Raw genomic sequence first — 43,349 nt, 5'->3', positions numbered from 1 at the left:
GCCAAATCAATTTTGGTAAGACCTTCTCCTTTCGTTTCAGGCTTGTGCCAAATACGGTAAACCAACGGATACTCCAATCCGCTTTTCAAAACCGAGAAATGGTTCGATGACCATGGCCAGCTCCGGTGTCCACTTTCCTGCGGGAATGGAGGCCTAACGACGCTGGACATCGCTTTCCTGAGATGGCCCCGCACGGTAAGTCTCTTGGGCTGCGTTTCGGCGCAGTTCCCGGCTAATGGTGGCATGTCCTTGGCAATGGCTCGGGCACTTTTCCCTTGCTGATGGAGGATTTCTATAAAGTAGTGTACAATAGAGGCACGATAAAGACAGATGTATACATCGTTAAGGGAGCACGGAATATGAAAATCACGAATGCCGAATTCATTATTAGCGCGGTTGGTCCTGCTCAATATCCGGACGACGGCCTTCCGGAGATCGGTCTTGCCGGCCGTTCCAATGTAGGGAAGTCGTCCCTCATTAATAAGATGATGATGCGTAAAAATCTGGCCCGCACCAGCTCGCAGCCGGGCAAGACGCAACAGCTTAACTATTACCGGATTAATGATAATATGTACTTCGTTGATGTCCCGGGATACGGCTATGCCAAAGTGTCTAAAGTGCAACGCGCCGCTTGGGGCAAAATGATCGAGGCTTACTTCCGCGAACGCGACGCGCTGCGGCTCGTGCTGCTCGTCGTCGATTTGCGGCATCCGCCTACCGAGGACGACTGCATGATGCATCAGTGGCTGACCCATTACGAGGTGCCGGTCGCCGTCGTCGCTACGAAGGCGGATAAAGTGCCGAAGAGCCGCTGGCCTAAGCATTTGAAGCAGGTCCGGACGACACTCGATCTGCATGCGGATAACCCGCTTGTTCTGTTCTCGGCCGAGACCGGACAGGGCCGGCAGGAGCTGTGGGATATGATTCTGTCTCACCAATCGTTCGGGGAGACGGAGCAAGATGCTTTGCAGCCGGATGAATAATTATGCGCGCCGGTGGATAGGCTATCGCCCATAAAATCGGTGAGCGCATGAGGGAGACCGTGCTGGAACAGTTATTTAGTGAGGATCACGGGAGAAACATGGGCTCAATTCCGGATGATGGCGATTTTTTAAAAAATCCACTCGTATTTGGCGGCTTGTAAACAGGAATTCATTTTGGTGTTGTAGTATAATAAGAGTATAATTTTTCATGTTGTAAAAACCAATTAAGGAGAGTTTTTATGGCTCGGCGGTTAGCCACAGAGTATGTGAAAGCCAGTTTGCAGTTGACGGAAGCTCAGTTGACCCGATTTTTACAGTCACTTGCCCTGCATTCCGTTGGGGTAAAAGTATTGGAGAACGGCAATCAAGAGGTGGTTCTTGAAGACGGCCAGGGTGATGAGATTACCTTCTTGTTCGAGAAGCAAGGCAATCGGTATGTCTGTGTAACATCTTGCCGCTTAGTTCATCCGAAATTGACGCAAGTGATGCATAAGCTTGTGGCGACATTCCGTGGCGAAGCGGTAGTCAATCGCATCTTTGCCGGATTTACGATGACTTATTATTATGAAGACGGTGCAGTACACAAGATTGAAGAACGGAAGCAGCAAGAGTCGCGTATCATTTACGAGCATAAGGATTCCGTGCACAACCTGCAGAAGATGTTCCAGAAGAACAGCGCGGAGCAACACATCGATTCCTTGCAGAAGCAGGTGAATATGCTGTTGGATGAGCGGAATCAGGCGCATTCCACTGAATTCATCCAACATATTGACGCGCAATTAAGCCGTCTCGCACACCAATTGTTCATACTTGAAGCATAGAAGCATACGATCAAGGGATCATCTGCTGAAGACCCTGCACTCCTTCCGGGAGAGCAGGGTTCTTTTGTGCTCGCAGGAAGGGCAGGCGACCGCACACAGCAGGATGACACGTTTCCGAAAAAAAGGGTTGCATTTATGTGTGGAAGATGTTATTTTTAATTTCGTTGAAAATAATATAGGAACCAGGATTCACTCAGGACATTGCATGTTGCGAGAGATTTTTCCCTCGGGAAGTGAATGACGTAGGTCCTAGCGGATGAAATCTTTACAACATTTTATTCCTAGGAAGGGGGAACCGAAAGATGGAATACTCAACTTTCGGAAGACACGTTGCTGTTGACACATGGGGAGTCGACTTTCATTTGCTGAATAATGCGGAATACTTGCAGACCCAGTTGGTTGAAGCCGCTGAGGCATGTGGAGCAACCGTCTTGTCCGTTCAATCCAAGCAGTTTGAACCACAAGGGGCAACCGTCCTTGTCATGTTGTCTGAAAGTCATCTTTCTATCCACACCTATCCTGAACGTGGATTTGCAGCCATTGATTGTTACACTTGCGGCGAGACCGTCGATCCGCAGTTAGCCATTGATTACCTGGTCTCTGTATTGAAACCGGAACGTACCTATGCCAAGAAGCTGATTCGCGGCCTGGGGGAAATGGAAGTCGTTACACCAGAGATGAATGTACAGCAACTCGTATAAAGTGGAGTTCAGCCCGTTTGCTGCGATGATGCAGGGAACGGGTTTTTATTTTGTTTTGACGTATCTGAATACGATGGTAGCAAATAAATGATTCAGGCCTGTCCCGTTATCGAAGGGAACAAATAACCATGGATGTCCGCATCCATGGTTATTTGTTCTTCTGCCTCCCCATACGATAAAGTAAACCACTATAGATAGGAGAATTTGATGAGAAGACGCCAATTTCGGAGCGGCCCCGTCCTGGCCGTTTTACTGTTTTTGCTCGTACTGTGGCCTGCCATGCAGCTGTACGGAATGTTGAAGCCATCCTCTGCGGGATCCGATCCGTTATCGATGCTGTATGAGGTTGCCCAGTTCCAGATTAGCCTGTGGCAAGGAACGATGCAGGAGGCGAAGCGGTACGAGTCGACCGCTCCGCTGAACAAAGTGAAGCTGGTCGCCTATTCGGCCGGTTATGCGCATGAACGGCTCGTCCGGGCGGTAGGTGGCGATCGGTTGGCCCCGCTTCCCGGTCTAAGGCGGTTCGTAGAATTCATCACTGTCCTGCAGATTAGTGGCGATCGACTATTGACCGATCTAGAGCAGAAGGTTCTCGAGCAGGCTGCAGCCATCGCGGCTCAACTGTCGGATAGCTACGCTGGTCTGTTCCATTCGTCAGGCAAGATTATTGGCTCGAGGAATGAAGCCCTTCAAGCGGCCGATCAGCGCCTCGACGAGACGCTGGAGCGTTACTTCCAACCTGAATAGCAATCAATCATTTGCGTGACATCCCTCGCAAGGAATGATAGGATAAGGTTCGCACAGCAAGTACAGACTTATTTTGACATGCATTTCATAATATCTTCAAATTACACTCCGACAGGCAGGGTCAATTATGTTATAATCATTATCAATTGATAATGCTCAAAATTTATCAAAAGCAGGTGAATGAACAATGCACATCGTGGTTGTCGGCATGAATTATCGTACGGCGCCTGTGGAGATACGGGAGAAGTTCGCGCTGCCGGAGAAGGATTGGCAAGAGGCTATCCGGCAACTGCGGCACACGAAGAGCGTCATGGAATGCGTGATGGTGTCGACATGCAACCGCACTGAAATGTACGTTATCGTCGATCATCTGCATATGTGCGGTTATTTCATCCGCAGCTTCATGGAGCAATGGTTCAGAATTCCAAGGCAGCAATTCACGCCTTACTTATATATATATGAAAATGATCAAGCGGTGGAGCATCTGCTCCGGGTCACATCGGGTCTCGATTCGATGGTTATCGGCGAGACACAGATCTTGGGGCAGATTCGTTCGGCCTTCTTGTTCGCACAGCAGGAAGGAACGACCGGAACCTGGTTCAATACGCTGTTCAAGCAGGCGATTACAATGGCCAAGCGGGCTCATGCCGAGACGAACATCAATGACAATGCGGTCTCGGTCAGCTATGCCGCCGTCGAACTGGGCAAGCGCATCTTCGGCTCCTTCCAGGACAAGAAAGTATTGATTCTCGGAGCAGGCAAGATGAGCGAGCTGACTGTCAAGCATCTGTATTCGAACGGCGCGGCTGAAGTTATGGTCGCGAACCGGACGCTCTCACGCGCCCGGGAACTGGCCGAGCAGTTCCATGGCCAGGCCGGGGCGCTTGAGGATGTCGAGGATTTCCTGCGTGCCGCGGATATTGTAATCAGCTCAACCGGAGCCCAGCAGTACATGATGACCGTACAGGATGTGGAGCGGGTGATGAAGCGGCGCAAGTCCCGCCCCCTCTTCTTGATTGACATCGCCGTGCCGCGGGATCTCGATCCCGAGATCGGAAGCGTGTCGAATGTGTTCCTGTACGATATCGACGATCTGGAAGGTATCGTAGAGAGCAATCTGGAGCAGCGCCGCAAGGAAGCGGCCAAGATTGAAGAGATGATTGCAAGCGAACTGGATGAATACCGCCAATGGCTGAAGATGCTTGGCGTGACACCGGTCATTCGCGCCCTACAGACGAAGGCGGAGCGCATCCATCAGGATACGCTGGAGAACCTGTTCAACAAGCTTCCGGAGTTGTCCGAGCGGGAAGTGAAGCTGATTCGCCGTCTCACGAAGAGCATGCTGAACCAGATGATGCATGATCCGATCTTGCAGATCAAGGAGCTTGCAGCAGAGAAGAACGTGGATGAGGCGCTTCAGATGTTTACCCAGCTATTCGCCCTGGAAGAGACGATGGCTGCTTCCGAGCCGCATAAGGGAACGAAGCGGGAATCCGCCGCTCTTTCCTCCCGGCGCGATGAAGAAGAGCCGGAACGGACCAAGCCGGTTCTGTCATGGGCCGCGGTAACTTGCTAGACGGGGTTCAGGAGGCGGCAGGTTCCTATGTTGACGAATAGCTGGATTTACAATGCAATTATTTATACATATGCCCTAAGCCTTCTGTTTTATTTTTCCGATACCGCGGGGAGGAATCGGAGAGCGAAGCGGATGGGCACAGGGTTTCTTGTTTTTGTATGGGTGCTGCAGACGATATTTCTCGTCGCGTGCCTGATCCGATATCAGGATACCCCGCTCATCAGCAGCTTTGAGTTCATGTTTTTGTTCTCCTGGCTGCTTGTAACGGTGTCCTTGGCGATCAACCGTTTTTTTTCTATCGAGTATGTCGTATTTTTCGTCAATCTGGTCGGGTTTGCGCTGCTGATTATCAATATGTTGCATGATCCGACGTCTCCTTCCGTCATGGTGGAGTGGGAGATGATGCACCATTTGCTTGTCTTTCACATTACGCTTGCCGCTTGCGGGTTCGCGTCCTTGACCGTGGGTGCGATCTTTTCCGGGATGTACGTCTTTTTGCACCATCGTCTCAAGAGAAGGCAATGGTCAGAAGCGGTGCGGCGCTTGCCCAGCCTAGAGCGGATGGAACGAATGTCTTATTTCGGCGTCATCGTCGGAATTCCGTTCTTCCTGCTCTCCGCGGCGGTCGCCATTGGTGCGGTGTTGCTAGGCAAGCGGATTGAGCTAATGACCGATTTCAAGATTTGGTTCACATTGATTGCCCTTGCTCTTTATTTTTTCTATTTTTGGGTGCGATCCCGTGCTGTGTTGACAGGATTTCGACTCGCTCTGTTGAATGTAGGATGTTATGCGATTATGGTGTTGAATTTCAGCTTGAATTCCCTATCGGCATTTCACCACTAGATGGGAGTGAAGAACATGGAGAAGCAGGCGATCAGGCAGTAAGGAGGATTCATATGCGTACAATTATCGTTGGAACCCGGCAAAGCGCCTTGGCGCTTACCCAGACCGGCCATGTCATCTCTGCGTTGGAAGCGCTCTGCGCGCGGGAAGACCTGCCCTACCGGTTCGAGATTCGAAAAATCGTAACCAAAGGGGACCGCATCCTGGACGTGGCGTTGTCGAAGGTCGGCGGCAAGGGATTGTTCGTCAAGGAGATCGAGCAGGCCCTTGCGGAGCGCGAGATAGATATGGCGGTGCACAGCATGAAGGATATGCCGTGGCAGCTTCAGAAAGGGCTGATGGTCGGAGCCATTCCGAAGCGGGAGGATCCGCGCGATGGCTTGATACTGAAATCGGGAAGCTCGCTGGACGATCTGCCGCAGGGCGCAATCGTCGGCACGAGCAGTCTTCGCCGATCCTGTCAGTTGCAGGCGCTGCGGCCTGATTTGAAGATTGAACCACTGCGCGGCAATATCGACACCCGCCTGCGCAAGCTGGAGTCGGAGGGCCTGGATGCCATTGTGCTGGCGGCGGCGGGGCTTCACCGCATGGGATGGCAGAATCGCATCACCTTCTATTTGTCCGTGGAGAAATGCGTGCCCGCAGTAGGGCAAGGCGCCCTCGGCATTGAATGCCGCAGGGAAGATGAAGACTTGCGCAAGCTGCTGGAATACTATCATGATGTGGATACCGCCCGCACGGTGCAAGCAGAACGGACACTTCTCGGCCGGCTCAACGGCGGCTGCCAGGTGCCGATCGGCGCGCATGCGGTACTTGTCGGGGCCGGAGGTACGGTGCGGCTGACCGGATTGGTCGGTTCCGCCGAAGATGGAACGATATTGAGAGAAACGATGGAAGGGGAACATCCCGAATTGCTCGGTGTTGCGGTAGCTCAGCGGCTATTGGATCGCGGCGCGGACCGGATGCTGCCTTAAAGGGGAGATATCGGATGGAGCATCCCCCCCTCTCGAAGGGGGTCGTCTATTTGGTCGGCGCCGGACCCGGAGATGCCGGATTGATTACGGTAAAAGGTCTGCGCTGTCTGCAGGAAGCGGATGTCGTCGTCTATGATCGCTCGGCAGGTCCGCGTCTGATGCAGTACGCCAAGCGCGGCTCCCGCAAAATTTATGTAGGGAAACTGCCGGATCGCCATGCGATGAAGCAGGAAGATATTAACCGGCTGCTCGTCGAGTTGGCCTTGGAGGGGCATGCGGTGACCCGTCTGAAGGGTGGGGATCCATGCGTATTCGGATGCGTCGGCGAGGAGGCGACCTCCCTGGCTGAGCATGGCATCCGCTATGAGATCGTCCCCGGCGTATGCCGAGAGCGTCTGCAATGGGCGGAGAGCCGCCCGCTGTTCGGTCGGCGCGTGCTAGTGACGCGAGCCCGGGACCAAGCGAGCGAGTTGACGCGCCGGATTGAGGATGCCGGCGGGGAACCGTATGAGTATCCGGTTATCGAGCTTAGAATGCCGGAATCGCCGGCCTCCCGTGAAGCACTGTGCCAAGCGCTCGCCCGGCCGGATGCGTATGATTGGCTCGTGCTGACGAGCGTCAACGGCATCCGCTTCTGGTTCCGCCACCTGCGGAAGCATGGAGCCGATATCCGCCAGTGGGCTCATGTGCGCATCGTCTCGGTAGGGCCGAAGACGACGGAGGCGCTGCGGGAATATGGAATCCAACCGGATATTGCGGCGTCCCAGTTCAGCCAGGAGGGCATCTGGGAAGCGCTGCGTTCTCATGCGGCAGCCGGGCAGCGGGTGCTGCTCGCGCGCGGAGACTTGTCTCGTTCGTGGCTAAGGGAGACGATGGAAGCGCATGGACTGTATGCGGATGAGGTGGATCTGTACGAGACGGTGCTGCCGGAGGAAGACGACCCGGAACTAATCAGGCTGCTTCAGCAGCAGATGATTCATATCGTGACGTTCACCAGTTCCTCGACCGTGACCAACCTGATGGCGGCGCTGCGCCGGATGGGGATGGACGATCCGGCGCAGGCGCTGCAGGGCGCCAGTATCGCCTGCATTGGAGAGAATACGGCGCGGACGGTCCGGGAAGCCGGACTGCACGTTGACGTGACCGCAGCTTCCTCGACGATCGATGGACTGATGGATGCCATGTTGGAGTTAGGCAAGAGGGAGAAGACATGATAAGGGACGTTCAAAAAGTCCGGTTTGCAACGCTGGGAATGTTGCTTGAACTCGGAGGCCAGCCTTTTTTGAACAACCTCTAAACTTATGCAAGGAGGCAATGAGTATGGTATTTCCGACAACACGGCTCCGCCGCCTGCGCGGGACGGCGGCCATTCGCAATATGGTGAGAGAGACGGTGATGACTCCGCATGATCTCATCATGCCTGTATTTGTAACCTGCGGTACTGGAATCAAGGAAGAGATTGCATCGATGCCGGGCGTATCCCATCTCTCGCTCGATCTGCTCGACGCTGAAATCGATGAGATCGCGGCGCTCGGCATACCGGCGATCGTGCTCTTCGGCGTGCCGGAAAAGAAGGATGCGATAGGCAGCTCCGCGTTCGAAGAGGATGGAATCGTGCAGCGGGCGACGCGCCAGATCAAGGCCCGCCATCCGGAACTGCTCGTAATCGCGGATACATGCCTGTGCCAATATACGGACCATGGACATTGTGGCATGATTCATGTGCATGAAGCTAACGGCGTGAAGACCGGAGTCGTTGACAATGACGACTCGCTCGCTTATCTGGTGCACACGGCGGTATCTCAAGCCGCGGCGGGCGCTGACATTATCGCGCCCTCCAATATGATGGACGGCTTCGTGCACGCTATTCGGGCCGGCCTGAACGAGGCGGGCTTCGAATCGGTTCCGATTATGTCCTATTCGGTCAAATACGCCTCCGCCTTCTATGGCCCGTTCCGGGATGCGGTTCATTCCGCTCCGCAGTTCGGCGACCGCAAGACGTATCAGATGGATCCCGCCAATGCGCGTGAAGCGCTGCGCGAAGCGGAAGCCGACGTCGCTGAAGGGGCGGACATGATCATGGTAAAGCCGGCGATGGCCTATATGGATATAATTCATACGCTGAAGGAAGAATTCGATCTTCCGGTCGTCGCTTATAACGTCAGCGGCGAATATTCCATGATCAAGGCGGCTGCTCGCCTGGGCTGGATCGATGAGAAGGCAGTGACGCTGGAACTGCTGGTCGGCTTGAAAAGAGCGGGAGCGGATACGATCATTACTTACCATGCGAAGGACGCGGCCCGCTGGCTGAAGGAAGCGAAGTAAGACAACGGGGTCTCCCGGCATGAAATCGCTTCCGGATGGTCCGCCTTGGTGGCCCATCCGGGGGTATGAATCGGATAGGGCATCAGTTCATATAGGGGCTCTGGAACAGCTTGGACACGTCAATCGTGTATTGCGAATGGCCCAGCGACAAGATACGCTGCTGTTCCAAATCGCGGATCACCTGTTCGAGCACGGTATGATGCACGCCGGCCAGTCCAGCCATCGCTTCCGGATCGAACGCGTGGGGGATGTGGATCTTGTCGCCCTGTCGCTTCCCTTCATGTTGGGCGATGCGGACAATGTTCTTGACGACCCGGCTCGGCGCGTCAAGGAAGGTCAGATCCGATACATGGCCGTTAGTCGAGCGCAGACGGATGCAGAGCTGGATCATAATTTGCTTGGCGATGTCGTAGTGCGCACGCATCATCAGATGGAAGCTCTCGGAGTTGACGGTAAGCAGTACGGTCTCTTCCAGCGTCTCGGCCGTCGCGGAGCGCGGCTTGCCGTCGATGAGAGCCAGCTCGCCGAAGCTGTCTCCCGCCTGGAAGACAGCGAGCGTCTTCTGCCGGCCTTGCTGGCTGGAAGTATAAATTTTGACCGTCCCCCGCATGACGATACAGAATGTATTGCCCGGCTCGCCTTGCTGGAAGAGCGTCGTATGCGGGTGATATTCGCGGCGAGAGGTGATGGAAGCGACGATATCGAGTTGTTCATCGCTGAGATCAGTGAATAATGGAACCCTTTTCAGTAACTCTATCATGTCTACTCCCTCTTTTGTCCGTAAGCATTTTATCATAGTGTATCATACATTTGAGGAATAAATATAGAAGGAGCGATTCCTATGACAGAAAAATTATCTGCGCGCCGCGATGCCCGTTCCCGAGCCGCATTTGAGGAAGCCAAGCAGTACATGCCTGGCGGCGTGAACAGTCCGGTCCGGGCCTTCAAATCGGTCGGCCTAACTCCGGTCTACGTGGAGCGCGGCAGCGGCTCCCGCATCTATGATATCGACGGCAACGAATTTATCGATTATGTCTGCTCCTGGGGACCGCTTATCGTCGGGCATGCCCATCCGCGGGTCGTGCAGTCGATTCAGGAGACGGCGGCCAAGGGTACGAGCTTCGGCGCTCCGACCGAGCTGGAGACGATGATGGCCAAGAGGGTGGTGGAACGGGTCCCTTCCGTCGATATTGTGCGCATGGTCAATTCCGGCACGGAAGCGACGATGAGCGCGCTTCGTCTCGCCCGCGGCATTACGAAGCGAAGCAAAATTTTAAAGTTTGAAGGCTCCTATCACGGACATGCGGACAGCTTGCTCATTAAGGCGGGCTCCGGCGTGGCAACGTTGGGCCTCCCCGACAGTCCGGGCGTGCCGGAAGGGGTGGCCAGCCATACGATTACGGTGCCTTACAACGACCTGGAAGGCGTCAAGCTCGCTTTCGAACGCTTCGGCGAGGAGTTGGCATGCGTCATTGTCGAGCCGGTCGCAGGCAATATGGGCGTCGTGCTGCCGCAGCCGGGCTTCCTGGAAGGACTTCGGGCATTGACGGAGCAATACGGAAGCCTGCTTATCTTCGATGAAGTGATGACCGGCTTCCGCGTCGGCTACCATTGTGCGCAAGGACGCTTCGGGATCACGCCGGATCTGACCTGCTTCGGCAAGGTCATCGGCGGAGGGGTGCCGGTCGGCGCTTACGGTGGCAAGCGGGAATATATGGAGCAGGTCGCGCCAAGCGGACCGATTTATCAGGCCGGCACGCTGAGCGGCAACCCGCTGGCCATGGCGGCCGGCTATACGACGCTATCGCTGCTTACGCCGGACGTGTACGAGGAACTGGAGCGCAAGGCGGCCAAGCTCGAGGAAGGCTTCCTGCGCAATGCGCGGGATACCGGCGTTGCCTGCACGATCAACCGGGTCGGCTCGATGATCTGCCCGTTCTTCACGGAGCAGCCGGTCACCAATTTCGATTCTGCGTGCACGTCCGACATGGATCACTTCCGCAGCTATTTTGCCGAAATGCTTCATCGGGGTGTCAACATCGCGCCATCCCAGTTCGAAGGGATGTTCATATCGACGGCGCACACCGATCAAGATCTGGATGCGACGCTCGAAGCGCACCATGAAGCGTTGAAGCGTTTGTAAGAGCATATCCGGCTCTGGTGTCAGTCGAAGTTGACACAGTGGCCGGTTTTTTGTGAACCGGTTGAGCAACGACTCCCGTGGCGGGCCAGTATCGTGCAACGGCAAGCAGCGCGGGAAGCCCAAGTTGATCCGCATAAAAAAGGAGGCCGTTGAAGATGGCAATCGGATGGAAGCGGCGGGGCGAGTGGGCGGAATTCATGCCGGAACGCCGCATTCTGGCATCGGAGGACGCGCTGCGCGCATGGCTGCTGGAGACGCTTCGCATGCCGTCGAACATGCTGCGCCAGATGCTGGCGGAGGACAAAATCCAGACAGCTGGAGATCGGCTACGGATGCATCTGTTCCCGGAGGAAGCGACAACGACGAAGCCGGCGGATGAACCCGCCGAGATTCTATATGAAGACGATGCGGTGCTGGTCGCTTACAAGCCTGCTGGGATGGCGGTGCATGCGACGACGGCAGAGCAGGAGAAAAGACGGGCCGGTCTGGCGCATGCCGTCGCATGCCATTACGAATGGACGGGCCAATCGCTGCGCGTCCGTCATATTCACCGTCTGGATACGGATACGACAGGCCCGGTGCTGATTGCGAAGCATGCGCTGCCCCACGCGGTATTGGATGCTGATATGCGAAGCAAGGTGATTCGTCGCAGCTATGCGGCAATCGTCCACGGCTGCCCGCACGCGCGCGAGGGGACGATTCATGCACCGATCGGCAAGGATCGGCATCATTCGTCGCGCCGCCGGGTGAGTCCGACCGGCTCTCCTGCCGTAACCCATTACGCCGTCGAGCAGGCCGGGCGGGAGCTGTCGCTGGTGAAGCTCCAACTGGAGACCGGGAGGACGCACCAGATTCGCGTTCACATGAGCCATATCGGCCACCCGCTGGCCGGAGACACGCTGTACGGCGGGGATGGCCGGCTGTTCGGGCGGCAGGCGCTCCATGGAGAAGTGCTGGCCTTCCGCCATCCGCTATCGGGCGAAATGCTGGAGATTGAGGCGCCGTGGCCCGAAGATATGGCGCGTCTGCTCCAAAAAATATAGGCATGCTCCTCCTTTTCCGTCCATATACATGAAATAGTGAACCGAGTCTGATGTCGCGCCGGCCAAAAAGACATGCATCCGAGTTAGGGGAAGATTCGCGATCACGGCGGAGATCAGAAGTACTGCGGGAGGAGGAGCAGTCCGTGTATGAGGAAGCATATGGCTTAAGATTTGATATTTATGAACGGGTTCATTTATCCGACGAATGTGTCGGTATTGTCCAATTGGAAGAGGTTGAACTGACGCCCCACATTCAGGTGATCCCGGCCGGAGACCAAGTGACGGTACGGGGCAGCCTGCTGCTGGCAGGCGCCTATCAGGGAGACGATGAAGGTCGGGTCAGCCAGTCGCTGGAGCATTGGATTCCAGTGGAGATTACGCTGCCGCTCAACCGGATTCGGAGCTTGGAGGATATTTCCGTCGACATAGAGCATTTCGATGTCGATCTGTTGTCTGCCCGATCTCTTAATATTACGGGCATCTTGTCGCTCAAGGGCATCGCGATGGAGGTGGTGGAACCGTCCAGTTGGGAGCCGGAGCAATTCACTGTCGTCCATCAGGCGGAGGAGGAACGGGGAGCGGATGAACCCGAGTGGCTTCGGGATTACGGAGAAGAAGCGGTACGCCCCCCGAGCCTGGAGGCGCTCGATGCCGTGGCTCGCATCCGTTCCTTGGCCGACGGCGCCGAGCAGCGCGAAGAAGAATGGCAAGCTGTCCCCGAACCGGCTGCTGAGCCTACTCGCAAGAAGACATATTCCGAATATATTGATCAGATAGAAGAATCGAAGGCCGCGGCGGCGGAAGCGGAAGAGACCGAACCGGAGCAAGATCCCGGCCGGACTGAGCTCACTTGGGATCACGCGCCATGGACGTTTCCAAGCGTATCGGATTTGCCGCCTGCGGCGCCGAAGGCCGTAGCCGAAGCGGAGGCATCCGGTGTAGACAGCGGCGAGCAGGGCGATCCGAGGCACCGTGCGCTCGACGAGGAGGGGGCTGCTAAGCCGGAAGCGAAGGAGAAGTCGGCTGAAGCGTCTGCTGGCCGTACCGGTGAAGAGCCTGCGAAGTGGTATCTGCCGCAGTCGCAGAGCTTGGCGGCCTCAGTGCCAGCTCCAGAGCCGGAGCTTGCTTCCCCGCCGGAGCCTGCATCCGAGGCGCAGGCGGAGTCCTTGGCGGAAGAGAAGCCGACCGAAGCTTCTGCATCGGTGGCCTCCGCTGTCGAAGCCTCCACCGCCGAAGCCCCTGTCTCCGAAGCCTCCGTCGCGGAGGCGGACGGAGGCGATGAGCAGACGGCGGCGGAAGCGAACCTGCGCGAAGAAGCGGAGGCCGAGCCGACTGAGGATGCCGCCGCGGCCGCTGCAAGCACGGAGGATACGAAGCCGGAGATGAAGATCGCGATCAATAGCTCCAAGCCGGCAGACGCACCGGCCGCGAGCGGAGTCGGTTTCAGTTCACTGCTGCAGTCAAGCCGGCAGACGAAGGAGCGGGAGCAGCGGAAAGCCGAGACGAAGCAGGCTGAGGAAGAAGCGATGTTGGAAGCGGCCAAAGTGATGGCCGGTGGCGATGTGAAGTGGCAGTCCCTGTTCCTACAACGGGTGGATGAAGAGCAAGGCTTCAAAAAAGTCCGCATATGCATTGTGCAGCGTGAAGAGACGCTGGATACGATCGCGGATCGCTATCAGATGAATACGAATGAAATCGTATTGTATAACCGCCTGTCCGACCAGAATGTGACGGAAGGCCAGGTGCTGTATATTCCGGTGATCTCCTGAACCGGAACACAATAGACCCGTCCGGCGAAGCTCACGGACGGGTCTTGTATGTGGTATGCGCATGCTGGGAATGCTTGCCGCGAACTCAGTATACATCGAGCAAAAAGCCGAGATACACGAGGAACAGCGCGAACAGCAAAAACACATCGAGCCCGGTTGGCAGAAGAAGTGTCCGGACAAACTGCAGGCAGATGAGCGGGAAAATGACTCCTTTTACCAAATGTCGAATTCGCCACCACCAACGTTCCATATGAGGATCACCTCCTATAGTACATGTTATGAGAGTGGAAAAACGGGATATGACTAATTCAAAGCACGATTTCATGCCGTCTATTGACTCATGTCGAGCGTGAAGGTAAAATATATCGTAAACATGTGGTTGTCAGCGCTTGTGCTGAGGCCGCGGAGTAAAGACGTCGAACAGGAAGAGTAAGCGCCAAGGCCCCTTACAGAGAGCAGAGCGATGAGGTGTAACGCCTGCAGGAGTGTCCCGCTGAAGTCGCCTGGGAGTAGCCCGTTTGAACGCGTCACGGTAGTGTATGAGTCCGGTGCTCGGCATGTGCCGTTGCGTGCTAGAAGGGGACGGCCGCATCCGTTACATGCAGTGGAGTGCCGCCGCGTTCATGCGATGAACATGAGACGCTTGGCGGAATTAAAGGTGGTACCACGGAAGTCGAACCTTTCGTCCTTTGCGGCGGAAGGTTTTTTTATTTGTCATTACGGAGGGAATGCTTATGTCAGAAAGTCAGGAACAGTTGTCCATGCCGACCACATATGATCCGAAGGCGGCGGAACAGAAATGGTACGCCTATTGGCAGGAAGGTAAATATTTCAAAGCCGGCCGCCGGCCGGATGCCGAATCATTCACGATTGTGATCCCGCCGCCGAACGTAACCGGGATGCTGCATATCGGGCATGCGCTCGATTTTACGCTGCAGGACATCATTATCCGCTCCAAGCGGATGCAGGGCTATGATGCCTTGTGGCTACCTGGTTCGGACCATGCCGGCATCGCGACGCAGACGAAGGTGGAGCATAAGCTACGGGAAGAAGGGCTCACCCGCTACGATCTGGGCCGCGAGAAATTTCTGGAGCGCGTCTGGGAGTGGAAAGGTGTATATGCCGAGACGATTCGCGAGCAGTGGGCGAAGATGGGCTTCTCGCTCGACTATTCCCGCGAGCGCTTTACGCTCGACGAAGGGCTATCCCGTGCGGTCCGGGAAGTATTTGTTAAGCTGTACGAGAAAGGGCTCATTTATCGCGGTAAATACATCATTAACTGGGATCCGGCAGCCCGCACGGCGCTGTCCGATATCGAAGTCGAATATAAGGAAGTGCAGGGCCACCTCTATCATCTGGAGTACCCGCTTAAGGACGGCAGCGGTTCGATCACGGTCGCAACGACCCGCCCGGAGACGATGCTTGGCGACACCGCGGTAGCTGTTCATCCGAAGGACGAGCGATACAAGCATATGATTGGCAAGCTGCTCGTGTTGCCGATTGTCGGCCGGGAGATCCCGATCATCGCGGACGACTACGTCGACAAGGAATTCGGCAGCGGAGCCGTGAAGATTACGCCGGCCCATGACCCGAACGACTTCGAGATGGGTCTGCGCCACGACTTGCCGCAGATCAATGTCATGGATGAGAGCGGAACGATGAATGAAGCGGCCGGCTCCTACCAAGGAATGGATCGTGCGGAGTGCCGCAAGCAGATTGTTAAGGATCTGCAAGTGCAAGGCGTGCTTATCAAGATCGAGGAGCATGTTCATCAGGTCGGGCACAGCGAGAGGTCGGGCGCGGTCATAGAGCCGTATTTATCGACGCAATGGTTCGTCAAGATGAAGCCGCTGGCCGAGGCCGCGATCGAGGCGCAGAAAAACGGCCAAGGTGTCTGCTTCGTTCCGGAGCGCTTCGAGAAGACCTATCTGCAATGGATCGAAAATGTGCGCGACTGGTGCATTTCCCGCCAGCTCTGGTGGGGACACCGCATTCCAGCATGGTACTGCGAGGACTGCGGACATATGATGGTCGCGCACGAGGATGCCGCTTCCTGCTCTTCCTGCGGCAGTGCGAAGCTGAGACAGGATGAGGATGTGCTGGACACGTGGTTCAGTTCCGCCTTGTGGCCGTTCTCTACGCTCGGCTGGCCGGAGCAGACGGACGATCTGCAGCGTTACTATCCGACCAACGTACTGGTGACGGGCTATGACATTATTTATTTCTGGGTAGCCCGTATGATCTTCACCGCGCTTGAATTCACGGGTGAGATTCCGTTCAAGGATGTGCTTATGCACGGATTGGTGCGTGATGCCGACGGGCGCAAAATGTCGAAGTCGCTCGGCAACGGCGTCGATCCGCTCGAAGTCATCGAGAAATACGGCGCGGATGCGATGCGCTACATGATCTCGACCAGCAGCACGCCGGGACAGGATCTGCGCTTCCGTTGGGAACGGGTAGAGCAGGCCCGCAATTTCGCGAACAAGATCTGGAACGCGTCCCGCTTCGCCTTGATGAACCTGGAAGGCTTCATTTATGAAGACATTGATCTGTCCAGCAAGCTCGGCACCGCGGATCGCTGGATTCTGTACCGTCTGAACGAGACGGCCCGCGACATTACGCGTCTCATGGACGCCTACGAATTCGGGGAAACCGGCCGCGTCCTGTATAACTTCATCTGGGACGATCTGTGCGACTGGTATATCGAATTCGCCAAGCTGAGCCTGTATAACGGGGATGCGGCGGCCAAGAAGACGACGCAATCGGTGCTTGCCTACGTTCTCGATCGAACGCTGCGCATGATTCATCCGTTCATGCCGTTCATCTCCGAGGAGATATGGCAGCATCTGCCGCATGAGGGTGAGACGATTTCGCTGGCGGCCTGGCCGGAATACGATGCCGCCTTCGAAGCGCCGGATGCCGTCCGCGAGATGTCGCTCCTTATGGAGATGATCCGGGCGGTGCGGAATATTCGGGCGGAAGTGAACGTGCCGATGAGCAAAAAAATCGAGCTGCTCGTCAAGCCGGAAAATGCGGAAGTTGACCGGAACATTAACGATAATCTCGAGTACGTGGAACGCTTCTGCGGCACATCCAAGCTGTCCGTCGACATAAATGCGTCCGCCCCGGGCAAGGCGATGACGGCGGTCGTGACGGGAGCCGAACTATACCTGCCGCTGGCGGGCCTAATCGACATCGAGCAAGAGATCGCGCGGTTGGAGAAAGAGGTCGAGCATCTGAACAAAGAAGTGGAGCGCGTCGAGAAGAAGTTGTCCAACGAGGGCTTCATGGCGAAGGCGCCGGAGAAGGTCGTGGCGGAAGAACGCGCGAAGCTGCAGGATTACAGCGGCAAGCGCGACAAGGTGATGGCGCGCATTGCGGAATTGAGAGAAGTGTAATCGAGACTTCCATTGAACGGCCGAACCGGTGGGGATCCCTCGGTTCGGCCGTCGATGAGTTAGGTAGGGATGAATTGCTTATGTCGGACAACCAACGAACGAACCTGTCTGCTGCCACGGACTCCTTTGCGACGGCGGATGCTGCGATTGAGTGGATTCATTCTTTGATTCCTTTTGGCATCCGTCCCGGGCTGGATCGGGTCGAGCTCATGATGGAGAAGCTCGGCCATCCGCATCGCCGCCTGAAGTTCATCCATGTGGCCGGAACGAACGGCAAAGGCTCCACCTGCGCGCTGCTGACCAGCGTGCTGATGGCCAACGGCTACGATGTCGGGACCTTCACTTCGCCGTACATTGAGAAATTTACGAACCGCTTCAAATACAACAATGAAGACATTCCGGAGGAGACGCTGCTCCGCTTGGTCAATGAATTGAAGCCGTTGGTGGACGAGATCGCGGCGACGTCGTTCGGATCGCCGACGATGTTCGAGGTATCGACGGTGCTGGCGATTTGCTACTACGCGAAGGTGGCATATCCTGATGTTGTCGTCCTGGAGACCGGACTGGGTGGCCGGCTTGACGTTACCAATATCGTGACGCCAATCGTATCGGTTATTACGAATATCGGGCATGATCATATGGATATTTTGGGCGACACGATCGAGCAGGTGGCGGCAGAGAAGGCCGGCATTATCAAGCCCGGCGTGCCGATTGTAAGTACGGTGGAGCAGCCGGAGGCTATCAAGGTTATCCGCCGAACGGCCGCCGAACGGCGTTCCACGCTGTATTTGATGGACGAACAATTCCACTTCGAGGCGTTCCATTCCGTGGAGAACGAGCAGAACTTCCATTTCTGCGGGCCGTTCCGTGCGCTGGAGAACTTGACGATTACGCTCAACGGCGCGCATCAGATGAAGAATGCCGCCGCAGCGCTGATGGCGATCGAGGTGCTAAGACAATATACGGCCTTCCGTGTGGATGAAGAGGAGCTTCGGGGGGGCCTGCGCAGCGCGGCCTGGCCGGGAAGACTAGAGATCGTAAGTGAGCAGCCCCGCATCCTGCTGGACGGAGCTCATAATCCGGAAGGGGCGGAGTCGCTCGCTCAGGCGCTGCGGGATACGTACCGTTACAAGCGGCTGCATGTGATGATGGGGATGCTGTCCACCAAGAATCATCATGATGTTCTACGTCATATACTTCCATTAGCGGATACTCTCCTTTTTACGGAACCTGATTTCCGCAAGAAGATGAGTGCGAAGAACTTAAGTCATATTGCAGAAGAATTGCTGGCAACAGCCTCGTGCCGTCCACAGATTGAAGTAGAGCCGAACTGGCGCGAATCCCTAGAACGGCTCAAGGCGATAACCGGACCAGGCGATCTGGCGGTGGTCACCGGCACATTATATCTGATTGCAGATGTTCGCTCGTACGTCTTGCATCGGACCGATTCGGAAAAAGGTTGGTGAGTTCGTGTGAAGACGACGGAACATATTCATTTTATCGGTATCGGGGGCTATGGGATGAGCGCCATCGCCCGCGTCTTGCTGCAAATGGGATACACCGTCTCTGGGTCCGACGTGGCCGCATCCGAGGCGACGGCGAAGCTACAGGCGCAAGGAGCGACAGTACATATCGGGCATGCTGCCGGATATGTCGAAGATGCCGACATTGCTGTATACTCAACGGCCTGCCCTGGCGATAATGTGGAGCGCATCGCGGCTTCGCTGCGGGGCATTCCCGTTCTGCATCGCTCCCAGATGCTGGCGAAGCTGCTGAATGCGAAGAAGGGCGTGGCGGTCGCCGGGGCGCATGGCAAGACGACGACATCGTCGATGATTGCGTTCGTGCTGGAGCGCTGCGGAGCCGATCCGACTTATATTATCGGAGGAGAAGTGACGAACCTGGGTACGAACGCTCGGGCGGGCAGTTGCGAATTCGTCGTAGCCGAGGCCGATGAGAGCGATGGCTCGTTCCTCGCCTACCATCCTTATATTCCTGTAATTACCAATATCGAAGCCGATCATTTGGAGAACTATGATGGAGATTTCGAGCGGCTCAAAGCGGCGTATGTCCAGTTCCTGTCCCAGCGAAGTCCGGATGGGATCGCCGTGCTGTGCGCCGAGGATCCGATCTTGCGCAGCATGGCCCCGCGGCTTGGGCAAGGGGTGGTCACCTACGGGATCGACAAGGCTGCCGAATATACGGCGGACGATATCCAAGCCGAGGATCGCGGCATGACGTTCCGGATGCGCCATCGCGGCGAGACGCTGGGCAGCGTTCGGCTGTCCATACCGGGCCGGCACAATGTGCTGAACGCGATGGCTACGCTGATCGTCGCGATGCAGGCGGGAATCGCATTCGAGCGCGCTGCCGGCGCGATCACCGAGTTTATCGGCGCGAAGCGCCGCTTTCAAGTTATCGGGGAAGAGGGCGGCATTCTGGTCGTCGATGATTATGCTCATCATCCGACGGAGATTGAAGCGACCCTGGTGGCGGCCAAGGCGACCGGGCGCCGGCTTGTGGCCGTATTTCAGCCGCAGCGGTATTCGCGGACCTATTTCCTGTTCGAGCAGTTCAGCCGCGCTTTCACGGAGGCCGATGAGCTGATCGTGACCGATATTTATTCGCCAGCAGGAGAGAAGCCGCTGGAAGGCATCACGGCAGCCGCGCTCGTGAACCGGATTCGGGAGAACAGCAACGGGCAGGCGCAATATATCGCCAGCAAGGACGACGCGCTGGAGCGGCTGAAGTTGCTCGTGCAGCCAGGGGATCTGGTGCTGACGATGGGCGCGGGCGATATATGGAAGACAGCATACGCATTGACTGCGGCTGTAAAAAACGGATTTAGTTGAAAAGACAGAAGGAGACCATTCCGGCGGAATGGCCTCTTTTTTATGGGGATAACCAATTGAGCGGTTCGTCTTGGCGGTATCTTCCAGACCTCTGCCTTCAGCAGGCGCTTAGTCCCTGTCCAATTCGATGTCACGCACCCTGCGGTACGCGATGACGACAATGATATTCCGGCCCCGGCGTCGTCTGCGCAGACGGAAGGTCGTCATTCCTGCCGAGACAATGACGCCTTCAATATCAACTCCGCTGACCAGCTCGATTTCGACTCTACGGCCAATATTTTGGCGTACGAAGCGGCGTACCTGGCGAGGTGTCAACACGTTGCTTATTTTCATGCTACCCCTCCTTTCGCTGTACTACGTTATCATATGATTTGGCCGGAGGCGGGACCTCGATGAATCTAGCATACGATATGCCTATTTTTCATTTTCATAGACAGCGAAGGTTCTAATGTCCTTGAATCTATCATAGATTTCATAGTAAAGAAGAGGACAAAGTGAGGTGGAGCAGGATGAATCGTTCGCACAGCAAAATGACATTCCGGTTCGGCGATTGCCGACCGGCGTCCGGTAGAGAGCAGACCGACCTTGAGCAGACGGCCAATGCGACAGATACGAGTGTCGAAGAGGCAGGGGCACTGCCGGACGGTCCGAGAGCCGAAGTAACAACGGATGTGCACGGGCGGCCGTATTCAGCAGGGGAGGGTGATTCCGCAAGCCCGGCCGGCGGGGACGAGGACGAAACACGCCGGATCGAGAGCTTCATCGGGGAGTCGGACAAGCAGTCGGCCCAGCGCTATCCGCTTCCGTTCTCCATCGCCGATCCGGCGGGGGAAGCGATGAGCGAGCAAGGGGAGTGGACATGGAACGGGGTGCATACCCGTACCCGCAAGCCGTCCCTGTGGAAGGTGCTCGCCTCCGTGGCCGGGGCGCTGGCGACGGGGGCGGTGTTCGGCTTCATTGCGCTCTCCCTCTTCAAGGGGGAAGTGAAGCTGCCTGATCCGACCGCGGGGCTGTCGGATCTGTCCGTGCAAGCGGAGAAGATGCCTGACGGCGGGAAGAAGGCTCAGACCGCTTCGGACAAATCGTTGGCGGACCAGGCCGCTATTCCGGCCACCACACAGCCGGCCTGGCAAGCGGCGGGCGTCTACGACACCGACGTGAACATTCCGGAGAAGACGTTCTACATGCTTCAATATGGAGTCTTCGACAGGCCGGAGGGAGCCAAGACGGCGATAGGCGAGCTGCGGGATAAGGGAATGGCGGCGATGGAGGAGCAGGCGGGACAGCATCGCGTCAACGTGGCTATCGCTTCCGCACGCGAGGATGCGATGAGCTTGAGCCAACTGCTGAAGAATCAGCAGATCGACTTGTATGTCCGGGAGATGAGCCGGCCGGCCTTGACGCAGCTCTTCTTCCAGGGGAATGCCGCTGATGTGGAGCAGTTCATCGAAGATAGCGACAATGTCATCAGCTGGCTAATTGCGCAATCCGTTGCCCATCTGGAGGGAACCGAATTCGCGGCCTTCGCGACGGAAGACACCGAGCGGCTGCGGGCACAGCATATGCAGTGGACCCAGCATATAAGCAAGGTGCAGAAGGGCCAGCCGAAGCAGTCGGCCAATGCCTGGACGAAGCTGGTGCAGGCGATGAATACGGCGATTAGCGCCGTCAATGAATATAACAAGCAGCCGTCTACCTCGCATCTGTGGAGCATTCAGCAGGCGGTGATGCAGTATCTGTCTGCGGAACGCTCCTGGCTGGATACGATGAAGGCGTAGCCTCTCGAGACGTATAGCAAGCAAGAAGCCAGCCGGCATCAGCCGGCTTCTTCTCTGCGGTTTGATCCGAACGATTGGCGATCATCTCAACATTTTCCTCCGTAACTTTGAGGCCCGCCTCACGTCTAACATAAGAATAAACCCCTTCTGAATTGAAGTTCACCTCTTAGAATAAACATTGGAAAATCCCCTAGGTTTCATCCGATGAATTCTGCTCCGGTGCGATTCTGGAACATTTCCTCAAACTCTCGCCATTTTTTTCGCCAAATAGAACAGGAAGCGTTTGTTTCAAAGTCAACTTCCGCGTATAATAAAATCGGTGTCAAAAAATGGCGAGGAGCGGATGAACATGGCAATGCAGACACAACAACAACCGGAATTGATTTTGGCTTCATCCTCCCCTCGCAGGCAGGAATTGATTCGCGCTCTGGGCCTTCCTTATTCAGTCCAGCCCAGTGATGCTGACGAGACGGTGCCTCCCGGATGGCCGCCCGCCCGCATCGTCGAACAACTGGCCTTGCGCAAGGCTGAGGCTGTGGCCCGAATGTGGCGCCGCGACAGAAAGGATGGCATCGTCGTCGGTTCGGATACAATCGTCGTTCTTGACGGCACGGTGCTCGGCAAGCCGGAGAACGAAGCGGATGCGGAGCGGGCGCTGACGGCGCTTCAGGGACGTGCGCATGAAGTATATACCGGCGTCGCGCTCGTCCATGTATCCGAAGGGCGGACAGCCGTGAGCCATCGGGCTACAGTCGTTCATATGAAGCCCTGCAGTGTGGAGCGGATCCGCCGCTATATCGCGACGGAGGAGCCAATGGACAAAGCCGGATCCTACGGCATACAAGGTGTCGGAGCCACGTTAGTCGAGCAAATCGAAGGTTGTTATTTCAATGTAGTAGGCCTTCCGTTATCGCTCCTGACCGATATGCTTGAGTCATTCGGAATCAGAGTGCCATAGAACGCCGGGAGTCCGGCAGGCAAGAGGCTTGGGATAGGAATGCCGCAATCCACTATTCAGGAGGTTGTGTGACATGGAACATCACCCGCTTCTTCGCGATCTGCCCCATGGCGAGCGCCCGAGAGAGCGTATGCTGCAATACGGGGCGGAAGCGTTAAGCCATGCGGAAATATTGGCGATTTTGCTGCGGACGGGGACGAAGTACGAATCGGCCGTCGTCCTGGCGCAGCGCATTTTGAACCGGGCAGGCCATTTACGTTACTTACCCAATCTGTCGGTAACCGAGCTGACGCAGACCCGCGGTGTGGGCCTCGCGAAGGCGATTCAGCTCAAGGCCGGGTTGGAGCTTGGCAGACGGATGGCGCGATCGCGCAGCGACGATGCGATTACGATCCGGCGTCCGCAGGATGCGGCGGAATGGTTGATGGAATCGATGCGTTACTATCAGCAGGAGCATTTTGTTTGTCTTTTCTTGAATACGAAAAACCGGATTATTGCTCAACAAACGATTACGATCGGCATATTAGACGCCTCTCTCGTTCATCCACGCGAAGTGTACCGCGCCGCCTTGAAATACGGGGTAGCTTCCATCATTTGCGCACATAATCATCCGAGTGGCGATCCGACGCCGAGCCCGGAAGACGCGGCCATCACCAGACGGCTCGTCGAAGCGGGCGAGATTGTCGGTGTCGAACTCCTGGACCATTTGGTCATCGGAGATAATCGATATGTGAGTTTGAAGGAACGCGGACTCATGTAATATAATGATTGAGATTGAGGTTTTAAAAAGGAGATTGACAACATGTTAGGTGGCTTTACAAAAGACTTGGGAATTGACTTGGGAACAGCCAATACATTGGTATATATTCGTGGCAAAGGAATCGTTGTACGCGAGCCGTCTGTCGTCGCGATCCGTACGGATACGAAGACGATCGAAGCGGTTGGTGAAGCCGCCAAGAAGATGATCGGCCGCACGCCGGGCAATATTCGGGCTATCCGCCCGATGAAGGACGGCGTTATCGCCGACTTCGACACGACCTCCACGATGATTAAATATTTTATTCGGCAAGCGCAGAAGCAGCGTTCGCTCTTCCCGCGCCATCCGAATGTGATGGTCTGCGTACCGTCGGGCATCACGGCCGTCGAGCAACGTGCGGTGGAAGACGCGACGAAGCAAGCGGGTGCTAGAGACGCCTACACGATCGAGGAGCCGTTCGCGGCGGCGATCGGGGCCGATCTCCCGGTATGGGAGCCGACCGGAAGCATGGTTGTCGATATCGGCGGCGGCACGACGGAAGTCGCTGTTATCTCGCTCGGCGGGATTGTTACTTGCCGCTCTGTTCGGGTTGCAGGCGATGAGATGGATGAAGCGATCATTCAATACATCAAGCGCCAGTATAATATGATGATTGGGGAGCGCACGGCGGAGCAACTGAAGATGGATTTGGGCTCTGCGATGGAATTGGACGAGGTGGAAACGATGGAGATTCGGGGCCGCGATCTGCTGACCGGATTGCCTAAGACGCTATCTATCTCTTCGAATGAGATTACCGAAGCGCTGCTGGATACGATCAACTCGATCGTGGAAGCGGTCAAGGTAACGCTGGAGAAATGTCCGCCGGAACTGGCAGCTGATATTATGGATCGGGGCATTGTCCTCACGGGCGGCGGAGCGCTGCTTCGCAACCTTGACAAGCTGCTTACGCGGGAGACCGGGATGCCGGTCATCGTGGCAGAGAACCCGCTGGATTGCGTCGCTATCGGCACCGGACGCGCGCTCGACAATATTCACTTGTTCAAGGGACGCGGAAGCTCCAGCCTTCGCTCCATTTGATAATCAGGCTATTTACCCCGCGCTGATCCGTTCCCTCGGCGCGGGCTCTATTCCGAGGAGGAACGAGTACCGCTTTACGATGAGAAGGTGTTGAGACTGTTTAAGCTGTTGGGGAACAAACGGTTAATCATTCTATTGTTCGGACTTATATTGTTTATCGCATTGATGGGCTTTACCTTGGGCGGACGGCTGAAGATGTCATGGCCGGAGAAAATCGTGCACGATACGGTAACGTTCGTGCAGCAACTGATGTATAAGCCGGCTTCCTATGTGGCGATTTTTTTTCATGATATCGCAACCTTGAAGGAACTGCACGAAGAGAATGAGCGTCTGAAGATTGTGGAGGCCCATTATATACGGGACAAAGCTTATTACAGCGAAGTTCAGGCGACGAACGAACGGCTTATGGAGGAGCTGAAGTTCACCGAGCGCCAGAAGCAGTTGAATCTGCCGTATGAGTACCGGATTGCACAAGTATCCTCCATTAACGTAGCCGATCCGTTCAACCAGACGCTGAACCTTAATCTTGGCGAGATGAACGGCGTGCGCCAAGGGATGCCCGTCATCTCTGTCGATGGCGTAGTCGGGACGATCAGCCGGGTGTATGAATTCTCCTCCACCGTGCAGTTGTTGACCAATCTGGACGAGAAGGACCCGAATTCGCGCCCCATTTCGGCGACAGTGCTTGGCAAAAGCGATTCCTTCGGCATGATTGAGTCGTACGATCACAGCAGCGGCACCTTCACGATGACACGGATAGAAGAGAATGACAAGGTGAAAGTAGGAGACACGATTATTTCCTCCGGTTTCGGCGGCGTATTCCCGGGCGGGCTAATTATTGGCACTGTCGTTTCTTTGCAGCAAGGAGACCTGGGACTGACGCGGACCGCTACCATCGAACCGGCAGGCACCTACCGCGACTGGCGCGAGCTATTCATCGTCTTCACGCCGGATCCGGAAAAGAACGGATCGCAGAAAGAGGATAAGTGATGAACCGGAATTGGATGATTGGCTTCATGTTCGTGCTGTTCGTATTGGAGGGGACGCTGCTACCGCTCATCATTCCGGATATGTGGCATGGGCGCATTATTCCGCAGTTCATCTTCATCGTAGTGCTCTATCACGGCATCTATCAGCATCGTCACACGGCGCTTATTTTGGGACTTGCATTCGGATTTTTGCAGGATATCGTATACTACGGGTATATGATTGGCCCGCATGCGTTCAGTATGGGGCTGCTCGGCTATTTGGCGGGGCTTCTCTTCCCCGGACGGAATATCACACTCATTCCGATGATGGCGACGGCGGTCATGGGAAGCTTCTTATACCAGACGATACTGTTCGCTATCTATTCGCTGTTCAACTTGAGCAAAATGACGTATGAAGCTGCGTTTTTCGACTATTTGATTCCGAGTCTGTTCGTACAGTTGGTGTTTGCGCTTGCGATCTATGTACCGATCCGGAAATGGTTCGATCTTCAGTCGGGAACCGCTGAAAATGAACAAGACTAAGCAGCCGTCTTTGGGCACTTCGTCCAGGCGGCTGATGCTGTTTTCACCCGCAGTTCCGGTGCTGAAGTCGGGCGGGGCAGGGGAAATGTTCACCAGTCTCTATTGGCGATCGCTCCTCTTCGAGGGGCGTCGACAAAGGTTTTTCTCACGATTCACGGCTTTTTTGCAGGAACTTTTCTTATCCGTCACGAAAAAGATAACCGTGGGGAGGGACATTTCATGATGGCCAAGCCATTGGTAACGATTAAAGGCATGAAGGACGGCCTCGTGTTCCTGCTTGACGATCAGTGCGAATTTACAGACTTGTTGCAAGAATTGCGCGACAAGCTTGACAATACACCGCATTTTTTCGACGGACCGCTTGTGTATGTCGATGTCAAGTTAGGAGCCCGTACCGCTGCCGATGAGCAAAAGACAGAGATGCTCAACATTTTGAGGCAGCGGGGGAATCTGATCATCCGATCGCTGGAATCGGATGCCGATGTCAAGAAGGAAGCGCAAGGGTACCGCGTTCATACGATGACCGGAATGGTTCGCTCGGGGCAGGTGCTACGGCATGACGGGCATCTATTCTTCCTTGGCGATGTCAATCCGGGCGGAATGATCATAAGCAGCGGAGACATCATCGTATTCGGAGCCCTGCGGGGCACAGCCCATGCCGGCGTCGAAGGAGAGACGGGTGCGGTTATCGCCGCCTCGCTGTTTGCACCGACGCAGTTGCGTATCGCGGATGTCATCAGCCGCCCGCCGGACGAATGGGGGTTATCGCAGGTTCAAATGGAATTTGCGTATATCCATGACGGCATGATGCAAATTGACAAAATCTCGCAGCTTTATCGCGTCCGCAAGGACATTACTTTGTTCAAAGGAGTGTAGAAGAACTATGGGAGAGGCTATCGTCGTCACTTCGGGGAAAGGCGGCGTCGGCAAGACGACGACGTCGGCGAATTTGGGGACCGCGCTTGCTCTACTCGGCAAAAAAGTATGCATGGTCGATACCGATATCGGCTTGCGCAACCTCGACGTCGTCATGGGGCTGGAGAATCGCATCATCTATGATATTTGTGACGTGGCCGACGGCCGATGCCAATTGAACCAAGCGCTTGTCAAGGATAAGCGGTTCGATGAATTGTACATGCTTCCTGCCGCCCAGACCAAAGACAAGGATGCGGTCTCGCCGGAACAAGTGAAGGATATCATTCTCGAATTGAAGAAGGATTATGAATATACGATTATCGATTGTCCTGCCGGCATCGAACAAGGCTTCAAAAACGCCATCGCCGGGGCAGATAGCGCGATTGTCGTCACGACACCGGAGAATGCAGCCGTGCGCGATGCCGATCGCATAATCGGTCTGCTGGAAAATGCGAATGTCGGCTCGCCGAAGCTAATCGTGAACCGCATCCGCTCCAGCATGGTGAAGAGCGGGGAGATGCTTGACCTAGACGATATTTTGCAGGTGCTGAATATCGAACTTCTCGGGATCGTGCCGGATGATGAACTCGTCATTCGGGCTGCAAATACAGGAGAGCCGACAGTCATGAACCCGGATTCTCGCGCGGCGGTGGCTTACCGCAATATCGCCCGGCGCATACTGGGGGACATGGTTCCGTTGATGCCGTTAGATCAGAAGAAGGGCGTGCTTACGCGGATGAAGAAGTTTTTTGGGATGGGTTGATGAGCAGTGCTGAACAAACTAAAACGTATTGACTGGGTTATCGTTGGAATTTTGCTTGTATTTTCGGTCTTCAGCCCGCTTGTCATTTATAGTGCGACCCACGGGGGAGATCCGAGCTTTGCCAATACGGCGATGAAGACGGTTGTTTTCTTCGCGGCCGGATTTATCGTCATGTTTGTAACTGCGTTGTTCGATTATCGAATTTTACTGAAAATATGGCCGATTACGATGGGAATAACGATCCTGCTGCTCGTCGGCATCTTCTTCTTCGGATCCAATCTGAACGGTGCAATTGGTTGGTACAATTTTGGCACCTTCTCGTTCCAGCCGGCGGAGGTTGCCAAGATTTCGCTTATTTTCGCCCTGGCCCAACTGCTGGGACGGCGAGGCGGAGATCCGCTTACGTTCACCAAAGACTTGATGCCGGTGGCGCTTGTGACGCTGATGCCGTTCACACTCGTCGTAATCCAGCCGGACTTGGGCAATGCCATCATCTATATCGTTATTTTCATCGGCATGTTATGGATCGGCGGGATTAAGCTGCGGCATGTGTTGGTCGGTCTTATGGTTGTGTCGCTGCTGGCCGGTTCGATCTATGTCTCCTTCACGACGTTCCGTGAAGAGACCAATGCGTTTTTCACCGATGTCGTCAAGCAACAGCACTGGTTTACGCGCATTGATACGTTCATTAATCCGTCCTTGGCATCGTCCGATGCCAATCATCAATCCAAATACGCCATGATCGCGATCGGTTCCGGTGGGTTGTCCGGAGACGGGTATATGAAGGGGGAATTGAAGCGAAGAAGCTTCATTCCGTATACGTACTCGGACGCGATCTTCGTCGTCATCGGCGAGGAGTTCGGCTTCCAGGGCTCGTCGATCCTGCTGCTGCTTTACTTCTTACTGATTTACAGATTGATTCTCATCGCCTTTCAGTGCTATGACTTGAGGGGCTCCTATATCATCATCGGCATCGTGTCCATGTTCGTGTTTCAGATTCTTGAAAATATCGGCATGATGATCGGTCTGATGCCGGTTACTGGCATCACGCTGCCCTTCATCAGCTATGGGGGAACTTCCCTGCTGCTGAATATGTTTTGTATCGGTCTGGTGATGAGCATACGCATCTACAGGGAGAAGTATCAGCTTGAAGATTGAAGATTAGGAATGAAGCCGGAACGGAATATCGGCTTGTCAAGGAAAGGCTTTTACTGTTTGCACCCAGACAGTAAAGCCTTTTTTGACATTGAACCATAGGAAAGGTAGCCAGCTGCCCTTTATGGTGAGTATCCCCATCATTCAAGTGCTAACGTTCCCCTAGACAACGACTCCTTATAACCGATATCCCTAAAGCTCGGGAGCTTATTAGCATGAAGCGAAGGCTTGTTCATATCCGGTGATAGCTTGTCATACAAATGGGATATAAGCAGTCGCTTGTTTAGGGGATTGCGCATGCAGGCAGATATCAATCAAGAGGATATCAATGAAGGGATGAGAAAGCCATGAACGAGGACATTCGTCGTCGGCGGCAAGAACGAATTCGGGAAATCATCCGTCAAGAACAGCGGTCATCCGAGGCGAAGCGCCGATATGAAGCCGGAACGTCCTTCCTGCCCGTTCAGCACTCGGAGCAAAAGCCGCCGATGATTCGGCCCGCCCAGACGGCTAAGCCTGGGACGGCCGAGATTCCCAGCGATAGCGAAGTGATGGGCGGACATCCTCCGCTTCGCCTGAACGAGATGGAGCTCCCAACCGATTCGCCCGATCCGGAATGGCTGTGGAAGGCATCGAAGCGGCAATGGCATGAACGCTACGGTTGGGAGGAGGAACGAAACGGCGAGTTCTGGCGATCTTTTCGCACGCGAATTGTGCTGTCCTTCCTGTTGTTCGCCGCCGCGTTCGCGCTCTTCCGCTTCCCCGCCGATTGGAATGAGCAGGCGCGGCAATGGATCGGAAGGAGCTTGACGGAGGAAATGGACATGCGCCCGATCGCGTCCTGGTATGAACGGACGTTCTCCGGATCTCCCTCTTTCATCCCGCTGTTCCAAGGGAATCGGAATGAAGCGGCATCCGTTCAAGGGGGACTATCGCTGCATCCCCCTGTCAAGGGAACGGTGCTGCAGCCGTTCGATATGAATGGCAACGGGATCCGGATTGCTGCCGACACTGGGGCCGCGGCATATACCGAGGTAGTGAGCGTGGCGACCGGACGGGTTACGGAAGTTGATCGCCGGGCCGAGGATGATATCCAGGTTACGGTTCAGCATGCTTCGGGCGTGGTCAGCATTTACGGCGGTCTCGCCGCCAGCGAAGTAAAGGTGAACGATTGGCTTGAGGAGGGGGAAGAAGTGGGCATGCTGAAGAGTTCGGCGGAAGACCGTACGGCGGCGCTCTATTTCGCTCTCTTGCGGGATGGGGAGTACATTGATCCGACGGATGTGATCGCTTTTGATTAAATGGGGCAGGACCGTCTATACACTGCATCCTTTGTTTATCCTCCTGCTGGCCATGGCGGCCGTGACGGGTTATATATTGGAACTGCTTACCCTGTTCGTTATCGTGATTGTCCATGAAATGGGACATGTCACTGTGGCGCGAATGTTCGGCTGGACGATAACGGAAGTGAAGTTGCTGCCCTTCGGCGGTGTGGCGGAGACGGAAGACGGAAGTCTGGCTCCGGCCTGGCAGGAGTGGCTGGTCATGGCCGCAGGACCGCTGCAGAACGGGTTCATGATCGGACTTGCCCTGTTGTTCGAGCAGTGGGGGTGGTGGGGAAGCGCTTGGACGGACGATTTCATTCGAGCGAATGCATTCATCGGATTGTTCAATCTGCTTCCGGTGTTACCGCTGGATGGCGGGCGCATGCTTCAAGCTGCGGCTTCGCTATGGTTCAGCTATTATAAGACCCTGCTTATCGGGGCCAGAGTGAGTATGGCGATCAGCGCCGCGATTGCGGTATATAGCGTCATGCCGCTGCTCACGGGTGGGAAATTGAATTTGAGCCTGCTTATGCTGGGAATCTTCCTCTTGTGGTCCAACTGGGAGGAGTGGAAGAACATACCCTACCGTTTTCTGCGCTTCCTGGTGGCCCGTCCCGCCCGGCTACGTAAATGGGAACAAAGCGGCTGCCTCGGTCGGCCGATCGTGGCGGAGAACGGCTGGCCGCTGTCGGGGCTGCTGCGCTTGCTGCGCCGGGACGAATATCATTTTATTTATGTCATGGACCCGGGAGGGGCGATTAGGCGCATCATTCCCGAGCAGCGGGCGATTGATGCCTATTTCGACGAGCCCGGGGGACGGCGGAATTGAGCGGCCGGCGCAGCCGGGCGGCTGCCGTTTTTCGTTTTTCTATTATTTTGATCGGAAAGCATACCGGTTAGGTATGTTCACTGCCTCCTGCTTCATGTTACAATGAAAGATGACGCGCTGTAGCAGAGGTGATACCATGAAACAAATGATTGTTCACTGCGAGGAACAAGTCACGCAAATGGCATTGTTGGAACATGGTCGGCTCGTCGAATATGCAGTCGAACAAGCCACGGGAACTACATCGGTCGGAAGCTTTTATAAGGGCCGTGTAGTGAATGTTCTTCCGGGAATGCAGGCTGCATTTGTGGACATCGGTCAGAAGAAGAATGCATTTCTGTATGTTGATGATTGTTTGCACCCACATTTGGAGAAGCAGCCGGAGCAGAAGCCTCCGATAACCAGCTTGCTTCGTGTTGGACAAGAGCTTATCGTCCAAGTGATGAAGGAGGCGCTGGGGGGCAAGGGCGCCCGTGTGACGACCCATTACTCGCTGCCAGGCCGCTATTTGGTCTATATGCCTAACGCCGATTATATCGGTGTATCCAAGAAGATTGAGCAGGAAGCGGAACGAACCCGCCTGAAGCAGCTTGCTGAAGAGCTGCGCGAGAACGAGGAAGGCCTGATTATCCGCACCGTGGCGGAGAGAGAGTCGCGAGAGACGCTGCAAGGCGATATCGAGACGCTTCGCGAGCTGTGGAAGCGGACTACGCTTCGTTCGTCACAAGCGGAAGCGCCTGCCCTGCTGCACCATGATCTGAACATGGTGGAGCGGCTGGTGCGGGACGCGTTCTCGCGGGAGGTCGATCAATTGCTGATTGACAATGTCCGCCAAGCCGAGCGGTTACATACGTTCGTCCGATCGGTTGCACCTGATTTGGAGGACCGGATTCATACGTATAAGGAAGCGGAGCCGTTGTTCCGGCGGTATCATGTCCATGAGCAGTTGGACAAGGCGTTCCAGCGCAAAACCTGGCTGGAAAGCGGCGGCTATTTGGTATGGGACCAGACGGAAGCTCTAACCGTTGTTGATGTGAACACGGGGAAATATACGGGGACAAGCCATCTCGAAGAGACCGTGTATACTACGAATATGGAAGCTGCGGAGGAAATCGCGCGTCTCATCCGTCTGCGGGATATCGGAGGCATCATCATTATCGATTTTATCGACATGGATACGGAAGAGCATCGGCAGCACGTGGTCGAACAGCTGGAGACGATGATGAAGAAAGACAGGACGAAATGTCTGGTCGTCGGCTGGACGAAGCTTGGCTTGCTGGAACTGACCCGCAAAAAAGTGCGGGAACAGGTGATGAACCAGTTCCTTCAACCATGTCTCTCATGCGGGGGAAATGGGTGGAACATGGCACAAATTCCCAGTCGTTAATGGAACGCAAAAGGTTGTATTTTGTAATTAACTGTGCTAAAATCTTTCAGTATGTGTCTAGTGAAGTTGCTTACACATGCTGTAACCGCTCCGGACAGGTTCCAAGCATGAGGCTGGAAACAGCGTCATCACCTGATTCAGGCGAGTCTGAGACATGAGGAGGTGCAACACAATGTATGCAATTATCGAGACTGGCGGCAAGCAGTACAAAGTTCAAGCGGGCGATGTATTGTACATCGAGAAGCTGAGCGCGGCAGAAGGCGACAGTGTAACATTCGACCGCGTATTGGCGGTATCGAAGGACGGCGGCCTCGTTACAGGCACACCGGTTGTATCCGGCGCTGCGGTAATGGCGAAGGTAGAGAAGCATGGAAGAGGCGCGAAAATTGTCGTGTACAAGTACAAAGCGAAAAAGAACTACCGTCGCAAGCAAGGTCATCGCCAACCGTATACAAAAGTAACGATCGAGAACATTCAGGCGTAAAGAGGTGCCGGATGATTCGCGTTACAGTTAGGCGGAAGTCGAATCGATCTATCGCAGGCTTCTCGATTGAGGGCCATGCGGATTATGCTCCCCACGGAGAGGACATCGTATGTGCGGGTGTCTCGGCCGTGTCGGTGGGCGCAGCCAATGCCATTGAGGTTCTGACAGGCATTGAACTGGAGTGCGAGATGAAGGACGGCTTCTTGAGCGGAACGGTTCCGTTCATCGAGCGGAAGGACATCGAAGCCCAGGTTCAGCTGCTGCTGGAATCGATGATTATTGGGTTGCAAAGTATCGAAGCTTCATACGAATCGTATCTTCAAATAGAAGAACTTATAACGACATAAAGGAGGTAGACAACATGTTGAAACTGAATCTTCAGTTGTTCGCATCCAAGAAGGGTGTAGGCTCCACGAAGAACGGCCGTGACAGTATTTCCAAGCGTCTTGGCGTGAAGCGCGCAGACGGCCAAGTGGTTACAGCCGGCAGCATCTTGGTCCGCCAACGCGGCACGAAGGTCCATCCAGGCAACAACGTGGGCATCGGTAAAGATGACACACTGTTCGCAAAAGTGGAAGGCGTCGTGAAGTTCGAACGATGGGGTCGCGACCGTAAAAAAGTGAGCGTCTACCCGGTGGAAGCTGCACCTGTTGCAGCAGCTGTGGAGAACTAAGACGATAGAAGAAACCCTCGGCTAGTGCCGGGGGTTTTTTTTACCCGGCTACGGATCATTTTTCTTGGACGCCCTTCCTTCTACATGATATACTGAAAATTGGGGAGTCTGTACATAAATGGAAGAATGGAATGACGAACGGGGAGCCGGAATATGAATTGTTTGCGATGGAAGCTAGGAGGTTGCATCACGGCAGCGGCCGCATGTGCCGTTACTGTCATTGGATGGCCTTTATCATTCACTTGGAGATTCGTGCTGATTCTCGTCATGGCGGTGATGCTGAGCTTGTGGGGGTTCTTGTTGTACCGAGAAGAGCAGATGCGGCGGCAGCGTGCGGAGTGTTCGCTGGCAACATCTGCCCTCGAGCTAATGAACCATCAGCGCCATGACTGGATGAATGATCTGCAATTGATGTATGGTTATGTTCGATTGAAGAAGTTCGATAAATTACCGGAATGTGTAGAGACTATAAAAGGGCGCATGGCGGAGGAGAGCCGGATTGCTAAGCTTGGCGTGCCGGAGCTGGTCATGTTCCTGATGCAGCAGCGGTTATCCGGCAGCTTGATGCCGCTCCACATTGCGATACCGGAACCGGTTGAATTGAACCGGATGAACTTGTCCATCGATACGTGCAAGTTAGCCGAGGCGGTCATTGCTTCGGTTCAAGCTTTCCACTTTGCGGCGAAGGTGCAAAATGACGGGATAAATCCGCTAAGCGTCAAATTTGCCAAGGAGGACGGCCGACTTGTCATTCTCTATCAATACGAAGGCAACTTATTGAATCCGGATGAAGTGGAATCCAAATTGAAGTATATCGCGTCTGTAGGCGGCCTGAAGCTGGAGCAATCGTCAGCGCAGCAGAACGAAGAGCACGAAGCCTACCGCATTGTCGTGCCTTGCAACGCATAACGGGGTGACAGCATGTTTGTAGATAAGACGAAAATATATATAAAAGGCGGCGACGGCGGCGACGGTCTCGTGGCGTTTCGCCGGGAGAAGTATGTCGCGATGGGCGGACCGGCCGGCGGCGATGGAGGGAATGGCGGCGACGTCATTTTCCGCGTGGACGAGGGCCTGCGCACACTGGTCGACTTCCGCTACCAGAAGCACTTCAAGGCGAGCCGTGGGGAGAAGGGGAGGAACAAGAGCCAGCACGGCGCCAACGCGGAGCATATGATCGTTCGGGTTCCGCCGGGAACGGTCGTCATCGACGACGATACGCAGGAGATTGTCGCCGATCTGACCCGTCATGGGCAAGAGGTGGTCGTCGCCAAGGGTGGCCGCGGTGGCAGAGGAAATATGCGCTTCGCGACCCCGGCGAACCCGGCGCCGGAGCTGGCGGAGCATGGGGAGGAAGGCCAGGAGCGCTGGGTCGTGCTTGAGCTGAAGGTGATGGCGGATGTCGGCCTAGTCGGATTCCCGAGCGTCGGCAAATCGACGTTGCTATCTGTCGTCTCAGCGGCGAAGCCGAAGATCGGCGACTATCATTTCACGACGATTACCCCGAATCTGGGTGTCGTTGACATCGGGGACGGACGAAGCTTCGTCATGGCTGACCTGCCGGGCCTGATCGAGGGAGCCCACGAAGGAGTCGGATTGGGGCATGAATTTCTGCGCCATATTGAACGTACCCGGATGATTATCCACGTCGTGGATATGGCGGGAACCGAAGGGCGCGATCCATTCGACGATTGGGTCAAAATTAACGATGAGCTGAGTCAATATAATGAGAAGCTGGCGGAACGACCGCAGATCGTGGCGGCCAACAAGATGGATATGCCTCAGGTGGGGGACAATCTGGAAGCATTCCGCGAGCAGGTACGGGCGCTGAAGGGAGACGAGATTGAGATCATGCCGATCTCCTCCTTAACCAAGCAGGGAGTTCAGGAACTGCTCTATAAGGCCATGGACATGCTGGAACGTCTTCCCGAGACGCATGTCGAAGTGGTCGCAGACGTTGAGGAGCGCAAAATCTACCGCTACAAGAAGAAAGAAGAGAAGCCTTCCTTCACGATTCGGCGGGAGAATGACACGTTCGTCATCGAGAGCGAGGCGATTGAAGGTATGCTGAAGCGGATGCAAATGACATCGCATGATGCGATTCTCCGGTTCGCGCGCACGCTTCGCCGGATGGGGGTAGACGAGGAACTTCGCAAGCGCGGCGCAGAGGACGGCACCATCATCCGGATCGGCGACTTCGAATTCGAATTCGTTGAAGGCAGCAGCTATTACTGATGTCATAAGGAGACCGCATGTCCTTGATAAGGCATGCGGTCTTCTCGTTGTCATCCCTACGCCGGCAAAGGGGTATCATGCACATCCAACTTCGCGAGATCTGCTTGAGTGAGGCGAAGCCGGACCGCCTGAGCGCTGTCGCGGATCGATTCCGGCTGGGTCGCTCCTGGAATCGGAAGCAACAACGAAACATCTGAATCTCCTATTGCCAATCGGCATATGAATCCGCTATAATGTCCCCTATAGGAAAACAAAAGTCTTTTTACGGAGGACTGCTCATGGTAGAGCGATACTACTTGGTACGGGAAGATATTTTGCCGGATGCGGTGGTGAAGACAGTACGGGCGAAGCAACTACTTGCCTCGGGAGAGGTCAAGACCGTTCACGAGGCTGCGGAGCGGGTCGAGCTGAGCCGCAGCGCGTTCTATAAATATAAAAACGGCATCTTTCCCCTGAACCAGTTGGAGCGAGAGCGCATCGTGACGATTTCACTTGATTTGGAGCACCGATCAGGTATCCTTTCTAAGGTGCTCAGTTCGGTGGCTGCGTTCGAGGGCAATGTGCTCACGATCCACCAGACGATTCCGCTTCAGGGCATGGCGAACGTTGTTCTCTCGGTGGAGACATCCCTGATTGCCGAACCGTTCAGCATGATGCTTGAGACGCTGCGCGACATTTCGGGTGTGAAGCGGGTGCAGGTCATCGGGCAAGGATAAGGCGATTCGGTTGTCGGCGCAGCAGCGAATGTCGGGTAGGAGTGAAGGCTGCGGAAAGACGGTTTCTTTTTTTACATATAGACAAATCGCGTCAAGCGAAAGGGGAGGAACGAGATGAAGTCAATCAAAGTAGGACTATTGGGGCTGGGCACTGTAGGTACGGGTGTCGTTCGGATTGTTGAAGGGCATCAGGAGGATCTGGCCAGCCAGGTCGGGTCGCCGATTCAGATCGTAAAAGTGCTTGTCAAGGATATGAACAAGTCCCGCAGCATTCAAGTGCCGGATCATTTGCTTACGGAAAATGCCTGGGATATTATCGGCAATCCGGAGATCGACGTGGTCGTTGAAGTGATGGGCGGTATTGAGCCGACCAAGGAGTATCTTATGGAAGCGTTGGATCGGGGCAAACATGTCGTTACTGCGAACAAGGATCTGATCGCGCTTCACGGGCGGGATATCAAGGCAAAGGCGAAGGAAAAGTGCTGCGATGTGTTGTATGAAGCGAGCGTCGCCGGTGGCATTCCGATCATCCGCACGTTGATGGAAAGCTTCTCTTCCGACCGGATTACGAAGATAATGGGCATCGTCAACGGGACGACCAATTATATTTTATCGAAAATGAGCCAGGAAGGGGCTGGCTACGAAGAGGTGCTGCGGGAAGCACAGCAGCTTGGCTACGCCGAATCGGATCCGACCTCGGATGTGGAAGGGCTGGACGCGGCGCGTAAGATGGCGATACTCGCGACGCTCGGCTTTCATGCGGACGTCTCCCTGGAAGACGTAGAAGTACGCGGCATCTCTCGGATTAAGAAGGAAGATATCGCTTTTGCCAAAAAGCTGGGCTATGAAATGAAGCTGCTTGGCATCGCCGAACGGAAGGATAACCAGATCAGTGTCGTCGTGCAGCCGACAATGGTCAGCACGGCACATCCGCTCGCTTCGGTGAACGGCGTGTTCAATGCGGTCTATGTGTACGGGGAAGCCGTAGGCGAGACGATGTTCTACGGCCCGGGTGCCGGCGAGATGCCGACGGCCACCTCGATCGTGGCGGATCTGGTCGCGGTCATTAAGAATATGAAACTCGGCGTCAACGGACAGCGCGCCTTGACTCCGTACAAGGAGAAGAAGCTTAAATCCGACGAGCAGATTACGTATAAAAACTTCGTCCTGCTTCACGTCGAAGACAAGGCAGGGGTGCTTGCGCAAATTACGCAAATCTTCGCCGAGTGCGATGTGAGCCTTGATTCGGTTGTACAGCAGCCGAATCCGAACAACCCGGATGCCGAGATTATCATTATTACGCATTACGCCAGCCGGGCGAGCATGAATAAGGTGTTTGCACATTTCGAGCATCTGTCCGTCATCAAGTCGATGAAGAGCGCTTATCGAGTCGAAGATTGATCGAGCAGCTCCGCATAAATCAGTTGAATCCATACAGCAAAGAGGGGGAACAGAAATGAGATATATGGGATTGCTGAAGACCTACAAGCGCTATTTGCCAGTTAACGAAAATACACCCATGCTGACGCTGCAGGAAGGCAACACGCCGCTTATCCGGGCGGAACGCCTGTCCGAGGAGCTTGGGCTGGATCTATATTTGAAATATGAAGGCTTGAATCCGACCGGATCTTTCAAGGATCGCGGCATGGTCATGGCCGTAGCGAAGGCGATGGAAGAAGGGAGCCGCACGATTATGTGCGCCTCGACCGGCAACACCGCCGCGGCCGCGGCCGCCTATGCCGCCAGAGGCGGCCTCAACTGCATCGTGCTGATCCCGAACAATAATATTGCGCTTGGCAAGCTGGCTCAAGCGATGATCTACGGGGCGAAGGTGATTGCGATCGAGGGCAACTTCGACCGGGCGCTGGAGATCGTGCGCGAGATTACGGCCAAGCACCCGATTGCGCTCGTCAATTCGGTCAACCCGTACCGGATTGAGGGACAGAAGACAGCCGCCTTCGAGGTATGTGATCAATTGGGGGCTGTGCCGGACGTGCTCGCCATTCCCGTTGGCAATGCGGGTAATATTTCCGCTTACTGGAAAGGATTTAAGGAGTATCATGCGGCAGGCCAAACGGACCGTCTGCCAAAGATGGTCGGCTTTGAAGCGGAAGGAGCCATGGCGATTGTCAAGGGCGAGCCGATTCCGAATCCGGAAACGTTGGCGACCGCCATCCGCATCGGTAATCCGGCAAGCTGGAAGACCGCTGTCGAGGCGGCCGAGCAATCCGGCGGTCAAATAAATTACGTGACCGACGATCAAATTATCGAAGCGTACCAGCTGTTGGCGGCGAGAGAAGGCGTCTTTGCCGAACCGGCCTCGGCGGCTTCGGTGGCTGGCGTGCTGAAGTTGCACCGGGAAGGTTACTTCACCGGAGGCGAATCGGTCATATGTGTGCTAACCGGACATGGGCTGAAGGATCCGAATATCGCCATCCAGACGGCGGCGAAGGAGCCGCTCGTCGTGCCGGACACGGAGGAAGCGGTCATGTTGGCAATTCGCCAGCTGGAGGGTGAACAATAATGTGGAAGGAAGAGGGCGTGCTCGTGCGCGTGCCTGCCAGCACGGCCAATCTTGGCCCCGGGTTCGATACGCTAGGCATGGCGCTTGAGCTCCATTTGTGGGTCGCGATGAAGCCGGCGGAGCAGATGGAGATTCGCCTTCACGGATCGGAGCTTCACGGCCTCCCTGTCGATGATCGCAATCTGATCTATCGGACGGCTCAAGCGGTATTCCGGGAAGCGGGAGCAGAGGAGCGTCCGCTCGCCCTTGACATCTATAGCGAGATCCCGTTGACGCGCGGCCTTGGCAGCAGCGCCTCCGCCTTGATCGGCGGGCTTGTCGCCGCCAATTGGCTCATCGGGCAGCCGTTGACGGATCAACGGTTGTTCGATATGGCGACGGCAATCGAGTGCCATCCGGATAATGTGGGGGCCTCTCTATTCGGCGGAATTCTCGTGGCCATGTGGGATGGTAAGCAGGCATGCCATATTCGGCTCGATCCGCCAGCCGGCCTCGGTACGGTCGTGGCCATTCCCCAGTTCGAGCTCGAGACGAAGAAGGCGCGGCATGTGCTGCCGGAGCGCATCGGCATGGCGGATGCGATATACAATCTCAGTCGCTCTTCCGTTCTCGTCGCGGCCTTGGCCAGCGGACGCACGGAGCTGCTGGCGGAAGCGATGCAAGACCGGCTGCATCAGCCGTACCGGGCATCGCTCGTCCCGGGGATGCCCGGTATATTGGAGGAGGCGGTCCGGCACGGAGCGCTGGGCGTGGCGCTGAGCGGCGCGGGTCCGACGCTTCTCGCCTTCGTGGACAACCGGGACGAGCACGATTCATTGCAAGTATATATGAAGCAAGCGCTTCGCGATCACGGGGTCGAGTCCCGGGTTATGCCGCTAAGGATAAGCAAGGAAGGAGCCGTGTGCTGCGGAGTATGGGATGATATGGCGGCGGTCGTCGCCGAACGTGTTGATTCATCACGATAGAAGGAGTTAACTTATTATGGCTAGAATTGCGCTTTTGCCTGAAGGTTCCGTGTCGCATGAGGCTGCGGTCCATCTCGTCGGGGAGCACCATCAGCTTGATCATTATGCCTTGATATCAGACGTGTTCTTGTCGACCGCTCGGGGCAAGACAGATTATAGCGTCATCCCAATCGAGAATACGATCGAGGGCTCGGTGAATCTGCATATGGACTGGATTGTTCATGAGGTGGACATTCCGTTCCAGGCGGAATGGGTCTATCCGTCCATCCAAAATATGATTGGATGCCACGCGGAAATCGAAGGAGACTGGTCCCGGGTCGTCAAGATCATGTCTCACCCGGTTGCAATGGCGCAATGCATGAACTTCATCCGTACGTATCTGCCGTATGCCGAGCTGGAGCATACGGGCAGCACCGCCGAAGCCGTTCATAAGGTCAAGCAGCATCCCGGCAGCGGTTGGGTGGCGATTGGAACTGCCCTGGGGGCTCGTACCCATGGCCTCGATGTACTGGCACCGGAAGTAACGGACCATCATCATAACTACACGAGGTTCGTCCTTATCGGCAAGGAGCCACTGAACCTAGAGCGTTCCAGCGAACCGAAGGCGACGATTCTGGTCACGTTGCCAGAGGATTACCCGGGTGCACTGCACCAGGTATTGTCCGCCTTTGCGTGGCGGCGCATCAACTTGTCGCGGATTGAATCGCGTCCGACGAAGCGCCGACTGGGCAACTATTATTTCTATATTGACGTGGAAATGGGACTGAACACGGTTCTATTGCCTTCCGCTCTCGCGGAAATTGAAGCGATCGGCTGCCAGGTTCGCATCCTTGGATCTTATCCAAGCTATGCATATGAACAAGCTGTACACGAGTAGGGCCAATTGATATAGGTGCTTTTGATACGTCGTCGCAATGGAAATACTTGAACGTACAATATGTCATGGTGGAGACGATTCGGCGCAACGCGTTGCGTGACGGCTATTTCCGGATTATCGTCTCCCGCGAAGCCGTGAATCTCGGCCTCGATCCGCGCCGCTGCCCGCAGGCGAGTGTCATTATTATTGTCGAGCAGTTCGCGACAGACAACTCCTTCCTGAACATGGGGAGGATTTTTTTGTATGAGGGGATGTCAAACGCCCATCATCTGCATAGGATGTAGTAATTGATCCTGGGGCAAGTGTCCCGTAGCACAGAGGATGATGAACGTTTGGGAGGTTACAATACGTGAAAATCCATATTGTCAAGAACGGCGAGTCGTTATATTCCATTTCACAAAAATATGATGTTCCGTTAGAAAAATTACTCAAGATGAACCCGCAGTTGCAAGACCCGAATAAGATCGATGTCGGGATGAAGATTAAAGTCCCTTCCTCCAGCCACCCGCAAACAGGGCACGAAATTGTGCATAAGCATGTGGTCAAGGAAGGGGATACATTGTGGAAGCTGTCGAAGGCATGGGGCGTTCCTTTGCAAGAGATGATTGAAGCGAATCCGCAATTGAAAAATCCCAATGTTCTTGTGGTTGGGCAAGTTGTTAATATTCCGAAGGTATCGGGAATGATGCCGCCTTCATCGGAGACTATGCCGATCAATAACAACAAAGGCGAGATGACTGCGCCGAAGCCAAAAGCGGAAATCACGCCACCGGAAGCGGAACTGACCAAGCCAAAGCCAGAAATGACGAAGCCGAAGGTCGAGATTACTCTGCCGAAGTATGAGTTCGAATTTGAAATGGAAAAAGTGGAGTATGATAAGCCGGAAAAACCGAATCATGAATATCCGATTTGTCCTTCAGCGCCAACGCTGCCGATTCCGGCCCCGCCGGTACTGGAATGCCCAGAGCCTCCCGCAATACTTCCCTACATGGAGGAAAAGGCTATGCCATTTTACTCCTGCCCTGAAACGTATGCACCGGTCAAAGATATATCTAACGGCTGGGGAGAACCTCACTACCACCATCCATTCTCCCAGTATCTGGTACCGGCTGCAGAGGTTGTCGCTCCTTCGGGGGGGGGACCGACCTATGTCGGCGATCCGTCATGGGAGATGTCTCCTGTCATGCAACCGCCACATGGTTGCGGAGGCGGGTATCCGCTAATACCGTATTCGCATACTTTGGCGCAGCCTGTATTTGTCTCCCCAGCCGCACCGGGGGACCCGACTCCGACCGAATGGCCGCCTTCCATGCCGGAGCATCACGGGATGGGTAAACACGGGAAATGGCATCCGCATCACGGGATGGGTGAACACGGGAAATGGCATCCGCATCACGGGATGAGCGGACATGGAGAATGGCATCCGCATCACGAGATGGGCGAGCACGGGAAATGGCATCCAAATCACGGGATGAGCGGACATGGAGAATGGCATTCTCATTCCAGCCATGTATATCCGGGAATGCACCAGACTTTTCCGGCCCATGTCTCGCCGGAAGCGGGTTGGCATAATCGGGAACCGTACTGGGGCATGCCTCAACACCACTGGAAGAAGGAGGGTTGGGAAAAAGGAAAGTCATGTGAGTGCGGTGGTCATCAGTACGAAGAGAAGCCCGAAGCGGAGACGGCAACTGCCTCTTCCGCCGAGACGAATGGCGAACCGGAAGAAAGAACCGAGAATACAAGTGATAAGGAGAAGAAAGCGACGATTCGCAGCGTTTCCGGAAAGAAGAGTCTCCGTAGCGGAGAAAAGGCCAAAGCCTCGAATAGGAAGCAGCGTTCGCAAGGAATACCGTGGATTAACGGCTAACAGACTGCCACTTAACAGCAACAGGTAATATCCCCCTGTTCTATGAAGAGTTAGATGGATGGGTGTTACCTGTTGTTGTGGTGAAAACAATAGGCTAACTGGGACAGAGCTTTCGCCAGATGTTCATTTTCAAGGTGTCGTAGTGCGTGGAGATAAATAATAGCTTTAGGGGTTGCTTTTCTAATAAGAGCGTGATATATTTATATTCCTGTCTTCGACAGAGCGGCATCAGCCGCATGAAGCGAAAAAAGATTTCAATAAGTGCTTGACGCTGAATCGAAAACATGATATATTATAAAAGTCGCCGCTGAACGCGGTGAAGAAAAGAAAGCAGCTTACTGACGAAGTTGGTTGCTGGATTGTTCTTTGAAAACTGAA

Annotated in this window: 43 protein-coding genes, 1 pseudogene and 2 other annotated features; of the genes and pseudogenes, 39 read left to right on the top strand and 5 right to left on the bottom strand. The window is 55.2% G+C overall.

Going from position 1 to position 43,349, the window contains the following annotated elements; all coding sequences use genetic code 11:
* Window positions 1-359: 359 nt before the first annotated feature.
* From yihA to hemB, 9 genes are all read left to right on the top strand, one after another.
* Complete coding sequence (gene yihA / locus PPOP_RS03745; protein ID WP_006284717.1) at window positions 360-983, top strand: ribosome biogenesis GTP-binding protein YihA/YsxC; 624 nt, start codon at window positions 360-362, stop codon at window positions 981-983.
* Between the two features lie 239 nt (window positions 984-1,222).
* On the top strand, window positions 1,223-1,804 hold the full coding sequence (locus tag PPOP_RS03740; protein ID WP_006284716.1) for a hypothetical protein: 582 nt from the start codon (window positions 1,223-1,225) through the stop codon (window positions 1,802-1,804).
* 302 nt (window positions 1,805-2,106) lie between these two features.
* A complete protein-coding gene (gene speD, locus PPOP_RS03735; RefSeq protein ID WP_006284715.1) occupies window positions 2,107-2,505 on the top strand; it encodes an adenosylmethionine decarboxylase in 399 nt (132 codons plus the stop codon).
* 207 nt (window positions 2,506-2,712) lie between these two features.
* A complete protein-coding gene (locus PPOP_RS03730) occupies window positions 2,713-3,252 on the top strand; it encodes a hypothetical protein (protein ID WP_042227326.1) in 540 nt (179 codons plus the stop codon).
* Between the two features lie 187 nt (window positions 3,253-3,439).
* A complete protein-coding gene (hemA, locus tag PPOP_RS03725; protein ID WP_006284713.1) occupies window positions 3,440-4,828 on the top strand; it encodes a glutamyl-tRNA reductase in 1,389 nt (462 codons plus the stop codon).
* A 132-nt stretch (window positions 4,829-4,960) separates the two neighbouring features.
* Window positions 4,961-5,671: a cytochrome c biogenesis protein CcsA gene (gene ccsA / locus PPOP_RS03720; RefSeq protein ID WP_234399662.1), complete on the top strand. Its 711-nt coding sequence runs from the start codon at window positions 4,961-4,963 to the stop codon at window positions 5,669-5,671.
* Between the two features lie 53 nt (window positions 5,672-5,724).
* A complete protein-coding gene (gene hemC / locus PPOP_RS03715; protein WP_006284711.1) occupies window positions 5,725-6,645 on the top strand; it encodes a hydroxymethylbilane synthase in 921 nt (306 codons plus the stop codon).
* Window positions 6,646-6,659: 14 nt separating this feature from the next.
* The gene (locus PPOP_RS03710) at window positions 6,660-7,859 is read left to right on the top strand and encodes a bifunctional uroporphyrinogen-III C-methyltransferase/uroporphyrinogen-III synthase (RefSeq protein ID WP_006284710.1); all 1,200 of its coding nucleotides are present in this window, start codon (window positions 6,660-6,662) and stop codon (window positions 7,857-7,859) included.
* 106 nt (window positions 7,860-7,965) lie between these two features.
* Complete coding sequence (gene hemB / locus PPOP_RS03705; RefSeq protein ID WP_042227322.1) at window positions 7,966-8,970, top strand: porphobilinogen synthase; 1,005 nt, start codon at window positions 7,966-7,968, stop codon at window positions 8,968-8,970.
* Between the two features lie 82 nt (window positions 8,971-9,052).
* Here the strand turns inward: hemB and PPOP_RS03700 are convergent, their stop codons facing one another.
* Window positions 9,053-9,730, bottom strand: a complete 678-nt coding sequence (locus PPOP_RS03700; protein WP_006284708.1) for a Crp/Fnr family transcriptional regulator — start codon at window positions 9,728-9,730, stop codon at window positions 9,053-9,055.
* 81 nt (window positions 9,731-9,811) lie between these two features.
* Between PPOP_RS03700 and hemL the strand changes: the two genes are divergently transcribed.
* The 3 genes from hemL (at window position 9,812) to PPOP_RS03685 (ending at window position 13,925) form a co-directional block, all read left to right on the top strand.
* Window positions 9,812-11,113: a glutamate-1-semialdehyde 2,1-aminomutase gene (gene hemL, locus PPOP_RS03695; RefSeq protein ID WP_006284707.1), complete on the top strand. Its 1,302-nt coding sequence runs from the start codon at window positions 9,812-9,814 to the stop codon at window positions 11,111-11,113.
* 155 nt (window positions 11,114-11,268) lie between these two features.
* On the top strand, window positions 11,269-12,156 hold the full coding sequence (locus tag PPOP_RS03690) for an RluA family pseudouridine synthase (protein ID WP_006284706.1): 888 nt from the start codon (window positions 11,269-11,271) through the stop codon (window positions 12,154-12,156).
* 143 nt (window positions 12,157-12,299) lie between these two features.
* Window positions 12,300-13,925, top strand: a complete 1,626-nt coding sequence (locus tag PPOP_RS03685) for a LysM peptidoglycan-binding domain-containing protein (RefSeq protein ID WP_006284705.1) — start codon at window positions 12,300-12,302, stop codon at window positions 13,923-13,925.
* A gap of 85 nt (window positions 13,926-14,010) precedes the next feature.
* On the opposite strand, the gene PPOP_RS23275 is transcribed toward PPOP_RS03685, so the two are convergent.
* On the bottom strand, window positions 14,011-14,175 hold the full coding sequence (locus PPOP_RS23275; protein WP_199898940.1) for a hypothetical protein: 165 nt from the start codon (window positions 14,173-14,175) through the stop codon (window positions 14,011-14,013).
* A gap of 157 nt (window positions 14,176-14,332) precedes the next feature.
* Window positions 14,333-14,618 (top strand) — a binding site (T-box leader).
* A 35-nt stretch (window positions 14,619-14,653) separates the two neighbouring features.
* Between PPOP_RS23275 and PPOP_RS03680 the strand changes: the two genes are divergently transcribed.
* The 3 genes from PPOP_RS03680 to murC all read left to right on the top strand — a co-directional run bounded on the left by PPOP_RS03680 (window position 14,654) and on the right by murC (window position 20,175).
* A complete protein-coding gene (locus tag PPOP_RS03680) occupies window positions 14,654-17,323 on the top strand; it encodes a valine--tRNA ligase (protein WP_006284703.1) in 2,670 nt (889 codons plus the stop codon).
* A gap of 80 nt (window positions 17,324-17,403) precedes the next feature.
* Complete coding sequence (locus PPOP_RS03675; protein ID WP_006284702.1) at window positions 17,404-18,789, top strand: bifunctional folylpolyglutamate synthase/dihydrofolate synthase; 1,386 nt, start codon at window positions 17,404-17,406, stop codon at window positions 18,787-18,789.
* Window positions 18,790-18,795: 6 nt separating this feature from the next.
* Window positions 18,796-20,175, top strand: coding sequence for a UDP-N-acetylmuramate--L-alanine ligase (gene murC / locus PPOP_RS03670; RefSeq protein ID WP_006284701.1), 1,380 nt, complete (start codon window positions 18,796-18,798; stop codon window positions 20,173-20,175).
* 108 nt (window positions 20,176-20,283) lie between these two features.
* Here the strand turns inward: murC and PPOP_RS03665 are convergent, their stop codons facing one another.
* Window positions 20,284-20,508: a hypothetical protein gene (locus PPOP_RS03665; RefSeq protein ID WP_006284700.1), complete on the bottom strand. Its 225-nt coding sequence runs from the start codon at window positions 20,506-20,508 to the stop codon at window positions 20,284-20,286.
* 176 nt (window positions 20,509-20,684) lie between these two features.
* On the opposite strand from PPOP_RS03665, the gene PPOP_RS03660 reads away from it, so the two are divergent.
* The 6 genes from PPOP_RS03660 to mreD all read left to right on the top strand — a co-directional run bounded on the left by PPOP_RS03660 (window position 20,685) and on the right by mreD (window position 26,256).
* Window positions 20,685-21,953 carry an SPOR domain-containing protein gene (locus tag PPOP_RS03660; RefSeq protein WP_006284699.1) on the top strand — a complete coding sequence of 423 codons (1,269 nt, stop codon included), beginning with the start codon at window positions 20,685-20,687 and terminating at the stop codon, window positions 21,951-21,953.
* A 355-nt stretch (window positions 21,954-22,308) separates the two neighbouring features.
* Complete coding sequence (locus PPOP_RS03655) at window positions 22,309-22,911, top strand: Maf family protein (protein WP_006284698.1); 603 nt, start codon at window positions 22,309-22,311, stop codon at window positions 22,909-22,911.
* A gap of 73 nt (window positions 22,912-22,984) precedes the next feature.
* Window positions 22,985-23,671: a RadC family protein gene (gene radC / locus PPOP_RS03650; RefSeq protein WP_006284697.1), complete on the top strand. Its 687-nt coding sequence runs from the start codon at window positions 22,985-22,987 to the stop codon at window positions 23,669-23,671.
* 42 nt (window positions 23,672-23,713) lie between these two features.
* On the top strand, window positions 23,714-24,745 hold the full coding sequence (locus PPOP_RS03645; RefSeq protein ID WP_006284696.1) for a rod shape-determining protein: 1,032 nt from the start codon (window positions 23,714-23,716) through the stop codon (window positions 24,743-24,745).
* A gap of 90 nt (window positions 24,746-24,835) precedes the next feature.
* Window positions 24,836-25,735: a rod shape-determining protein MreC gene (mreC, locus tag PPOP_RS03640; protein WP_199898939.1), complete on the top strand. Its 900-nt coding sequence runs from the start codon at window positions 24,836-24,838 to the stop codon at window positions 25,733-25,735.
* Window positions 25,735-26,256, top strand: a complete 522-nt coding sequence (mreD, locus tag PPOP_RS03635) for a rod shape-determining protein MreD (protein WP_042227318.1) — start codon at window positions 25,735-25,737, stop codon at window positions 26,254-26,256. The genes mreC and mreD overlap by 1 nt, the downstream gene beginning before the upstream one ends.
* Window positions 26,257-26,355: 99 nt before the next feature.
* Here mreD and PPOP_RS25730 read toward each other — a convergent pair whose 3' ends face one another.
* Entirely contained in the window at window positions 26,356-26,568 is a 213-nt protein-coding gene (locus PPOP_RS25730; protein WP_422730613.1) for a hypothetical protein, read from the bottom strand.
* Between PPOP_RS25730 and minC the strand changes: the two genes are divergently transcribed.
* From minC to obgE, 11 genes are all read left to right on the top strand, one after another.
* Window positions 26,476-27,132, top strand: coding sequence for a septum site-determining protein MinC (minC, locus tag PPOP_RS03625; RefSeq protein ID WP_006284693.1), 657 nt, complete (start codon window positions 26,476-26,478; stop codon window positions 27,130-27,132). The genes PPOP_RS25730 and minC overlap by 93 nt on opposite strands.
* A 7-nt stretch (window positions 27,133-27,139) precedes the next feature.
* On the top strand, window positions 27,140-27,934 hold the full coding sequence (gene minD, locus PPOP_RS03620; RefSeq protein ID WP_006284692.1) for a septum site-determining protein MinD: 795 nt from the start codon (window positions 27,140-27,142) through the stop codon (window positions 27,932-27,934).
* Window positions 27,935-27,940: 6 nt separating this feature from the next.
* Complete coding sequence (locus PPOP_RS03615; RefSeq protein WP_042227314.1) at window positions 27,941-29,092, top strand: FtsW/RodA/SpoVE family cell cycle protein; 1,152 nt, start codon at window positions 27,941-27,943, stop codon at window positions 29,090-29,092.
* A gap of 344 nt (window positions 29,093-29,436) precedes the next feature.
* Window positions 29,437-30,390: a M23 family metallopeptidase gene (locus PPOP_RS03610; protein WP_042227311.1), complete on the top strand. Its 954-nt coding sequence runs from the start codon at window positions 29,437-29,439 to the stop codon at window positions 30,388-30,390.
* Window positions 30,383-31,243, top strand: a complete 861-nt coding sequence (locus PPOP_RS03605; protein ID WP_006284689.1) for a M50 family metallopeptidase — start codon at window positions 30,383-30,385, stop codon at window positions 31,241-31,243. Before PPOP_RS03610 ends, PPOP_RS03605 begins: the two co-directional genes overlap by 8 nt.
* Window positions 31,244-31,379: 136 nt before the next feature.
* Window positions 31,380-32,627: an Rne/Rng family ribonuclease gene (locus PPOP_RS03600; protein WP_006284688.1), complete on the top strand. Its 1,248-nt coding sequence runs from the start codon at window positions 31,380-31,382 to the stop codon at window positions 32,625-32,627.
* Between the two features lie 73 nt (window positions 32,628-32,700).
* Window positions 32,701-32,786 (top strand) — a sequence feature (ribosomal protein L21 leader region).
* Between the two features lie 13 nt (window positions 32,787-32,799).
* A complete protein-coding gene (gene rplU, locus PPOP_RS03595) occupies window positions 32,800-33,111 on the top strand; it encodes a 50S ribosomal protein L21 (protein WP_006284687.1) in 312 nt (103 codons plus the stop codon).
* An 11-nt stretch (window positions 33,112-33,122) separates the two neighbouring features.
* Window positions 33,123-33,458 (top strand): ribosomal-processing cysteine protease Prp, encoded by a 336-nt coding sequence (locus PPOP_RS03590; protein ID WP_006284686.1) that lies wholly within the window; start codon window positions 33,123-33,125, stop codon window positions 33,456-33,458.
* A 14-nt stretch (window positions 33,459-33,472) separates the two neighbouring features.
* A complete protein-coding gene (gene rpmA / locus PPOP_RS03585) occupies window positions 33,473-33,784 on the top strand; it encodes a 50S ribosomal protein L27 (protein ID WP_006284685.1) in 312 nt (103 codons plus the stop codon).
* 153 nt (window positions 33,785-33,937) lie between these two features.
* Window positions 33,938-34,693 carry a Spo0B domain-containing protein gene (locus PPOP_RS03580; RefSeq protein WP_042227308.1) on the top strand — a complete coding sequence of 252 codons (756 nt, stop codon included), beginning with the start codon at window positions 33,938-33,940 and terminating at the stop codon, window positions 34,691-34,693.
* 12 nt (window positions 34,694-34,705) lie between these two features.
* Window positions 34,706-36,019: a GTPase ObgE gene (gene obgE, locus PPOP_RS03575; protein ID WP_006284683.1), complete on the top strand. Its 1,314-nt coding sequence runs from the start codon at window positions 34,706-34,708 to the stop codon at window positions 36,017-36,019.
* A gap of 56 nt (window positions 36,020-36,075) precedes the next feature.
* On the opposite strand, the gene PPOP_RS25030 is transcribed toward obgE, so the two are convergent.
* Entirely contained in the window at window positions 36,076-36,204 is a 129-nt protein-coding gene (locus PPOP_RS25030; RefSeq protein ID WP_267879048.1) for a hypothetical protein, read from the bottom strand.
* Window positions 36,205-36,297: 93 nt separating this feature from the next.
* Between PPOP_RS25030 and PPOP_RS03570 the strand changes: the two genes are divergently transcribed.
* From PPOP_RS03570 to PPOP_RS03540, 7 genes and pseudogenes are all read left to right on the top strand, one after another.
* Window positions 36,298-36,735: an ACT domain-containing protein gene (locus PPOP_RS03570; protein WP_006284682.1), complete on the top strand. Its 438-nt coding sequence runs from the start codon at window positions 36,298-36,300 to the stop codon at window positions 36,733-36,735.
* Between the two features lie 114 nt (window positions 36,736-36,849).
* Complete coding sequence (locus PPOP_RS03565; protein WP_006284681.1) at window positions 36,850-38,136, top strand: homoserine dehydrogenase; 1,287 nt, start codon at window positions 36,850-36,852, stop codon at window positions 38,134-38,136.
* A gap of 55 nt (window positions 38,137-38,191) precedes the next feature.
* Window positions 38,192-39,259: a threonine synthase gene (gene thrC, locus PPOP_RS03560; protein WP_042227305.1), complete on the top strand. Its 1,068-nt coding sequence runs from the start codon at window positions 38,192-38,194 to the stop codon at window positions 39,257-39,259.
* The gene (gene thrB / locus PPOP_RS03555) at window positions 39,259-40,224 is read left to right on the top strand and encodes a homoserine kinase (protein ID WP_006284679.1); all 966 of its coding nucleotides are present in this window, start codon (window positions 39,259-39,261) and stop codon (window positions 40,222-40,224) included. The genes thrC and thrB overlap by 1 nt, the downstream gene beginning before the upstream one ends.
* 16 nt (window positions 40,225-40,240) lie before the next feature.
* Window positions 40,241-41,101, top strand: coding sequence for a prephenate dehydratase (gene pheA / locus PPOP_RS03550; RefSeq protein WP_006284678.1), 861 nt, complete (start codon window positions 40,241-40,243; stop codon window positions 41,099-41,101).
* 65 nt (window positions 41,102-41,166) lie between these two features.
* Window positions 41,167-41,304 (top strand): annotated as a pseudogene (locus PPOP_RS21630) (branched-chain amino acid aminotransferase); the annotation flags it as partial.
* Window positions 41,305-41,450: 146 nt separating this feature from the next.
* On the top strand, window positions 41,451-42,971 hold the full coding sequence (locus PPOP_RS03540) for a LysM peptidoglycan-binding domain-containing protein (protein WP_006284676.1): 1,521 nt from the start codon (window positions 41,451-41,453) through the stop codon (window positions 42,969-42,971).
* The last annotated feature ends 378 nt before the right edge of the window (window positions 42,972-43,349 follow it).

The organism is Paenibacillus popilliae ATCC 14706, assembly GCF_000315235.1.
GTDB lineage: Bacteria > Bacillota > Bacilli > Paenibacillales > Paenibacillaceae > Paenibacillus_B > Paenibacillus_B popilliae.
The sequence above is the reverse complement of the archived record's forward strand: the minus strand, read 5'-3'. Positions and strand labels throughout refer to the sequence as shown.

Excerpts from the sequence above, each read along its gene's own strand:
- yihA (WP_006284717.1), top strand. The coding sequence starts at position 360 with ATGAAAATCACGAATGCCGAATTCATTATTAGCGCGGTTGGTCCTGCT.
- PPOP_RS03740 (WP_006284716.1), top strand. The coding sequence starts at position 1,223 with ATGGCTCGGCGGTTAGCCACAGAGTATGTGAAAGCCAGTTTGCAGTTG.
- speD (WP_006284715.1), top strand. The coding sequence starts at position 2,107 with ATGGAATACTCAACTTTCGGAAGACACGTTGCTGTTGACACATGGGGA.
- PPOP_RS03730 (WP_042227326.1), top strand. The coding sequence starts at position 2,713 with ATGAGAAGACGCCAATTTCGGAGCGGCCCCGTCCTGGCCGTTTTACTG.
- hemA (WP_006284713.1), top strand. The coding sequence starts at position 3,440 with ATGCACATCGTGGTTGTCGGCATGAATTATCGTACGGCGCCTGTGGAG.
- ccsA (WP_234399662.1), top strand. The coding sequence starts at position 4,961 with ATGGGCACAGGGTTTCTTGTTTTTGTATGGGTGCTGCAGACGATATTT.
- hemC (WP_006284711.1), top strand. The coding sequence starts at position 5,725 with ATGCGTACAATTATCGTTGGAACCCGGCAAAGCGCCTTGGCGCTTACC.
- PPOP_RS03710 (WP_006284710.1), top strand. The coding sequence starts at position 6,660 with ATGGAGCATCCCCCCCTCTCGAAGGGGGTCGTCTATTTGGTCGGCGCC.
- hemB (WP_042227322.1), top strand. The coding sequence starts at position 7,966 with ATGGTATTTCCGACAACACGGCTCCGCCGCCTGCGCGGGACGGCGGCC.
- PPOP_RS03700 (WP_006284708.1), bottom strand. The coding sequence starts at position 9,730 with ATGATAGAGTTACTGAAAAGGGTTCCATTATTCACTGATCTCAGCGAT.
- hemL (WP_006284707.1), top strand. The coding sequence starts at position 9,812 with ATGACAGAAAAATTATCTGCGCGCCGCGATGCCCGTTCCCGAGCCGCA.
- PPOP_RS03690 (WP_006284706.1), top strand. The coding sequence starts at position 11,269 with ATGGCAATCGGATGGAAGCGGCGGGGCGAGTGGGCGGAATTCATGCCG.
- PPOP_RS23275 (WP_199898940.1), bottom strand. The coding sequence starts at position 14,175 with ATGGAACGTTGGTGGTGGCGAATTCGACATTTGGTAAAAGGAGTCATT.
- PPOP_RS03680 (WP_006284703.1), top strand. The coding sequence starts at position 14,654 with ATGCTTATGTCAGAAAGTCAGGAACAGTTGTCCATGCCGACCACATAT.
- PPOP_RS03675 (WP_006284702.1), top strand. The coding sequence starts at position 17,404 with ATGTCGGACAACCAACGAACGAACCTGTCTGCTGCCACGGACTCCTTT.
- PPOP_RS03665 (WP_006284700.1), bottom strand. The coding sequence starts at position 20,508 with ATGAAAATAAGCAACGTGTTGACACCTCGCCAGGTACGCCGCTTCGTA.
- PPOP_RS03660 (WP_006284699.1), top strand. The coding sequence starts at position 20,685 with ATGAATCGTTCGCACAGCAAAATGACATTCCGGTTCGGCGATTGCCGA.
- PPOP_RS03655 (WP_006284698.1), top strand. The coding sequence starts at position 22,309 with ATGCAGACACAACAACAACCGGAATTGATTTTGGCTTCATCCTCCCCT.
- radC (WP_006284697.1), top strand. The coding sequence starts at position 22,985 with ATGGAACATCACCCGCTTCTTCGCGATCTGCCCCATGGCGAGCGCCCG.
- PPOP_RS03645 (WP_006284696.1), top strand. The coding sequence starts at position 23,714 with ATGTTAGGTGGCTTTACAAAAGACTTGGGAATTGACTTGGGAACAGCC.
- mreD (WP_042227318.1), top strand. The coding sequence starts at position 25,735 with ATGAACCGGAATTGGATGATTGGCTTCATGTTCGTGCTGTTCGTATTG.
- minC (WP_006284693.1), top strand. The coding sequence starts at position 26,476 with ATGATGGCCAAGCCATTGGTAACGATTAAAGGCATGAAGGACGGCCTC.
- minD (WP_006284692.1), top strand. The coding sequence starts at position 27,140 with ATGGGAGAGGCTATCGTCGTCACTTCGGGGAAAGGCGGCGTCGGCAAG.
- PPOP_RS03610 (WP_042227311.1), top strand. The coding sequence starts at position 29,437 with ATGAACGAGGACATTCGTCGTCGGCGGCAAGAACGAATTCGGGAAATC.
- PPOP_RS03600 (WP_006284688.1), top strand. The coding sequence starts at position 31,380 with ATGAAACAAATGATTGTTCACTGCGAGGAACAAGTCACGCAAATGGCA.
- rplU (WP_006284687.1), top strand. The coding sequence starts at position 32,800 with ATGTATGCAATTATCGAGACTGGCGGCAAGCAGTACAAAGTTCAAGCG.
- PPOP_RS03590 (WP_006284686.1), top strand. The coding sequence starts at position 33,123 with ATGATTCGCGTTACAGTTAGGCGGAAGTCGAATCGATCTATCGCAGGC.
- rpmA (WP_006284685.1), top strand. The coding sequence starts at position 33,473 with ATGTTGAAACTGAATCTTCAGTTGTTCGCATCCAAGAAGGGTGTAGGC.
- PPOP_RS03580 (WP_042227308.1), top strand. The coding sequence starts at position 33,938 with ATGAATTGTTTGCGATGGAAGCTAGGAGGTTGCATCACGGCAGCGGCC.
- obgE (WP_006284683.1), top strand. The coding sequence starts at position 34,706 with ATGTTTGTAGATAAGACGAAAATATATATAAAAGGCGGCGACGGCGGC.
- PPOP_RS03570 (WP_006284682.1), top strand. The coding sequence starts at position 36,298 with ATGGTAGAGCGATACTACTTGGTACGGGAAGATATTTTGCCGGATGCG.
- PPOP_RS03565 (WP_006284681.1), top strand. The coding sequence starts at position 36,850 with ATGAAGTCAATCAAAGTAGGACTATTGGGGCTGGGCACTGTAGGTACG.
- thrC (WP_042227305.1), top strand. The coding sequence starts at position 38,192 with ATGAGATATATGGGATTGCTGAAGACCTACAAGCGCTATTTGCCAGTT.
- thrB (WP_006284679.1), top strand. The coding sequence starts at position 39,259 with ATGTGGAAGGAAGAGGGCGTGCTCGTGCGCGTGCCTGCCAGCACGGCC.
- pheA (WP_006284678.1), top strand. The coding sequence starts at position 40,241 with ATGGCTAGAATTGCGCTTTTGCCTGAAGGTTCCGTGTCGCATGAGGCT.